We start from the raw sequence: 54,886 nt of genomic DNA, 5'->3' as shown, positions 1-54,886 counted from the left end.
GATATCCAAGGGCGTTGTTTTGCCTATTTGCTGTATTTTTGCTGGTTACTGCACGCATTAGTGTAGCTGCAGATGAGGCACCGGCAACCGTTAATGGTGAAGTGGTTGAAGTGCTTGAGTGGGATCACCTGATGCCTGCTGACTTTACGCTTGAGGGCATTATCGATGTCGAAGAGTTTAGTGCGCTAGATGATCTTGACCCACGCGCGGCTGAGCTGATGGATCAGCTACAGGTCGCGCTGCAGTCTGCGCCGATAGTCCCTGAAATGGACGGCAAAATGGCGAAAGTTCCTGGCTTTGTTGTGCCTATTGAGGGAGAAGGGCGCGTTATCTATAAGTTCTTTTTAGTGCCTTACTTTGGTGCTTGTATTCACACGCCACCACCGCCATCCAATCAAATTATCTATGTTGAGTATGAGCCAGGCGTTACGCTAGAGAGCATTTATGATGCCGTGTGGGTGACTGGTAAGTTGAAAACCGAAACCTTCAGTCATGAGTTGGCGTCGTCTGGCTATGGCATGGAAGCATTTCGTATCGAGCCATACGAGTACTAGATCGTTTTAGCAGTGCTTTTCGGTATACTGGAGACTGTTTTTTTTCACCGGGAAGCACACGCTGTAATGAACTACCCAGAGACGAAGTTACCGAAAGTCGGTACCACTATTTTCACGCAAATGTCGCAATTAGCGGCACAACATAATGCGCTTGATCTTTCCCAAGGTTTCCCTGACTTTGATGGGCCGACAGCACTTCTCGACGCTGTGGGGCATCACATCTCGTCAGGTGCGAACCAATATGCGCCAATGGCAGGTGTGCCAGCATTGCGCGAGGCCATTGCAGAGAAAGTCAGCCGCTTTTACGGTGGTCACTACTGCGCAGAGCGTGAGATTACGATCACCTCCGGCGCGACAGAAGCGCTATTTGCAGCGATCTCTGCGGTTGTTCGTACCGGTGATGAAGTGATTATGTTTGATCCGGCCTACGATAGTTACGAGCCTGCGGTAGAGATTAATGGCGGGACAACCGTTCGCCTGCAGCTCTCTGCGCCACACTTTAAGGTCGACTGGCAAGCCGTACGCGATGCTATAACCGCCAAGACACGGCTGATTATTCTTAACTCGCCGCACAACCCAACTGGTACAACGCTCACCCAGCACGACCTAGATACACTGGCGGATATGCTTGCCGACACAGATATTTTGGTTCTCAGTGATGAGGTGTACGAGCATATCGTCTTTGATGGTGAGCAACATCAGAGTGTGGCTGGGCATGAAGCCTTGCGGGAGCGCAGCTTTGTGGTGTCTTCTTTTGGTAAGACATATCACATTACCGGGTGGAAAGTAGGCTATTGCCTTGCGCCTGCAGCGCTCTCTGCAGAGCTTAGAAAAGTCCATCAATATCTGACATTCGCCATATCTACACCCATGCAGTTGGCTATCGCGGACTATATGGCTGATGCGCCAAATTATGGCTTTGAGCTCCCCGCTTTTTATCAACAAAAACGTGATCTTTTTTGTCGTTTGATGGCATCTAGCCGTTTTGAACTGCTACCAACGCAAGGTACCTATTTCCAACTAGTTGATTATCGTGCCATTAAAGATGTACCGGATATCGAGTTTTGTCAGTGGTTAATCGAACATGCGGGGGTTGTGGCTATACCGATTTCGGTGTTCTACCAAACACCGCCTGATACACGTATTGTGCGTTTTTGCTTCGCCAAAGGCGAAGCGACCTTAAAAGCGGCTGCTGAGCGTTTAGTTAATTTATAGAGGGAGCTACTTATGACTGATATCTTGCGTGTTTCCATCGTACAAACAGAACTCGCTTGGCAAGCGCCGGAAACAAATCGACAGATGCTGAGTAACGTGATGGAGCCTCTGCAGGGGGCGACTGACCTTATTGTGCTGCCCGAGATGTTTACCACAGGCTTTATGATGAGTCCTGAGACAATGGCTGAGCCTATGGAAGGCGAAACATTGCCTTGGCTCAAGCAGCAGGCGCATGAGCTTGGCGCTGCCATATGTGGATCGGTTGCGATTAAAGAAGATGGCGCTTATGTGAATCGCTTCCTTTTTGTCACCTCAGAAGGGGAGGTTGCTTACTATGACAAGCGGCACTTGTTCCGGATGGGGAACGAGCATGAACACTTCAATGCGGGCACTAGCCGGTCGCTCATCGAGTACCGAGGCTGGCGCATCTTGCCTTCCATCTGCTACGACTTGCGCTTTCCGGTCTTTTTGCGCAACCGCAATGATTATGACTTGATGATCAACGTCGCGAACTGGCCTGGTGCTCGGCGTAACCCATGGCGTACCCTGCTACAAGCGCGTGCGATCGAGAACTATGCCTACGTAGTGGGAGTGAACCGTATCGGTAGTGATGCGGCAGGTTTACACTACACGGGTGACTCCATCGCTGTTGATTTTAAAGGCGAGCTGGTCTGTGATCATCCAGTGGATCAAGCGTTTGTTGAAACGGTTGCGCTCGATCGGGCGGCGTTGCAACAGTTCCGCGACAAGTTTCCTGTTTGGCAAGATGCGGATGATTTTGATCTTGGCCTGCCCTAGGCAAGTGGCTCAAATATCTAAGGGCGTTTAGTGCGCCCTAAATACTCATCCAAATCTTTATGGAACTTAATACGGCCTTTGCCGCTGTGCTTGGCGCGGTACATCGCCTTATCAGCTTGGAGCAGTATTTCGGATAGCGTTTGCCCATCCTCTGGGAATAAGCTGATACCGATACTTGCGCCGACCTCAATGACACTGCCGTCTTCGCGCTTAAACTGGCCGTAACAGTTGGACACGACCAACTCTGCCACTTTGGCGGCGATGTCACGCGAGGCGCCTTCGAGCAGAATAATGAACTCGTCACCACCAAAGCGCGTAATGATATCGCCTTTTCGCACAGCGGCTTTCATGGTGTCTGCCACTTTCTGCAGATATTTATCACCTTCAGCGTGCCCAAAAATATCGTTAAGTGACTTGAAGTTATCAATATCCACGAAGATAACCGCAACTTGACTGCCGCTGTGTTTCGCGCGCTCGAGAATACCGGGTAGTTCATCTTCTAAGCGACGACGGTTACCAAGACCGGTTAAATGGTCTGTTGTTGCGTGTCTACGCTGCTCGGTTTGTTTGTTGCGATAGTGGCGAATCGTCGCTATCAGAATACCTGTGATGACAACTGTCGCGGCGATGTATAGCACGATAAAGCGCAAGTACTGGCGAAACCGCGTCTCTTGATCCATTGCAAGTTGCAGCAATATTTGATTCGCGCTTTGCAAAGGCGCCGAGATGTCTAACGCAATGAGTTCGTGGATCGTGTTGTTGTACTCTTGGCGTAGTTGCGTAAAGTGGCTCAGCCGATGCTGCAAGTTTACCCAGTTGATACGTGACGATTCGGGCAGTTCGGAGAAGTCGTTGGGCACCGGCAGCAACGATTCGCTGTTGGGTTTCTCAAACTCGATTCCGACCATATAGCTAATGTAGTAGTGCAAGCTGTTAGCCGCTTCGGCAGATAGCGTGCCATCCACAACATGCTCGCTCAGTTGCTCTCGCAGCAGCATACTGCGGCGTGTTGCATCAGCAACGACATCCTGCTTTTTGTGGCTTAGCTGGCGCAGTATTTCGGTCATCTCCTGCTTTTGGTTCAGCAAGGCTGATAACGGCTGCAGAATGCTTGGAATAGGGGAAGGTAAATCGGGCTGGCTTAAAAGCGCCTTAGCAAAGCGAGTTTGAATGTTGTGAATATCTTCATAGTTGACGAAACCATCGAGTGCGCCTCTTAGGATAGCGCGCTCAAGCTGCGTATCGAGCGTGCGCAGGTGGCTCAAGTATTGATAGGTGCGGTAGGCCTGCTGGTCGCCAGACGCCCGTTCAGCTTTGAACCAGATCACGCCAATCACAGTAATCAGAGTGATTACGATCAACAATATGACCCAAGGTCGTATCAACTTCATAAGATGGCGATGTGCCTAAAAGGTTGTAAAAACACGCAGTACATTTAGCAATCAATCAACGTCTGAGCTTGTTAAAGGTGCGCAGTCTACTCCTTCAGACCGTATTTAAGCTTAATCATCTCGTGCCTATTGCTGGAACCTGCAATACGGGCGCTGTCTCTTTTTAGCGGCTACATTATAGAGAGTTTGATGAAATTTGTTGGCTAATATAAACAAAAAAAGCGAGCTTTTGCCCGCTTTCGTTTTGGAGTGGATCAGAAACGCCAATTCACACCAATGCGGAAATGGCGCTCGGGCTCTGAAAAGCGTGCTAGACCGTCAAGGTCTGCTGTTTTGCCACGCGCTTCGTCCCACGTGTGGTAGTCCTTGTTAGTGAGGTTAAAAATGCCTGCATCAAGGCGCAAGTCATCGTTGACTTGATAGTATGCAGTTAGGTCAACGACACCGAAACCTGCCGGTACGAACGGATTATCGCTCGAAATATCGCTGCGCGATTTGCCTTTGGCTGCGGTTAGCTGTAGTTCGCTACCCCAGCGTTTATTGGGCGCATCGTAACGCAGCCCGATCACACCAGAGAGCGGAGCAACCGAATCAAGCGGCTTTTCAACCCCATCGACTTTTTGGGTGCCTTCGGCGTAAGCAATGGCGGTGTGCAGCTCGAAACCACGTAAGTTTTGTGCCAGCTCCTCAAGATAGAGTGCGCCTTTAAACTCAGCACCTTTGATGACCACACCTGCGAGGTTTTGCTGTTGGTAAACACCGTAAGGGTACTGGGGATCGAAAGGCAGCGTTACCTCATCGATAAAATTGTCATAGTCGTTATAGAAGACGAGGAACTCTAAGTTTGCTGGTGCAGTATTAAAGCGTACGCCTGCCTCAAAGCTATCGCTGGATTCCGGTGCTAGGTTCGGGTTGGCGATAAATTTATAAGCACCGCTGCGCCCGTAGTTTGCAAACATCTGGTCCATATCTGGCGCTTTGAAACCCTGACCAAACTGACCAAACAGTGTCGTGGTGTCATTGATGTCATAGGTGGCACCCAAGCGGAAGCTCAGTTGGCTATCTTCATTGTTCTCAGGTGATGGATCCAATGGGTTGCTATCGAGGTATGCTTGATCAGGTTGTGGATCGATTTTGTAGCGATCATAACGCAGACCTGTTGTGACCTTGAGGCCGCTATCGCCAAAAGTCATCTGATCTTGGATATATGCGGCAACTGCATCGCTCTCACTGCGCGGCATGGAACGATTTGCTCCGCTTAGCGAACTGCTGCGGTACTGCTCGAAGGTTGTTTGTTCGTAGTCGAGTGCATAGATCAGGTCGTGCTCAATCGCATCAGTGACCAGTTGCTTCTTGAACTTGATCTCAGCGTTGCGCGTGGTTTCGTCATACTCGCCGGTATAGCGGTAGTCACCGCCGAAACGCGCATTGAAATAACCTTGATATTGGTCTGTTTCGGTGGTTTGCCAATCAAGATCGACTGTGACGCTATCAAACAGGGCGTGATCTGCGAACAGTTCATATTGGCCTGACAGTCTGGTACGTTTTTTATCTTCGTTGTAGAAGGCATCTGCGTTGCTAGAGCTCAACTGAGTCGTGTCTTCGTCCGTTTTGACCTGCTCAGCGGTGAATGTCAGCGTTTGATCATTCGGGAGCGAGAAGAGCACCTTACCAAAGAGGCTGTTCGCTTCTTCATCTTTCGGGTCGCTTTTTTCTCGAGTAGGGCCGGTGCCACCTAGATCACCATGAACACGAACCTCTTGTGCATCTTCGCGTGTCGCGATGAACAGACCTTCTACCGTTTCATTGCGCCCAGCTAAGCTAAGCGTATTGCTGAAGCCCTCTTTCGAGTCGTCATATTGCGAGCGAATGCTCCCGGCAAAGTTATCTTGTGGGTCGGTTAAGAGATCGCTCGGGTTTTTGGTTGTGAAGTAAACGGTTCCACCCATCGCATCGCTGCCATAGATAGACGAAGAGGGGCCAGGGATGACATCAACCTGCTTTAGTGTGTTTACATCGACTGTGTTACGGCTTGAGTTAAGTGAGCCCCACGATAGGTTTTTCGCTTGGCGAACACCGTCGACCGAGATCAGCACGCGGTTGCCAGTGATGCCACGGATATTGATGAGTCCGTCACCTTGCGCGCCGCCGCTGACCGACACTGAAGGCGTATATTTGAACAGGCCTTTAACGTCATTGGTGAGGTTACGTTGGATATCCTCTTCGGAAATGACGCTAACAGACCCGTGAGTATCGCCCAGTGTTTCTTCGGTTTGCGATGCACTAATAACAACGCGGTCGAGGTAGCGAACGTCCTGAGAGGTCGGCTCGGCTGCGTTAGCAGCCGTTGCCACAACACTGCTTATACAGCAGCAGAGAAGTCGTTTTTTCATGGTTAGCACTTAGTAAGTTGAATAGGTGCTAACTACTATAATGAATAAATATAATGCGAATCAATATCATTTAGTTTTATTTGGTTGGTTTTTTGTTCATCATCTCGCGCATTTTCTCGCAATGATCCTCTCGGGGTTGGCGGGGAGTAAACCAAGCAAAGTCGGCCTGTGTGTGATCTAAATAGTCTGCAATTTGGCGCTTATCCTCAGCAACCTCAACAAGCGCGAGCGATACGCTCTGCTGGCTGAGCGCTGTAAGGTGCAGGGGAACACCAACATCCTTACGGGTATGGAAACTGCCTGCGATGAGTAAGCTTGGTGACGAGCGATCACCGGCCATCACGTGTGCCATGCGCGCATCCTTTGCGAGCTGGATGTTGTTCATACTGCTCAGTTGTGCGTCTTTGATCATGCCGCAGTGGCTGCTGATGATCTGCTCCGCGATGATCTGGGTAGCGCTTTCCGGGATCTGCTCAACGGTTGCAAGGTCTGGTCGATCAAGAGCACTCGGCGATTTGTAGATCAAGCGGATTGTTTTGCGACTGATGTTGCCGGGCACAACGCCTTTGCCATAGCGGACCGCTTGTGTGATCGCCCCACGGTAGTCTTCCCAAGGCCAACGGTTCTCTTTCCAGTTTAGTTTTTCGTAGATCGCCTCAGCGGAGTCTTCGGGCAAGAGGGTGCGTGCCGCGTCTATGTTCTCTTCGGATAGCATCTCGAATACGGCTCGCCGTGGTTGGTGCTCACTCAGTGTTTTGATGAGAAAACTCTCGATCATGTGGTGATCGGGGTTGTCATGGTTTTCACCAATTAACACGTGCGTTTGCGCATTCAGTTGCTCAATGAGCTGCGCAGAATCGACTGGCTCGCTGGTTTGCAGGTTAACAATCATGCCGCTTAGAGGATGCTCTTGCAGTAGTGGTGACAACCATGCATGGGGATAGTTCGCTGCGGTGCTTTGGCCACTAAAAAGCATAAGTAGAGAAGTGAACAAGGGTAGCAAAACCCGCTCGCGAATAGGGGTGAAATGGGCTTTAGGAATCATTTTAATACTCTTGGTATTGTTAATGTAAATGATTATAGTTATCATTAATATATATTTCTATTCTAAATATTGGAGTCTATTATGGGCGATCTCGCGCAGATGTTTAATCGTGTCACTGCTTCCTCCTCACTGTCAGAGCGATTCGCGGCACTCATCGAGGCTGAACCCAGTTTGCGCCGTCGTCAGCAGGCTGAGCGTCTGGATGTACCGGAAGCACAACTGATCGATCAGCAGTGTGGCGTCCAGTCGATCCGTTTGAACCGCAAGTTTTCAGATCTGATCTATGCGCTGCCTGAGTTGGGCTACATCATGTCATTGACGCGCAATGAATCGGCGGTGCATGAACGTAAAGGTATTTACGACAACATCCGCATTAACGGACCAATGGGTCTGGTTATCTCCCCCGACCGAAAAATCGATCTGCGTATCATCTTGTCCCGCTGGACCGTTGGTTACGCTGTTTGCGAAGCACTAGGTGATTCGCACCGCTTTAGTTTGCAGTTCTTTGACCAAGCCGGTAACGCCATTCAGAAGATCTACCTTCAGCCTAACAGTAACTTTGCGGCCTATCAGCGTTTGGTTGAGCAATTTGGCGCGGCTGACCAAGATGCGCAGATGAGCTTTAGCACGCCAGAGGCCAACACTGAGATGGCATCTGATAGTGATGTTGATACCCATGCGCTGGTGAATGAATGGAAAAAGATGACAGATGTTCACCAATTCTTTGGCTTGTTGCGCCGCCATAAAGTCACACGCGAGCAAGCGTTCCGGTTGGTGGGAGAGCCCTACGCGTGCCCTGTTGCGAACAATTCTGTGGGGTATCTGCTAGAGGAAGCTGCACAGCAGCGCCTGCCGATCATGTGCTTTGTGGGAAATAGCGGCAATATCCAGATCCACAGTGGCGTGATCGAAACTGTTAAACGTGTTGGGCCATGGCTTAACGTGCTAGATCCTGAGTTTAACCTGCACCTTTTGGAAGATCAGGTTGCCTCAGCATGGCTGATTCGCAAGCCAACAGTGGATGGCATGGTGACCTCGTTGGAGCTCTACGATGCGAAAGGTGAAACCATTGCTCAGTTCTTTGGTGTACGAGAAGAGGGGCAACCTGAGAATCGTGCATGGCGCGCACTCGTTGAATCTCTGCTTGGTGAAGAGGTTGCGGCATGAAGCTCTTATCACACAGTGTGCGTTGGCTAAGTGCTGCTCTGCTAGCCGTACCGGTTATCGCATCGGCTGCACCTGAGCGTATCGTGGTTGTGGACGGTGCCTTAACCGAGATCGTGTATGCATTAGGGCAAGAGGACAAACTTGTTGGTGTTGATACCACATCGGTCTATCCCGCTGCGGCAACGCAGCTGCCTCAGGTTGGCTACAAACGTGCTCTCTCAGCGGAGGGAACACTTTCTTTGGCACCTGATCTTGTGATCGCTTCTGAGGATGCGGGCCCTGAAGGTATCTTAGGGCAGATCGAGTCGGCAGGCGTCACCGTGGCATCGGTAACAGCAAAAGCGTCGGTGGATGCCGTGGGTGAGAAAGTAAAGCGCGTTGCAGCACTCCTAGAACAACCTGATGCGGGTGAGGCGCTATGGCAGTCTATTCAAGCGGATATTGAAACCGTTCAAGCCAGCCAGTTGCGGTTGAGTAAGCCGGTGAAGGTGCTGTTTATCCTTAACGCGAGCGGAGGCAGAAACTTGGTCGTTGGCGGCGCTAATACCCATGCCGATGCAATCATCAAACTTGCGGGTGCCGAAAATGCCGTTCAAGGGATAGAGGGCTACAAGCCGGTGACGACAGAAGCATTGGTGGCCATGGCACCTGACGTTGTCTTGATGATGAAGCGTAATGAGCACTCAATGCCAGCTGCGGAGCTTTTCGCGATCCCTGGGCTGGATCGTGTTCCGGCTGCAGATAATCAGCGTTTGGTTACGATGGACGGTATGCTGCTGCTAGGCTTTGGACCACGTATAGGTCAGGCGATGAAACAGTTGCACGAAGCTCTTTACCCAGCGGTAGTAGCGGCGCAGTGATGGACAGCTTAGAGCAACACGAATGGCGAGTTAAGTGGTCCCTATTAGGCTTACTGATAGCACTGCTGCTCGCCATATTGACCTCAGTCAGCGTTGGGCCGATGGATATCTCGATGAGTGATGCCTATCGGATTCTACTCAGCGGGCTGGGGCTTGATGCCGGAGAGGTTGAGCGGCACCTAGCTACGATTATCAATGCGATCCGTTTGCCCCGTTCGCTGTTAGCAGTGCTGGTTGGTGCGGCGCTAGCCGTGTCTGGCGCTGCGATTCAAGGTGTATTTCGCAACCCACTGGCGGATCCCGGGCTGATCGGTATCTCGGGTGGCGCTGCGCTGGCAGCGGTCAGTATGATCGTGTTTGGTGGCTCCGCTCTCGCTGTGGTGACCGAGGTGCTGGGCCAGTATGCGCTCATGTTTACCGCCTTCTTAGGGGGCTTTGCGGCAACCTTAGTGGTGGCGAACATCGCGACTTCACGGCTCGGCGTCTCGATTACCACCATGTTGCTCGCCGGTATCGCTATCAATATCGTCACGGGCGCAGGGATCGGCATCATGACCTATATGGCGGATGATGTGCAGCTGCGTACATTAACGTTCTGGCAGATGGGTAGCTTGGGTGGCGCGACATGGGATGTGGTGCTGGCTGCCGGTTCTGTTATTGCCATTGTGATCGTGATGATCCCGCGTTATGCCCTAGGGCTGAACGCTTTACTGTTGGGTGAATCAGAAGCTCGCCACTTAGGCATCGATGTACGCCGTGTTCGTCGTAATATTATCCTCCTCAGTGCGGTGGCTGTAGGTGCCAGCGTTGCTGTGTCTGGCATGATTGGGTTTGTCGGTTTGGTGGTCCCGCATATCATTCGGTTGGCATTAGGGCCTGATCACCGCTATTTGCTGCCCGCTTCCGCGTTGGCAGGCGCACTGTTCTTGTTAATCGCTGACATGATTGCCAGGACATTGATCGCACCCGCTGAGCTACCTATCGGTCTGATTACGTCAATTATTGGCGGTCCGTTCTTTATCGCATTGATCGTAATGCGTGCGCGACAAGGAGGCGGGATATGAGCTTAATAGTTGAGCACCTCTGTTTCGATATCGGCTCAAAGCGACTATTAGATGAGGTGAGCTTTGCCGTAAATCCAGGGGAGGTCGTTGCTGTTCTTGGCCCCAACGGCGCGGGAAAATCTACGCTGCTACGGGTGCTTGCTGGTGAGTATCGCCATTTCGCGGGTGATCTTTCGTTAAATGGTCAGCGCTATGAGAACTGGGGCACCCATGATATCGCTCGCATGGTGGGCGTATTGCCCCAGCATACAACGTTGATGTTTCCCTTCTCTGTATTTGAAGTCGTATTGATGGGGCGAATGCCTCACGCAACCGGCCGAGTGCGTGATCGCGAAATTGCGAAAGCTGCGCTGGAGCGGGTAGATATGTCTCACCACATTAGCTCATCGTTTCCGTCGCTATCGGGCGGGGAAAAGCAGCGTGTTCAATTGGCGCGGGTACTCGCGCAGATTTGGGATGCTGCAGAGCAACCGCGTTATCTGCTGCTTGATGAACCTACCTCCGCATTAGATCTTGCTCATCAGCATCATGTGCTGGCGCTGGCGCAATCGTTAGCGCAAGAGGGGGTTGGCGTTATGGCTATTTTGCATGATCTCAACCTCGCGGCGCAGTATGCCGATCGGTTGGTACTACTAGAACAAGGACGTGTTAAAACACAGGGCAGTGTTGAACAAGCGCTGGATCCTGACATTCTTGAATCGTTGTTTGGCATTGCGGTGGACGTCGTGCCGCACCCAAGCCAGTCGTGGCCGCTAGTGGTTGCGCGTTAGGAGGTGATAATGACTTTTCTCTGCCCTCAGCATCATTCGCAACTACAGCGTATGCCCAAGCATGCTTTGATCGGCTGCTGGCTGCGATGGATGATGGCGGCAGAGCCACATTATCTTGCACGGGGTTGGGATCGTGTATTGCCGCTGGTCGGCAGTGCTTACGATCTAACACCGATGATTTGTCAGCAGAGCCGTGGTGACCTGTTTAGCCAGCGTATCGCGTTTGTATCGGCTGTTCTCCTCTCTAATGTACTACATCACTCTGGTCGTGAGGAGGAAGCCGACCGCGTATTGATGAGTGCCAATACGCAGCTGGCGGGCTCACAATTAGCTGCCGTTGAGCCCGACGGCGAGATTAGCAAAATCCTCTCCGATGAGCCGCGTCAGCGCCAGTTGGTTGCGCAGTATCTCAATATTGAGCTTCACCAGCGCCGCTACCCTGAGCGGCGTGTCCATTAAGCAGCCCTGAGCTGTTCTTCCAGCCACTGTTTGAACTGATAAATTCGGCTACTTTGCGCGTTGAAAGCGGGTATTTGGAGATAAAAACCGTAGCCGCTTGTGTAGCGTATCCCCAGAGGGTTCACGAGCTCTCCCTCTGCGAGTTCCCGCTCGACCATAAAGTGGGGTAGTAAGCCGATACCTTGGCCCTGCCGAATCGCCTCATAAGACATATAAAAATGCTCAAAGCCGGTGCTGTAGTGTGGAGCTTGGCCACGATGCTCATTGCCCAATACGTTATTGAGGAAGGCTGTCCAGATTTGGGGCCGTGTAATATGCAGCAATAGAGGGTGGTGCAGTAGGTCTTCCGGTTGCTCGATTGGCTGAGCGGCAAGGCGTGAGGGGTGAATAATCGGCAGTAACTGCTCAGCAACCAGTAATGTGCTGTTTTCATAGTTGGGAGAGAGCGGTAAACAGCGAATCGCTGCGTCTATCGTGCCTTCCGTGAAGCGCACGGTCTCGTCGCTCGATGCGATCGCTAAATGGATATCCGGATGTGCGGATTGCAGCATCGCTAGGCGAGGAATCAACCAAAGATTGCTAAAAGATGGGCTTAAACTGATGTTGAGTGTGCGTTGATGCCGCTGTTGCTGCAGCAGTGAGGTCGCGCCTTGAATCAAGTGCATCGCTTCAGCAATGGCAGGTAGGTATTGGCGGCCCTCTTCAGTCAGCTCAAGGCCTGTGGCAGTGCGTTTAAAAAGCGATACTTCAAGGTGTTTTTCGAGCGTTTGGATCTGCTTGCTAACAGCGCCTTGGGTTACGCATAGCTCATCCGCAGCCTTGGAAAAACTCAGCTTTCTCGCTGCGACCTCAAAGGTTTTAACCGCATTTAGGGGAGGAAAATGGCTGTGCATTACAGGGCTCTCGCACTAGTCGTTTGGGTAGGTATTCCGTTTTCTCATAATGGTGGAGAATATATCGATTGTTGCGTGGATTAAACCGCTTTTTAATGGCTGCATTGTCAAAAAAGGGGTTAAAGCGCACCATGAGCCATGTTTTTCATCGCCAATGTAATCAAAAGCTGCCAGCGGCAGTGAAAGGCGACGGAGTCTATCTTATTGATCAATCTGGTAAACGTTATCTCGATGCAAGTGGCGGCGCTGCTGTGTCTTGTCTTGGCCATAGCCACGCAGGTGTGCGCGAAGCGTTGCACCAACAGATAGATGCTTTGGCTTACGCTCACAGCGGCTTCTTTACAACAGAGACGGCAGAAGCGTTGGGCGAAAAGCTCACGTCGTTGGCACCGGGTGATCTCAACTATGCCTATTTTGTATCGGGCGGTTCAGAGGCAGTAGAAGCGGCGCTTAAACTGGCGCGCCAGTACTTTGTCGAGAAGGGAGAGCCCCAGCGTCAGCGCTTTATCGCCCGTCGCCAAAGCTATCATGGTAATACGCTAGGTGCGCTGGCAGTGGGCGGCAATGAATGGCGCCGTGCTCAGTTTGCACCGCTGCTGATTGACGTGGCGCATATCGCACCTTGTTACGCGTACCGTGATCAGCGTGAAGATGAAACGAGCTTCGAATATGGACAGCGTGTTGCCAATGAGCTTGAGCAGCAACTGCTGGACGAGGGGCCGGATACGGTTATCGCCTTTATCGCTGAGCCTGTGGTGGGTGCCACGGCCGGGGTCCTGCCTGCTGTCGACGGTTACTTCAAACGTATTCGCGAAATCTGCGATAAGTATGGCGTGTTGTTAATTCTTGACGAAGTGATGTGTGGGATGGGCCGTACAGGGACCTTATTCGCCCACGAGTATGACGGAATCACCGCTGATATTGTGACGATTGCTAAAGGGCTAGGTGCGGGCTATCAGCCTATCGGCGCGATGCTAACAACGGAAGAGATCTACCAAGCGGTCTCGAGTGGGACTGGCTTTTTTCAGCATGGCCATACCTATATGGCGCATGCAACCGCGATGGCTGGGTCGCTGGCTGTACTAAACGCCTTTGAAAATGAGCAGCTCGTTGCGCGAGTTGGTACGGAGGGCGAGCTGCTTCAGGCGAGCCTCAAAGAGCGCTTAGTTGATCATCCCTTTGTAGGTGATGTGCGCGGCCGCGGTTTTTTCCAAGGCATTGAGTTTGTTGCGGATCGAGCCACAAAAGCCCCACTACCTGTTAAAACGCAGTTTCATGCAAGGCTCAAGCGTTCAGCTATGGAGAATGGCCTGATGTGTTACCCAATGGCTGGTACGATCGATGGGCAGGCGGGTCACCATGTGTTGCTAGCACCGCCCTTTATTTTGAGCCGATCTGAGCGTGACGAGCTAGTTGATAAGCTGGTTGCGAGTATCAATCATGTATCTGAAGAGGTTTATAAGGAGTTTTTAGCATGCGCCAAGACAGCTTAGTCATTGTGGCACCCAACGGTGCTCGACGAGGCAAACAAGACCACCCAGCCCTGCCAGTGACCCCTGATGAGATTGCATTAGAGGTTGAGGCGTGTGTTGAGGCGGGCGCGGCTATGGTGCACCTCCATGCACGCGATGCTGAGGGCGGCCACTCGCTCGAGGTGGCTGATAATGAAGCGGTACTTGAGGCGGTGTGTAAACGTGTACCACAAAAAGATGTCGTCATCCAACTGACAACAGAAGCCGTAGGAATCTACCAGCCACCGCAGCAGATGGCGTTAGTACGAGCATTGCAGCCAGAAGCAGCCTCCTTCGCGATTAAGGAGCTGATCCCGACTGAGCGCGATGAGGAAACAGCCGAAGGCTTTTTCCGTTGGGCAGCGAGCGCTGGCGTGATATCGCAGTTTATCGTTTACTCGGCGGATGATCTGCTGCGTTACGTGGACTTGGTCGAGCGTGGTGTATTACCAAAAAATAAGCACCACCTCTTGTTTGTTTTAGGCCGGTATCACAACAAACAGCAGTCTGAACTCAGTGACCTTGAGCCGTTTTTAGCACTGACTGACCGCTTAGGTGATGTACGGTGGGCTGTTTGCGCATTTGGTCAGCAGGAGCAGGCGTGTTTGTTAGCGGCCACTCAAGCGGGGGGAGATGTGCGTGTTGGGTTCGAAAATAACCTGTTACGTCCTGATGGATCGTTGGCAAACAACAACAGTGAACAGGTGTCTGAACTGGCTGACAAAATCGTTCAGCAGGGGCGTAAGGTACTGACTGCACAAGAATTACGTGCGATGCCACTATTTCTGTCATAAATATGCGGTAGGGGCGTGAACTAAAGTCTAAAACATATTAGTCTTATATCAGTTGGTGAAGGTATAAGGCGATTCTCATACTTGTAATCGTTACTAAAAAATATCAACCAATATAACAATAGCTAAATAAGCGTTAGTTAAGTGAGGAGAGTGAGATGAAAACTATTAAAACGGCCCTGATGGGTGCTGGTCTATCTGCGATGTTCGCGATGGCGCCAAGTGCTCAGGCACAGGATTTCATCACGATCGGTACAGGTGGTGTAACAGGCGTTTACTACCCAACTGGTGGTGCAATCTGCCGTTTGGTTAATAAAAGCCGTAAGGAACATGGCATCCGCTGTTCTGTAGAGAGTACTGGTGGTTCTGTATACAACATCAATACGATTCGTGCAGGCGAGCTGGACATGGGCGTAGCTCAGTCTGACTGGCAATTCCATGCATACAACGGCACAAGCAAGTTCAAAGACGCTGGCGCATTTAAAGACCTGCGCGCGGTATTCTCTGTACACCCTGAGCCGTTCACTGTGGTTGCACGTGCTGACGCTGGCATCAAAACATTTGATGACCTAAAAGGTAAGCGCGTTAACATCGGTAACCCTGGCTCTGGTCAGCGTGGCACGATGGAAGTGCTGATGGATGCGAAAGGCTGGACAACAGACGATTTCAAACTCGCATCTGAGTTGAAAGCGGCTGAACAGTCTAAAGCGTTGTGCGATAACAAGATCGACGCAATGGTTTACACAGTAGGTCACCCAAGTGGCTCTATCAAAGAAGCGACGACATCTTGCGATAGCGTACTGGTAACGGTTGCGGGCCCAGATGTTGAGAAGCTTGTGGCTGACAACGATTTCTACCGTACAGCGACGATCCCAGCAGGTATGTACCGTGGCACTGACGCTGACACACAAACATTTGGTGTGGGTGCTACGTTTGTAACGTCTGCAAATGTTGATGACAAGTTGGTATACAACGTTGTTAAGGCGGTCTTCGAGAACTTCGATACGTTCAAGAAGCTTCACCCAGCCTTTGCTAACCTGAAGAAAGAAGAGATGGTAAAAGACGGTTTGTCTGCACCATTGCACCCTGGTGCTGAGAAGTACTACAAAGAAGCAGGTCTTCTGTAAGTATCAGTCGTCGCTTAGGTTTTAGACCTATGCATTGAGAATAAGGCCTGTTCTTGGAGCAGGCCTTATTTTGTTTTAGCACACTTCTCAGGAGCGATTCATGACAACGGATGCTTCATCATCAGATAAAGATTCTGACCAAACTATCGAAGAGTTATTGAACTCCGAAACGGGTAGTCGGGCGCTATCAGGCTCGATGGGTAAACTCGTCATTGGTCTTCTACTCAGTTGGTCGGTTTTCCAGCTTTGGTACGCCTCACCACTGCCTTTCATCTTCAATTTTGCGACATTTAACGAAGATCAGGCTAAGTTTATTCACCTCGCGTTTGCTACGTTCTTAGCGTTTTGTTTGTTCCCAGCAACGCGTAACTCTAGCCAATATCGTCTGAGTCCGTTCGACATATTATTTGCGCTCGGCGCTGCAATGTCGTGTCTGTATTTGTTGGTATTTCGCGATGAGCTGACAACGCGTATTGGTGCTCCTACGACAACGGATGTTGTTATGGCGGTTGTGGGCGTCGTGACGTTGCTTGAAGCAACGCGCCGTGCATTAGGACCACCATTGGTTGTTGTGGCAGTGGTATTCCTGACGTATACCTTTGCCGGTCAGTACATGCCAGACGTTATCGCTCACAAGGGTGCGAGCCTTAATAAAGTTGCCTCCCATCAATGGCTTACAACCGAGGGTGTCTTCGGTGTGGCGCTGGGTGTGTCAACGGCATTTGTATTCCTCTTCGTATTGCTCGGTGCGCTGCTAGATAAAGCAGGTGCCGGTAACTACTTGATCAAAGTATCCTTCTCTTTGCTTGGCCATATGCGTGGCGGCCCTGCTAAGGCGGCGGTTGTTGCCTCAGGTTTGAGCGGCATTATCTCCGGTTCGTCCATTGCGAATGTAGTAACGACCGGTACCTTCACGATCCCACTGATGAAGCGGGTTGGATTTCCAGCAACTAAAGCAGGTGCGGTTGAGGTGGCTGCCTCAACAAACGGGCAGCTGACACCACCTATTATGGGTGCAGCGGCCTTCCTGATGGTTGAGTACGTGGGTATTCCGTATGTTGAAGTCATTAAACATGCGATCTTGCCATCGCTGATCTCTTACATTGCGCTGATCTATATCGTTCACCTTGAAGCTCTCAAGATGAACATGCAGGGGATTACGCGTATCCACACGCCAACGATTGCTCAGCGTATGCTCTCATGGGTGACAACAACGCTGATCATGTTGGTGCTATCTGGCATCGTGTACTACGGCTCGACCTTATTGGAAGCAACACTCGGTTCGCTAGGTTATGTCGTCATGATCCTCGCAACGGTTGTTGGTTACTTCCTGCTGGTCAAGCTGTCAGCGAGCTATCCAGACCTTGCTGAGGATGATTCGAGCATTGAGCTTGACCATCTGCCCGAGCCAAAGCCAACCATTTACTCGGGTCTGTATTTCGGCCTGCCTATCGTGGTGTTGCTATGGGCGCTGGCAGTCAAAGGCTACTCGCCGCAGCAGTCAGCCTTTTTCTCTGTTGCATTCTTGATCGCTGTTGTGCTGACTCACCGTCCGCTGAAACAGTGGTTCCGAAATGATCAAAACTGGGCAGCGCAGTTTAAAGTGTGCTGGGATGATTTCATCGATGGGTTGATTAACGGTGCTCGTAACATGGTGGGTATCGGTATAGCGACGGCTGCTGCCGGTATTATCGTAGGTACTGTGACGCTCACCGGTCTTGGCCAGATGATGACGGAGTTTGTTGAGTTTATCTCCGGCGGTAACCTGCTGTTGATCCTCATCTTCACTGCTGTGATCTGTATCATCTTGGGCATGGGGCTACCCACGACGGCGAACTATATCGTCGTGTCCACCCTGATGGCGCCGGTGATCGTGACGCTCGGTGCTGAGAACGGCTTGATCGTACCGCTCATCGCGGTGCACTTGTTTGTGTTCTATTTCGGGATACTCGCAGATGATACGCCCCCCGTTGGCTTAGCTGCATTTGCGGCGGCTGCGATAGGGCGGGCAGATCCGATCAAAACAGGTATTCAGGGCTTTACTTACGATATTCGTACGGCGATTTTGCCGTTTATGTTTATCTTCAACACGCAGCTGCTGTTGATCGGTATCGACTCGGTGTGGGACCTGTTACTGACGATCTTTAGTGCGGTTGTTGCCATCCTTGTTTTCTCGGCAGCGACACAAGGCTACTGGCTGGTAAAAAGCAGACTTTGGGAGTCGTTAGTTCTCATCTTGATTGCATTCAGTCTGTTCCGTCCTGGTTTTTGGTGGGATATGGTGTATCCGCCGTCAACGTCATTGGCTCCAAGCGCGCTGGTGACAGAGGTCGAGCAGTTGAACTCTGGCGACTTCATTCAGTTGAAGTTTGAGGGCGAAACCATTGAAGGAGACGAGGTCAAGAAGACAGTATCGCTGCAGCTTGAGGAAGCAACCGGCGATGCAATGCAGCGCCTCGAGTCGATGGGCTTAATGCTAATGGAGCAGGATGGCGGCTGGGTAGTGGACTTAGTTGTCTTTGGTAGCTCTGCTGAGAAATCAGGTGTTGATTTCGGCTGGTCTGTCACGGGTATTGAGAAAGCGGCTGATCGCCCAGCAAAAGAGTGGGTATTTATTCCAGCTCTGGGTGTGCTGTTCTTTGTAGGATGGTTGCAACGCCGTCGACGTAGCAACGTGTAAGTGGAGCATTCTATGTATAAGACAATTCTTGTTCCAATTGACTTAACTGAAGTGGGTAGCTTTACCGACAAGGTTGTAGAGCACGCGCTAGGTATTCTCGAACCTCATGGCCAGTTAATCTTACTAACTGTTGTGCCAGGCTACCAAATGCCGCTGGTGGGTTCATTTTTCCCGCAGGGCACGTTTGATAGTGTGGTTCATCATGCTGAAGGCGAGCTTGAGCGTTACGTAGCTGACAAGTTGCCGGTAGATCCTCAGGAGTGCACGCTGAAGGTCGTTGAAGGTAAGCCTGCTGATACTATTTTGCAGGTTGCTGGAGAGGCCGGTGCCGATGTTATCGTGATGGCGAGCCATAAACAGTCGCGTATGGAGCGCACTGTGATCGGTTCTATTGCATCTAAAGTCGTTGGGCGTGCTGATATGCCGGTGCTGGTGGTAAAAGGCTAACTGCTTTTATATCAGTATCAAAAAAGGGGAGGTCTCGGTGGGGCCTCCCCTTTTTATTTTCTGCAGTTGCAGCGTTAGGCTTTTTTCGTCTTACGGGATTGGCTAGCAGTCACACTAGCTAAACCCACCAGAAAGAGCGCTGCGGTGGCAGGGGCAGGTACGCTCCCAGGATCCGTTTTGGTGTTAGGTAATCCAAATGTGGTTAACCCATTACGAGCATCCACATTGAGTGCTTGGTAAAGCGATCCACCGCTGGCATCGAAGAACTCGATATTGAATAGGTCGCGATGATTAAAGCCAGTCGACCGCCCTTTAATGCTGATGCTAGAAAGCTCTGTTATCGCAGAGAAGTCGACTCTCAAGAACTCACTTGCGGTGTTGCCCAGAGAGTGGAACATATTGCTGAAGTCGCCATCAATCGCTTGCATCGGCGGATAGCGCCCCAGAAAGATAATGAGGATGCGCTGCCTCCGTTGGCTTGGTGAGCGACATTGATCCCCGATCCTGTTTCAAATGCTTCGAACTCGCCAACTTGGATATAACCTTCTGAGTTACCCATTGCTGCGAGTGCGGATGTAATGACAACATGCTGTACGCCAATTAAACCTGCGTGGCTGAATGAGCTGGTGGCGAGCATGGCACCAGCAAAGATCGCTTTCTTTAAGGGCCGCATTTTCCTTTCCTCTTTTCGTTTAGGGACAAATTGCAGTGATTGGTTAGGTGTATGCTAAGAGGGAGGTCGTGCGTGAGGTATCGCTACTAATAGCTTGTTTGCTGCAAAAAGTTGCTAAAGTGTCGCTAAAAGTGGTTATCAATTCACTAACAAAGGTTAGTTGTTCTCGAGTGAATGCCTATAACTAGTGGGTCAAGAAAATTGGATTTTAGTCTGTTAATCAAGACGTTATGGAGAAAGGAGGCCGCTTACGCTGCGGCCTGAGTTAGCACTATCGGCTCATCTATTAGCTTGGTTGTCTTGCGACGAAGAGTTTCATGTCAAAACGGCAAACGGTTTCGTCGTTTTGATTGCTGATGACAACATCATAGAGCAGCACGCCAGAGTCGGGCTTCTTGTAGTCGATCTCAATGACGGTGGCCTGCGCTTTGATCGTATCCCCAATAAAGGTTGGTGCAGTAAAACGGACTTTGTCCATGCCGTAAAATGCGACAAATTCCTTCGCCAGTATGGTATCGGTGCTGATACGAAACAGTTGAGCCATACCCACCGAGAGCACTAGCATGCCGTGTGCGATGCGCTTTCCAAATCGGCTGTTTTCTGCATAGGTGGTATCGGTATGCAATGGATGCCAGTCGCTCGTTAGGCCAGCAAAATTAATAATGTCTGTCTCAGTCAGCGTTCTGGCGGGTGAGTCGAATACTTCACCCACATTGTAGTCCTCAAGGTACACTTTACTCACAACAGGGGGCTCCTTTCTTATCGTTATTGGCAGTGTGTTTAATATCGTTCAGAAACAAGAAGAGCCCTCAATAGGGCTCTTCTGGAAGTCAGTGTTTCAGTTATTAAGCGGAGTAAACGAGATTCTCTTCCTCATCATAATCCATATCGCTATCGTCACTCGCAGGTGTTAAGGCGTTATGTTTAACCGTGCCTTTTTTGTGAGTTTGTTTCTCACGTAATTTAGCGAGCTGGCGGTCTGCTTTTGCAACTGCGGCGTCTAGCGCTGCATAGAGGTTTTCGCCTGTTGCTTTGGCGGCAAGTTCTCTGCCTGCGGCGTGTAAGATAATCTCTACTTGGTCAGAGCGCTCGTGTTTGTCGAGTGTGACCTGCGCACTGGAAATGATGTCATAGCGTTCTTGGCTGTGATGCAGTTGGGCTTCAATTTTTTCGCGAACTGCAGGTGATACTTTGTCGTGACGGTTAGTAATGTTGATGATCATAACTCTTCCTTACCACTTCACATGGGTCGAGAATCAACCCAAAACAAGAAAAAAGATAACGCCTAGTAACTCCGTGTTTTTTAGTGATTATGACAATGTGTTCATCTTCACTATAGCGCTACTTTGGGCAGAAAGGAAAGGGATTATTTCGACTATTCTTCAACCCAAATTTCACGGACAGGTTCGCCGAAGTCGTCGTAAATAATTTTTTTGCGGGGGCGCTTGGAAAAGCTATATGTTTGCTTCGCTGTTTTGAAATGGCGGCGCGAGTCGATTGCAGCAAGTGCCTCAGGAACAGGGGTGCGTTCCTGTTTAGGTTGGCCAAATACAAAACTATTGCGGTCATAGGCGCCGTCGACAAGGCCGCTTGCACCACGCTCGATCTTTTCAACTTCGCCGCCGTTAGCGATATATCGCTGCATTTGCTGCTCGAGTTGTCGGCGAATTTCCGCTTTTGAAGGTCGTTTATTCATGCGCGCATTATGCCCGAAATAACGTATGAAAATCCATTCTGTCTACTAAAGAGTGGTACAATGGTGCTTTGCTCAATCACCCCGTTACAAGGAGCGCTAATGCACTATATACCATTGTCCCAATACCGTTACGCGTGGTTCTACAGCCACCGAGAGATGCCGCTATCTGAAGAGCAGTTGAGTAAGGTATTGCCGATGACGGAAGCGCGTGCGTTAACGCTTTGGCAGCAGAGTATCAGTAAAGAAAGCGATGATCCGCTAGAGCCAGCCAAGCAAGATTGGGTAGGCAAAGCTGCTACTTGGGCCGAAGAGGGTGAGTGGCAAAGTGCATGGGATAGCAGTGCGCCAGAGTTGCCTGAGTTGATTCGCGATATGTTGCAGTGGGAAGATTCAACGGTTGTCTATTTCTGCTATCGAGCTGACCACGTTGTCGAAACGCGTTGGTCACTGTTTAAAGCTCACTGGAAGAACTTTCTCTTTCTGGACGATGGCCCGCTGCTGATTGGTAAAAAACGCAAAGAGACGGTGCAGTTTTTCCAAGATGGTTCATTTAAGGTAGGTAAGCGCCCCTAGTGAGGCGCTTGTATCATTTAGGCATCGTTGACCCAGTGCATTGCCTGAAGGTATTGCGTTTCACTAAAGTGGCGCGCTTCGCCTTTCACTAAATGGTTACCTAGCGCTGTTGCCCATTCAGCCCAGTCGGGGCCACCCACAACGGCTAAACGATAGAAGTCATTCGCGTGAGCCATACCAAGCTTGGCATCTTCCCAAATAGCACCTAGCTCCATGCCAGTAAATGAGGGATCGAAGTAGATGACGACCCGCACATTGGGATGGCTTTTTAACTTCTCTTCGACCTCAGGCACCAATACGCTTTGGTAGTCATCCGCGGTGAGTTGATCCGAGGCTTGCACAACGATCAAATCTCCAGCGGTTTCGGGTAAAACCGATAGCATCTTGTTTTCCTCCTAATTGAATAGCGCCATTGTAGCGACAATTCATATGTGTTGCTGCACATAGCAAAGGATTATTGGTGCGCGGATTCAACCCAAGTTCATCCGGTGCTGGCAAGGTTAAGTGTGTTTAACGAATCAAGGATGATGAGATGAAACAGACAAATAGCACAGGAATTGGGCTTGTGTTGGGAGTGGGATTATTGCTCTCTCCCAGTGAGTTTGCGCTGGCGCAAGAGCTTCCGTTACAACTACCTAAAAGCGCTGATGAGCGCACGTTACCAATCGACTATGCGGCATTTTGGTTCGCGGAAAAGTTCGATGGTGTGCGTGGCTACTGGGATGGTAAGCAGATGCTCACCCGCAGTGGGCAGCCGATTGCTGCACCTCAGTGGTTTATCGATCCGTTACCGAGTGTGCCTGTCGAGGGGGAGTTGTGGATTGAACGAGGCCGTTTTTCTGAGGTGTCCGGTATCGTTCGCCAGACTCGTGCCGATGCAGGTTGGGAGAAGGTGCGCTTTATGGTGTTCGATCTTCCTGCGCATCGCGGCCGGTTTGAGCAACGTTATAAGCAGCTCTCTGACTGGGTTACTCAGGTTAATGCACCTCATATTCAGTTGGTTCCCGTGGACTTAGTCGTTTCTGAAGAGCAGTTACAACGCGTGCTTACACAAACTAAGCTTGCAGGCGGGGAGGGGCTGATGCTGTATCGTCGCGATAGCTACTATGCCCTTGGCCGCACCGATAACGTTTTAAAGCTCAAAGGCTATGAGGACGCAGAAGGCGTCGTGATGGGGTATACCCAAGGAAAGGGTAAATATACGGGTTTAGTGGGTGCGCTCATCATTCAGTTCCAGGGCCAAGAGCTGCGTATTGGTAGCGGTTTATCAGATCAAGATCGGCGTGAGCCGCCGCCCATCGGCACAGTGATCACGTTTCGATACAATGGTTTGACCCGTACAGGTTTACCGCGATTTGCTCGCTTTCATCGTATTCGCACCGCGTATTAACGCGTGTCGCTGCGATTAAGGCAGTGTTGCTAAACTAGACTTTTATCGTCTTAAGTAAGGAGTCTTATTGTGCAGTTAAATCCTCGCACGCTCATCGCTTTAGTTGCCGTTGGTATTGTGCTGCTCAGTGGCGGCAAACTCTCAGATATCATAGGGCCGCAGAGTGCCTCTAGTTCTGCCAGCCAGCCAGCCTCAAGTAGTGTGTCCTCCGGTGCTGTTGAGCGTGCATTTGCTAAACGCCAAAGTGATGTCATGGTGGTTGACCGTGGCCGTGTTGTTAAGTTGTTGCCAGACGACCTAAAAGGCTCTAAGCATCAAAAGATGATTGTTAAGTTGGCTTCGGGGCACACGATTCTGATTGCTCATAATATCGACCTTGCGCCGCGACTTAATAGCCTTCGAGAAGGCGATATGCTCGCATTTAAGGGGGAGTATGAGTGGAACGAGCGTGGCGGTGTCGTGCATTGGACACACCATGACCCGCGTGGCCGTCATGAAGGGGGGTGGTTGGAGCTGAACGGTAAGCGATACGAGTGAGGTTGATCCCGTGGTGACTGTTTGTTTTGCCTAAACCTGAGTAGAATAGTCCACTAATCAGGAGGAAAGTTATGATCGAACTTGGCAATACAATCCCATCAGTCTCAGTAACAGTAGTAACCCCTGAAGGGCAGGATGTTGTATCCGCAGAGCAGCTGTTTGCTGGTAAAAAGGCGGTTCTGTTTGCTGTGCCTGGTGCGTTTACTCCAACCTGTTCGGCGCATCACTTGCCGGGCTTTGTTGTTCTAGCGGATGACTTCAAAGCCAAGGGTGTTGATATCATCGCATGTATTTCGGTTAATGATGCGTTTGTTATGCGCGCTTGGGGCGAGCAACAAAATGCTGAAGCAATCACGATGTTAGCTGATGGCGGTGCTGCTCTAACGAAAGCCATGGGTCTAGAGATGGAAACTGGCGACTTCGGTGGTGTACGTTCGCGCCGCTATGCGATGGTGCTAGAAGATGGCGTTGTGAAGCAGCTTTTTATTGAAGAGCCGAAACAGTTTGAAGTGAGTAAGGCAGAAGCGGTCTTAGCCACTCTGTAACGCTTTTACTAGCCAATAAAAAAGCGACTCCCTATTCGGTGAGTCGCTTTTTACGCTTTAAGAGAGCTTACTTACGGATGCCTTCAACATTGAGCTCTAGGTAAACTGTTTCTGATGCTGGGCCTAGGTTGTAGTTGATACCAAAATCTTTCAACTTAAACGATGTTGTGCCGCTGAAACCAGCTCGGTAGCCGCCCCATGGATCTTCACCTTCACCCACTTTGCTAACATCGATTGTCACAGGCTTGGTAATACCGCGCAGTGTGAGGTCACCCATCATAGTAGCAGAGCCGTCGCCGTTATCTTTGAAGCTTGTTGAAACGAAAGAAGCTTTCGGAAACTCGTCAGTATCGAGGAAATCACCACCACGCAGGTGCTTATCTCGCTCCGCGTGGTTTGAGTCTAAGCTCGTGACATCAATATTGACGTTAACTTTTGATGCGTTCGGGTTGGCTGCATCATAGCTGAAGTTGCCATCGAATGTATTGAAACGGCCTTTCAACCAGCTGATGCCTAAGTGACTGATTTTAAACTCGATATCAGCATGTGCGCCTTTTGTGTCGATAACATAATCGGCTGCGTATAGAGGTGTCGTCGCCAGCGTTAAAGCGGTTGCTGCGATGATTGATTTGAACTGAGCTTTCATGATGTCTCCTTTACTCCCAACATCCGGGTGAGGGTTGTGTCTTTATCAATAAGATGGTGTTTCAGCGCGGCAGCTGCATGTAAGCCCGCCAGCACAATGAGTGTTGTTGCAACGTAAAAGTGAATATCCCCAGCAACATCCTCTTGGTTGTCGATAATTGCTGGCAGAGCAGGCACCTCAAACCAGCCAAAAACGCTAATCGCACGCCCGTCCGCTGTCGAGATCATGTAGCCCGATATAAAAACGACGAGTAACAGAATATACAGTGCGCTATGGACCACCTTGGTGGCGAGCCGCTCAAAGCGCGTATGTGTCTGAATATGGCTTGGATGTGTTTGCATCACTCGCCAAAGGAGGCGGGCTATTAGGGTTGCCGCCAACAAAATGCCTATGCCTTTATGCCAATCGGGAACGACGCGATATGCGGGATCATAGTAGCTGAGGGAATCAATGTAGAGGCCCAGTGGATATAGGCCGATCACTCCCAGCGCCACGACCCAGTGGAAGCCGATACTCACCCATCCATACGCGGAAGGCGTGTTTGCTACTTGTCTAGTAAAAGCCATCAGTAACCTTGTTATGCGCTTAATTAGGAATGAAACGTATTGGATATAAAAATACAAATAAGTTTCATTTAATTTTTGGTCTGTACGTTTTATTGCTCAGTTAAGCCTAATCAAAGATAATTGATTCATCTAATGCATTATGGTGATAGTGGATATGCATGAAGTGAATTTGCGGGCAGTGGATCTTAACTTGCTCGTCGTGCTCGAGGCATTGTTGGAGGAGCGCAGCGTAACGCGAGCGGCTGAGCGGCTGCATATGAGCCAGCCCGCGGTTAGCCGGGCGTTGCAGCGCCTGCGTGACACTTTCGATGACCTTCTCATCGCCCGCAGCGGGACACACTACACGTTAACGCCACGAGCAGAGCATCTGCAGGTGGAGTTGACTTGGGTGCTGAAAAATATCCGCCAAATGGTTCAGGCCCCGAAGTTTGATCCATTGCGTACCCGGCAGGTGGTTCGGATGGCTGGCCCAGATGTCGAAGTGTGTCAACTTGTACCTGAGCTACTGGCTCACTTGCAGCATGCTGCGCCCACGCTGCAAGTTGAGCTGGACTCCCGCCCAAGTGATTACTTTAGCGCCTTGGTGAACGGGGATATTCACTTTGTGATCTCTGGTCTGGCCCCCTCCCAGCAGGATGACCAGTTACACCGTATCTTTCTGGAATCAACCGAAGTGGGGCTAATGATGGGGGCTGCACACCCTCTCGCTTCTCAGTCTATCGATCTTGAAGCATACCTAACGGCGCGGCATGGCTATATTTCCTTAACTGGGCGTGGGCCCGCGTTTGCCGATGCGACACTGAAAGCGATGGGGAAGAAGCGCAATACCGTGCTGCGGCTGACGAGTTTTGCCTCCGTTGCAGACTACTGCGAGCGTAGTGATCTGGTTTTTATGCTGCCAAAAAGTATTGTTGAACATGTCGGCAAACAGCGGGATGTGGTGTTCAGGCCCGTGCCAGAGGAGCTGCGCGCACCTGAGCTCAACTTCTATTTATACTGGCACCAACGTAACCATCGCGACCCTATGCATCGTTGGCTTCGAGAGGTGGTTCAGTCATTAGTTGTTTGATTTTTAAGCACTTTAAAAAGAAATAGGTTGAATATTTGCATTCGCAAAGCGAGTTGGTATAATTCGCACCCTGTTGTTAGCAAACGCTGATAACTGCTGCGATGGTAGCTCTGCTGGTCCTCTCGCAATGATACACCGTGAACCTGGTCAGGCCCGGAAGGGAGCAGCCACAGCGGTCGACTCATGTGCCGGGATGTGGCTGGTGGAGCTGCCCCCATTTCTTGTATCCCTTTGTTTTTACTAGTTCCTTTTGAGTTAAGCCTGTTGAATAACGCAAGGTGAAACACATTGGCTAGATCTACAGCCTATCTTCAACTCTCTTCGTACTCCGTTTACTACTTCCGTATTCGTGTACCTAAATCGTGTCGTAAAGCTATACCTTGAGAGCAGCTTCGTAGATGCTTGGTCAGCGAGTAGGCCAGTCTATGGGTATTAGGGCTTCTTTAGAGGCGCGAGTCCATCGCTGACGTGTAGAGGATACATACCGAGAATCGTCTGCGAAATAAGCGTGCTCAATTAGGATAACTTGAAGTCCTGTCCGCTGTTCGACCTCTGAGAAAAGGAAGTCAATGTGAGTACGCATCGCTTTTACTTCCTCATCCTCACGTTCTCCTGCAATTTCAGTTTCGTCATCATTCTCACCCCTTGTAGGAAAATAAGGACGACTAATCTGATCAAGTACCAATACCCCGGGAACCGGGGATTCGACCAATTCGAAGTGCTTCTGAAGCGCGAATGCCAACGCTATGTGGATTGCAAGGTAGTTTTGGTCTGAACCTACGTCAGGCAATTTGAGAAGTTCATCAGTATCAGCTTCAATTACGGAAACTTCGGGGCGTCGTGATGAAAAATCCAGCTCGGCCCCTATGCAGGGAGCAACAGTTGGAAGTCTTTGCAGGTTTTTTGAGGCAATGGCCGAAATTTTCGCTTCCGCTCTCCGTAATCTAATTTCTCTTTCCTCAGGGTTTACTCGCGCTTCTAACTGCTTAATATCGTCGCGAAGCACAGTAAGGTCAGGAGATGTTTGTCTTTTTTCATCTGTACTCGATTCAAGAAAAAATGATATGCGCCCCAGCAGGTGGGCCTTCAATTGAGCAATATCGTTGAGCTTTCGAGCTTCATCGGTTTGTTGTAGCCACGCTTTGATTTGATTATCAATGCGACGCAGGGCCGAGTTTAGTTGTGTGATCTCTTCCTTTAGCTCCCGGTCGTGTTCAACAAGCTTTGGCTTTACTCGTTCAACCGCAGCGCTTTCTGCTTGAACTTTGTTTAACGCTTTTTGTAAAGCATTCGCGGTTTCTTGACCTTTTTTGGATGGAGATTCACATACAGGGCAAACCGAGGCAATCTCTCCGAGTTTAAAGTGTTCTGCTAACCTTAGTTTACTGCGCTGGCGTGTTACAGTGTCCTCGAAGCCGTTGGCCTCTCTGAGAGCAGAGCGCGTTGCATGTGACTTGCGCTTTACATCGGTGAGTTTGTTGAGAATTTCTCTTCGTTGTTCATGAAGCGCACCTAATTCGCCTTCAACTGGATAGGAGGTAGGCTGTAGCTGAGTTTGTGATAATCCTTCAATTTGTTGTAAAAGCTCTTCTTCAGAAGCATCTGGTGGAGGCAGAGTGGTTATGCCAATGCGATGGGCCTCACTAATCAGGCTCATTGCTCGTTTCTTCAATGCGGTCTCTTTGGATGCCAAGGAGCGAGTTCGTGCCTCCTCATTATCAAGTATGTAAAGGAGTTGACGCAGCCGCCTTTCATCCTTGAAGCTTGCTTCATCAGTTGCACGCAGAAAGTACGGCATACTTGCTAATATGTCCCGTGCCTTTTCCGCTTTCTCAAGACCATGAAAAAGCACTGATTCACTGTCGATCACCTCCTTTGTAACGAAGAGATAAGGCGTCAGGTTTCGCACCGTAGCCCTCGCCTTTCCAGAGGAGGTAGCATTTGAATCAGTCCCTATGTCTCCAATACCAAAAGCTCTCTCAATAAAAGCTTTCGCTGCATTTGTCGTTGTAGAGCCATCAAATTCCTCAATTTTCTGAGGGATCGGCAAGTTTCGGCCTGATGTGGCAAACATCTTCGAGCTGGAAGTCTGACCCACAGGAGGGATAAGACGCCCGACGATCAGTTCATCTTCACCTGCGACCCACTTGACTCCAACGGCAGTGCTATGGCGACGAACATGCACTGGCAGTTCGCATTTACTTGAGCCTAAGCAGTAGTCAATTGCTTTGATAATCGTTGATTTTCCGGTACCTGAGGCGCCTGTAATTATGTTTACTTCGCCTGGCTTGAAGGTTAAGGCTCGACTTCTGCCGGAGACTCCCAGAAAAAAAATACTGGCTATGTTCCAACGTATCATACTGTCAATCCCATGCTGTCAAAGACGTTCCTTGTGGAGCCCGCCATCGCGAACCAGAATCCGAGGCGCTCTGCTCGCCGGATCGCATTTACGGAATCCTTATCTAAGTTGTTGAGGGTGATTCCCTTGGGCTTTTGTGGACCGAGGCGCAGCCGTGCATCATCCCCAATCTTAATTGCATTAACAAAGCAGCTAAAGCGCACACTCTCGGTTACGATTTCAACAGAAGAGTTAATTCGATCAGCGAGCCCTACTTGCACTTGTGGACTTCGCTCTAACCATTCAAGCAAGCCGGTGTTCTTATTGGTTCCTTCAAACAACGCTGCCAAATCTCCGGAAATCGCTATTGGTAACGCGAGGTAAATTGTCGGAAGCTCCGGCCCTGAATCGTTAATGGAAAGGTACGCTTTGACATAATTCAATACCGCGTAGGTGCAGAAAGCCGGATTTGTCTCTGCATAAACATCATGTGCAAGATTCATTCGGAATCCTCAAGTAACTCTTCGTAATCAGGATGCCAGCCCACTTGTAGGTTAATCGCTAATACTTGGTAGCTGCCTCGGATATAGTAGGCGGCATTCCAGCCCTCAGAGATTGGCCGAATCGTCGTAGGAGCATCGTTGTGAGTCCAGCGAAGGAGATTGAGCCCTGAAGCTTGCTTTTCTTCCTCCGCCTGATCGGCACTGTTGTCTACCATTTCTAAATGGAGGTCGGACCAGTACTCTTTCAGCAGCAAGTCATAATCATTGATCTTGGACACTAAGGCTGGATTGGAAACGGTCCATCGGGCCCGCTGTTCACGGGCTCTCCATTCTTCTCTTATTGCCTTTGCAAGATCGCCTCTTGTACCTTTCACTAAGTCGATTTGACGGAAGAGCATACCGTCAGGTTGGTAGTCAGTAGGGTGGCTTACGGTTTCTAATTCAGGAACAAGTTTGTCTTGTTCGATATCCGCAACTATGGTGCTTACCTGACTTTGTAGCTCTGTCCGGCTTATTATGCCCTCACGTTGACCACAGAGTGAGTACACCATTTGTCGGTCCCACCATTCGACTAAACGGCAAGCAACCGTGTCGCGTTGGTGAGCTGGAAGAATGTGAAGGTTTGCTGCAACCTCTTGCTCAATTTGAGGGACCGTGGGGCTTTCTGGTCTAATGCGGGTACGACGAAGCATGTTGAGCCGATCAATTTCAGTTAACTCCAAGAAGGCTTGGCATCCACTAATGCGCTCAGAGTGTGGCAGTTTGTTGCCTTGTTCTGCGGCTTGAGAGCGCTCAAAAAGTACTCTTTCAGCTTCTAACGTCATGGCCTTTGCAAGATCGACCCGGTCCTCCCCAGCGCTTGTTAGAATTTGGAGGGGATCACTCTTCGCAATTCCTCCAACCGTAACAAGGTGAAGCGTAGTTTCCGCCAGAGTTAGCTTCGGAAGGGCATCCACCCAAACCTTTATTGTCTTCCAAAGTGATTTCGATTTGATTGTGATAGGCGGTGGGGCAGTGCTTATGGAATGTTTTAGTTGGTAGAGAAGCTGCTTGCCGTCGGCCTGTAGCTCGATGTCATCAAGCTTTTCTATGCCGATTGCTGCGTCATCAGTTGTTTGTTCTACGAGAGTTAACAGCGCATAGAGGGCTTGATACCAAAAGCCCAAGGCTGCGGCTTCAGCCGAGTGCGTTGTATTCTGGTCTACCGTTGTCATTTTTATTTCAGGATGTGAAGGGCATTTCAAGAGACAGCTTACGCGGAGCGGTTGAACTCCATTGTTGTAAGTGCTTCAAGCGACAGCATCTCCATTTCCTCTCCATTGAAACGAGCGTGCGAATTGATTGACGAGGGGGATTAGCCAGCCTCAGGTCCTTAGGTTGCAGATAATGCCGTATCTCATAATGTTCCGCCAGTCCTCAAGGGAAGTTACTGCGTACCAAGGTGCGACATATGGCTTGTCAGGTGATCACGTCGTGTGTTCTCATTGAGCCTTCAAATCAACCAGCGACAGTAAATCGCAAGTTGGCTGAAAGCCGCGTGAGACGTGCCTCCCGCAACGATAAGCCGTGAACCTGGTCAGGCTCGGAAGGGAGCTGCCCCCAAAAATCCTTATCTATTTGTTCTCATTAGGTTTTAACTTTCTGTTGTGCTTACAGTCAGCGAGACGCAACGCCTATTTAGAATACTCACGCCAAAATTTCTTCTATTCACTGTTTTAAGTAAGCGCTCGAAAAGTTACGGGCTCAGAGCTCTATAACTTATAAAAGTCTATCCGCGGGGGTTGATGCACCATGCGACAACTGAATATTGCAACTCATAGTAGCGCTCAAAAAAACAGCATTCTCACACGTATTGCCACACGGGCGATTGTTCTGAGAGGCGAGCAAATCCTATTGCTATTTACGGAGCGTTACCACGACTATAGCTTGCCAGGTGGTGGTGTCGATGAAGATGAAGCGCTGCAAGCGGGGTTGGTTCGCGAGTTACAGGAAGAGACAGGTGCGAAGAACATAAGAAATATCGAGCCATACGGTGTATATGAAGAGTACCGTTCTTGGAATAAGCATGGTTATGATCTGTTGTATATGAAGTCCTATTGTTATCGCTGCAGCATTGATGATGAGCTAGGAGACCCCCAGCTTGAGCATCATGAGATCCAAAATGCTATGAGACCTGTTTGGGTCAATATCTACGACGCGATTGCTCATAATGAAGAGACGATCGTAAACAGTGATAAAAAAGGACTTTCGATCGAGCGGGAGACTTTTTTACTAAAGCTGATCGCTGAAGAATTGGTTGAGTCATAACGAATGGCTGAACCTGCGAACCGTTCCTCTAAAGTAAGTGATATCCCTTAGTAAAAAGTGCTATCTGCATATTGTCAGTTTTCATGTGTTGGCACCGAGTGCAACCACTGGTGCTAATAAACTCATCACGAAAAGCTTCTTACTTCTGTAATGACAGTGGCACTTGAGGAATAGCCTGAATCCTTCAATAAGCCTCACTATCCAAGTGTCGATAATGATTTCATGCCTTGTTTACAGCTTGTAGCGCCGCGCACTTCTATATGTCGCAAGGATCTGGCCAGGGCTCCGTCGTAGCCAAAATTCGCAGCACTGGCACATATGGTCCATATCGATAGTACAAAACTCGTTATCATGGATACTCGGATTGAGCGTGTGGCGCTTAGCATGGTGACCTCCTTGGTGATGCAGAGCGTTATCATTGATTTTTGCGCTCTGCTTTGGTCGTTATCCAGTGAATAGCAGCGCTCGTGATACTTCTGTGAAAGTCATTGGCCCGGTAAATCGGGGGTAGGGGAAGAGCCCAGACTAAACTCCGTGGCTTTGAGCGCTGTTGCAGCAGCGCGGTTAATCTCCGTTTACAAAGCACAACTCAGTAGCTATTAGCGTGTTGAAGCGGTAGCATTGGCACTGTTTTTTCTAATGGCAGACAGACGGTTATATGAGTTATCAGGTTCTTGCTCGTAAGTGGCGACCCAAGCGTTTTGTTGAGATGGTTGGCCAAGAGCATGTACTAAAAGCACTGGTCAACGCGCTAGATGATGATCGTCTGCATCATGCTTATCTATTTACTGGCACCCGTGGTGTCGGTAAAACGTCGATTGCTCGACTGTTTGCTAAGTCACTCAACTGCGAGCAGGGTGTTTCGTCTGAGCCATGCGGCCAATGTGGCGCTTGCCGGGAGATCGCCGAAGGGCGGTTTGTCGATTTGATTGAGGTGGATGCCGCATCCCGAACTAAGGTTGAGGATACCCGCGAACTGTTGGAAAATGTGCAGTACGCGCCAACACACGGACGCTTCAAAGTGTATCTCATCGATGAGGTGCACATGCTCTCTAGCCACTCGTTTAATGCGTTGCTAAAGACCCTTGAAGAGCCGCCTCCGCATGTGAAGTTTTTGCTCGCGACAACGGATCCGCAAAAACTGCCGATCACCATCTTGTCGCGTTGTTTGCAGTTCAACCTTAAAAACCTAATTCCTGAACGTATTGTTGGTCATCTCCAGCATGTTTTAGCTGAGGAGCAAATTAGCTTTGAAGAGGCCGCATTATGGTTGTTAGCGCGGGCCGCTGATGGCTCGATGCGTGATGCACTGAGTTTAACGGATCAGGCTATCGCGTTTGGTGCCGGAGCCGTGGTTGAGGCGGATGTGCGCGCCATGTTGGGCACCATCGACCAGCGCTTGGTATACCGTATTCTTGATAGCTTAGCAGCGCATAATCCGGAAGAGCTATTTGTGGTGATGGCTGAGCTGGCCCAATTTTCACCCGACTACATGACAGTGTTGGGCGACTTGATCAGCCTGTTACACCGAATTGCTGTGGCCCAAGCCGTCCCTAAGGCGATCGATAACAGTATGGGCGATCAAGAGCAAGTCGCTACGCTGGCGCAGCAACTCACCGCCGAAGACGTTCAGCTGTTTTATCAGTTCGCGTTGTTAGGACGCAAAGATCTGCCTTTTGCTCCTGATGCGCGCGAAGGGTTAGAGATGGTGTTGTTGCGCATGCTAGCGTTTCGGCCAGCGGACACGGCCGCACCTGCGGTTGAGCTGGCTGAGCCAAACGGTACTGCCGCGCTTGACACGCCACCGCCTAAAGCAGAACCTTCTCCAGCTCCAGCTCCAGCTCCAGCTCCAGCTCCAGCTCCAGCTCCAGCTCCAGCTCCAGCTCCAGCTCCAGCGTCTGATCTTGAGCCGCCTCCCTATGACGATGATTATTTTGCAGGGGATAGTGCCGAGGACGATACCGCAAAAAAGCCTGAAAAAAAGGCTGAGCGTTCTGGGTTTACCCCCCGAGCGGCAGAACCTGCCCGTGTTGTTGATTCTGCAAATATCGATGTGCCACCTTGGGAAGAGCAGCCCGCTCCTCAAGCTAGCCTTAGCGCAGAGTCAGACACGGCTGCCATTGAGCCGCCTGAACTGGCTACCGTACCAGAGATCGCAAGCGTCCAGAGCGCGGTTAAAATAGCGCAGGTTGCTCCCGAGCTGGCGGATGAGCGTATCGAACTTGAACGCTTTTCCCCAGAGCAGTGGGTCGTATTGCACCCGCAAATCGGCTTGTCGGGTATGAGCGCAAGCATTGCAGCTAACTTATCGTTGGAGTCCGCGTCTAATGGGCTGTGGCGCTTTCATTTTGCAGCTGAGCAAGCAGCAATGTTGGATGACGTCCAACGTAACCGTATCGAAGCTGCGCTGCACAACTACTTTAACAGCCAGTTTGCGGTAGAATTTGAGCAGGCAGCTCAGACATGTGAAACGCCAAGGCGTTATGTTGAGCGCTTACGCGCTGAACGCTTAGCAGAGGCTGTAGCGCAGTTTGAACAAAACCCCAGCGTGAAGCAGTTGATCGCTGAGTTTGATGGTGCCATCGATTACGACAGCATCACACCAATAGATTGATAGATTTAAGAGGTTATTAACATGATGAAAGGTGGTATGGGGAACCTGATGAAACAGGCCCAGAAAATGCAGGAAGAGCTACAAAAAGCTCAGGCAGAGATCGCTAACGCTGAGGTGAACGGTGAATCTGGTGCAGGCCTTGTGAAAGTTGTCATGAATGGCCGCCACGACGTTAAGGGTGTCAGCATCGATGACAGCCTTATGGAAGAAGACAAAGAGATCTTAGAAGATCTCATCACAGCAGCGATCAACGATGCTGTACGTAAAGTTGAGTCGCAAACCCAAGAGCGCATGCAGAAAGTGACAGGTGGTATGGGTATGCCACCAGGCTTTAACATGCCGTTCTGATTATGTCATTTAGCCCTTTACTGCATGAGTTGATCGCGGCGTTGCGCTGTTTGCCAGGCGTTGGCCCGAAGTCTGCGCAACGCATGGCGTTTCATTTGCTTGAGCGCGATAGAGAGCGCGCCATGACGCTCTCAGATGCGCTGCGCACGGCTGTCGAGCAGGTATCTGAATGCCAACGCTGTCGTACCTTAAGTGAAACCGATATCTGTGAGATCTGTGCTTCGCCCAGCCGCGATGAAAAGCTTTTATGTGTGCTAGAGACGCCGATGGACATCTTGGCTATTGAGCAAACGAGCGGCTTTGGTGGCCTCTACTTTGTGCTGGGTGGGCACTTGTCACCCATCGATGGTGTTGGGCCGGATGATATCGGTATCGATCAATTGGTTGAACGCATCAATGAGGGCGTCATCGAAGAGGTGATCTTGGCGACTAACCCAACGGTAGAAGGTGAGGCAACGGCACATTATATCGCCGAGCAGCTGAAAGGCCGTAATGTAAAAGTGAGCCGCATCGCGCACGGGGTGCCGGTGGGTGGTGAGCTAGAGTATGTGGATGGTGGCACGCTGGCTCATGCGCTGGCGGGCCGTCGCTTACTTTGATGGGATAATACAGAGCATTTATGGAAACGATGTATCAATGGGAGGTGTTGGAAGCCTCCGCGCAACAGCCGGTTCATATCAACACAAATAGTGCTCTGGCTGAGTATTGTGAGCGATGGGCGCAGCTGCCGATGATCGCAATCGATACGGAGTTTCAGCGCGTCGACACTTTTTATCCTATCCCTGGCTTGATTCAAGTGGCAGATGATACGCAGTGTTACTTGATTGACCCGCTAGAGATCTCTGATTTTTCACCGCTGGTGGCGCTGTTTCGCGATCCATGCGTGCTGAAAGTGATCCACGCAGGTAGTGAGGACCTTGAACTCTTCAATCACTCCTTTGACGTGATACCACGCCCGTTATTCGATACTCAATTGGCGGCTGCGTTTGTTGGCTGGGGGTTTACGATGGGGCTGCAGCGCTTGGTCGAACATGCACTGAGCGTCCATTTGGGTAAGGGTGAAACCAACTCTGATTGGTTAAAGCGCCCGCTCAGCCCGCAGCAAGAGCGTTATGCGGCACTGGATGTTGCTTACCTTCCCGCCATTTGCTTGATGCTCAAGAGCAAACTAGAGCATCTCGGGCGCACAGAATGGTTTGCGGAAGAGACGGAGATGGTGCTTGGTAATGTGGTTGATACCGACCCAGAGGGGCACGAGTACTATCGTCGTTTTAGCCAAGCGTGGGGGCTGCCTGATCATAAGATTGCTGCGCTGCGTGATGTAACCCGTTGGCGTGAGCAGGAAGCGAGACGTCGTGATATCCCGCGCAACCGTATCTTGCGCAACCAATCACTACTCTCCCTCGTGCAGGTATGGCCCAAGAATAAGTCTGATTTGGCGCGTGTTGATGAAATTAAGCAGCGGGCTATCCGTGAAGACAGCGAGACGATTCTTGCGTTTATCGCCAATGCCCAGCACAGTGCAGAAAGCGAGCCTGTGAAACCTATTCAGCGGCCGTTACCGATTATCTGGAATAAACGCCTTAAGAAACTGAAAGCGATAGGGCGTGAAGCGGCTGCACGGCTTGAGATGGCACCAGAGGTGGTGTTGCGTAAAAAAGATCTGGATAACTTAATACGCAGCCGAAACCCTCAGGGGGATTACCAACTGCCCAGTGAGCTAAGTGGCTGGCGCAAGTCTGTGGTTGGGGATGCGTTGCTCAATCAACTGGCTCAATTTGAGAAAAATGGTTCATAGTTATGAAAATTATTTCGATTTTTAAAAGCTCCCGTAAAGATGAGATGTATCTTTATGTTGATAAGCGGGAACAGCTTGAGCGTGTTCCCGAGCCGTTGCTGGAGATGTTCGGTAAACCGGTCCATGTGATGGATATGCCTCTGACGAGTGAGCGTAAGCTAGCGCGCGTTGAAGATACCCAAAAGCTGTTGGATGATGTGGCAGAGAACGGGTTTTATCTGCAAATGCCACCACCAAAAGATGACTACATGCTAGATCTTTATAAAAACCGTCCGGAGACAGGGGTTCGTTAGTGGTTGCCCAAAACGTATTTTGGCAAAGCAAATCACTGGACGAGATGACACCCTTTGAATGGGAGTCACTTTGCGATGGCTGCGCCTTGTGTTGTCTGCACAAGGTAGAAGATGAAGACACTGAAGAGGTCTTTTATACGACAGTTGTATGTCACCTTTTGGACTTTGATAACTGCCGCTGTACCGAGTACGAAAAGCGCTGCCAACTGGTGCCAAGTTGCGTCAAGCTGCGGCCAGAAGATGTGGAGTCTTTTCATTGGCTGCCGCCAACCTGTGCTTATCGCCTTGTATATGAAGGTAAAGATCTTCCCGAGTGGCACCCGCTGCTATCGGGCAAAGATGACTCAGTTATCAATGCGGGCGCTTCGGTACTGAGCTATTACGAAGTCAAAGATAATGAGATCAGCGAAGAGCAATTGATCGATTATGTGATGATTGATTAAAAAAGCCGGCGATACTGCCGGCTTTTTTATTGGACGTTCTGTACTGGATTGCCACTTACTCAGCGTGATCACGCGTGAATACAAGTGTATCGCCCTCTGACAGGGACTCCGAGTATTGGTAGCCGTCATAGTCAAAGTTTTGCAGCGCTTGCGGGTTGTCGATGCCATTTTCGATAATATAGCGTGCCATAAGCCCACGTGCTTTCTTGGCGTAGAAGCTGATAATTTTATACTGGCCGTTCTTCCAGTCTTTGAAGACAGGGGTGATGACACGTGCATCGAGTGCCTTTGGTTTCACCGCTTTGAAGTATTCGTTAGAGGCAAGGTTGACCAGTACTTTGCTGTCTTGCTCAGCAAGTTCCTCGTTCAGTGATTCCGTTAGCGCATTGCCCCAAAACGCATAGAGATCCTTGCCATGCGGGTTTTGGAGTTTTGTGCCCATCTCAAGGCGATAGGGCTGCATACGATCAAGTGGACGCAATACGCCGTACAGGCCTGATAAGATCCGCAGGTGCTGCTGCGCATAATCCAGTTGCGCTGATGACAGCGATGCAGCATCCAGACCTGTGTAGACATCGCCATTAAAGGCCAGTACCGCCTGCTTGGAGTTATCCGCTGTGAATTTCGGCTCCCAAGAGGCATAGCGCGCCACGTTAAGGCTGGCGAGCTTATCACTTAGCTTCATCAACTCTGCGACATCCTGTACCGAGAGCTTATCGAGGATATCAATCAACGCTTGGGATTGGTCGATAAAGCGCGGTGTGGTGTGGGTATCGATGTGGGCTGGCGTTTCATAATCAAGATTTTTAGCCGGTGAAATCACTGTCAGCATGGGGTGTTTTTGCTCCGTTTTCAGGTTGCCCAGAGTGCTCTGTATTCGCTTCCTTTTTTACCATTCCCGACGTTCAGATGAAAGGCAGGGGCGATCCTTATGCTGTTTTTGTGTATGATGTTGGCGGATTATTTATCATAGATTTTTACAGCAGGACTTCTTGGAAAATGTCGAAAAAGACTGTGTTAACAGGTATTACCACAACAGGGACACCGCATATTGGTAACTACTTGGGTGCGATTAAGCCCGCTATCCAAGCCAGTGAAGACGAGAGTTACGATAGCTTTTTCTTCTTGGCGGATTACCACGCACTGATCAAGTGTCACGATCCTGAGCGTGTTGCGCGCTCCTCGCAAGAGATCGCAGCGACTTGGCTGGCGTTAGGCCTAGACACAGATAAAGCGACATTTTACCGCCAATCAGATATCCCAGAGATCCCAGAGCTCACGTGGATCCTGACATGTATGACCTCTAAAGGTTTGATGAACCGCGCACATGCGTACAAAGCGTCTGTGGATGCCAACCGTGATGCGGGGAAACAAGATTTGGATGATGGCGTCACAATGGGGCTATTCAGCTACCCGATTTTGATGTCGGCAGATATCTTAATGTTCAACGCAGATATCATCCCTGTTGGTAAAGACCAAGTGCAGCATATCGAGATGGCACGGGATGTTGCGGGGCGCTTTAATCACACGTACCAAAATCTTTTCAAGCTACCAGAAGCGCAAGTCGATGAAGAGACTCAGCTCATTCCGGGGCTAGATGGTCGTAAAATGTCGAAGAGTTACGACAATACGATCCCACTGTTCTGCTCGTCTGAAGAGCTGCGTAAGCTGATCAACCAGATCGTGACGGATACGCGCGCGCCAGGTGAGCCGAAAGACCCTGATAACAGCACACTGTTCCGTTTATACAGCTGCTTTGCTAACGAAGCCGATGCCGCAGCGATGCGTCAGCGCTACCTTGAAGGTATTGCATGGGGTGATGCGAAGCGTGAACTGTTTGAGTTTCTTGATAGCCAGTTGAGTGCACCTCGTGCGCGTTACCACGAACTGATGGGTGACCTCGGCGAAGTGGAAGCTGTCTTGCAAAAAGGTGCAGAGAAAGCTCGCGCTCGCTCTATGCCGTTGCTTGATCAGGTACGTGTTGCGGCAGGTATTCGCCCGCTAAACTACGTGCCAGCGCAGCAAGCAGAGCAGGTGCAGGAAAAGAAGGAAAAGTCAGCAGAAGAGATAGCGCGTGCAGAAGAGGGGCGTCGACGCGCCATTCTTATGCAGTTAAAGCGTTATTTTGATCGTGTTGAAGCTGCAGATGATAAGGCCGCAGAAGCCGTAGCGATTCTCGAAGAGAAAGCGGCCGAAGTAGCGACACTCAAAAAGAAAGCGAAGCAAAAAGCTGAAAATGAGCTTGAACTGCTGACCGAAGAGTTCGCTCAATATACTCGTTAATTTAGCCATTACGTGCCGGAGTGCCCATGTATTCGACATTGATCAACGCAGACCAACTTAAGGCCGACTTTGATGCCGCATCATGGGTTGTCTTCGATACGCGCGCCTATTTGACCGACTTCGCGAAAGGCCGCGCGCTTTATGAGGCGGGTCATATTCCGAACGCGCATTTTCTCGATATGGAAAGTGTGCTTTCGGGCGAAAAGAGCGCCCAAGTAGGGCGCCACCCATTACCTGATGAGCAGGCCTTTATCTCTACTATGGCGGCTTTTGGTGTGGCACCTGGCGTTCAAGTGGTTGTCTATGATGATATGGCTGGGGCGATGGCGGCGCGTCTATGGTGGATGTTGCGAATGGCTGGCCATGAAGCGGTAGCGGTGCTCAACGGTGGACTACCGAGTTGGCAGGCGGAAGTGGGCGAGCTCTCAACAGAGATACTAGAACCTAGCGCTGCAACCGCGGCGTTGGCGTGGGATGCGCGCCAGTATCTGAGCACAGCTCAGGTGTTGGCTCAACTTGATCAACTACAGCTAGTCGATGCACGCTCTCAAGAGCGTTTTGCAGGAGACGCTGAGCCGATAGATCCTGTTGCGGGGCACATCCCGGGGGCGGTCAATCGTCCATTTCAAGCAAACCTTACCGAAGCTGGCCTGTTCAAAACGCCAGAGGTCTTGCGTCGTGAGTGGCTAGCATTGATTGATGCCACAGTGCCTGTTACGCATATGTGTGGTTCGGGTGTTACAGCGTGCCATAACTTATTGGCGATGCATCATGCAGGCTTAACGAATACCAACGTGTACGTTGGCTCTTGGAGTGAGTGGGTTCGCGATGCGGACCGGCCCATCGCTTTGGGTGCTGAATAAGGTTATCCCATTCGCTTCAAGCCCAGTGCCATTCTTATTAGACCATAGGCGAGTTTGACTCAGCTCATCGCCATAGCGCGATTAAACTCGTCTAATCTAAAGTCAGATCTAACTTAGGAGTATAAGCATGACGGTATGTTACCAGTCGGGCGTTGTTGCGCCAGCGAGTTCTGATGCCCTGTTCATTACGCTCAATGTTAAAGCGGGCCAGCGCGATCAACTGCGCGCTGCGTTGTCTGATGCGTATCAGCGTGTTGCCAGCGTATGTGAAAGCTATGCCGATAATGCGCCGTATAGTGTCATCGCTGTGGGTAGTGACTTTTGGGACACACTGTTTAGTGAACGCCCCCGTGAGCTGACCCGTTTTCCTGAGTTGGCCACCGATAACTACACCATGCCAGCAACGCCTGCTGACCTTTTCTTGCACCTTCGCTCCAATCGGCGTGACGTTACATTTGAGATGGGTAAAGCGGCGATGCAAGCTCTCGGTGGCATTTGTGAGGTGGTGGAAGAGGTTTCCGGCTTTCGATATCTCGATAACCGTGATTTAACAGGGTTTGTAGACGGTACCGAAAACCCAGAGGGTGCCCATCGCGCCGAGGTGGCTGTTGTTGGCGATGAAGATCATGCTTTTGCTGGGGGGAGCTATATTCACGTGCAGCGATATATCCATGACATCGCGAAGTGGGAAAAGCAGCCTTTAAAAGCACAAGAAGATACCTACGGGCGAACTAAGCATGACAATATTGAGTACCCGTCTGCCGAGAAGCCATTATCTGCCCATACAAAACGCGCATCTTTGAAAGATGAGCAAGGCCGCTCTCTTGAGCTGTTGCGCCATAGTATGCCGTACGGAACGACAACGCAAAATGGCTTAGTTTTTGTGAGTTACTGCCGTACTCCCCATAACTTTACGGAGATCCTTCGTAGTATGATGGGGCAAGCAAAAAGTGCTGCAGGCACGACTGATAAGGTGTTGCAGTTCACACAAGCTGTCACGGGAGCTGCGTTTTTTGCACCCTCCTGCGAGTGGTTTGAATCGCTAGCATAGATGCTAGGGGTTATCCTTTCGTCGTGCGGCAATCTGTCGCGCGACACTATGTCACGCTCAAAATAGGCCGTAAGCTCATAAAATACTCCTCTTTATTAGGAGGGTTTAATGTATGGGTCGCTATGGCGCTTTGGGAGCGATGACACTGTTATCGACATCACTACTTACGGCAGCAGATGAGGGCTTAACGCTAAAGGTTACTTACGATGCCGACCGTTTGGGAGACGTGGCAGAGGAGCCCGTTACAACATTCACCAAGAAGCCTTCGGCTGATTTAGCTGATCTCATTCGTCAGGTAAACGGTGTGAGCGGTATCCGTATGGGCGGGCGTGGCATTGATCCGGTTATTCGTGGGCAGCGCGAAACTCAGTTAAATGTGCTCATTGATGGGGCTTTTATCCATGGTGGTTGCCCTAATCGCATGGACCCGCCGAGCACTTATGCCAGTGTAAATAGCTACGACACATTAACCGTTATTAAAGGGTTTGAGACGGTTAAGTACGGCAGCGGTGGAACAGGCGGTACGGTACTGATTGAGCGACAGACACCAATGTTCGATGACGATGGTGTCGTGGGGCATCTATCCACCACCTATCGAGACAATGCAGAGGGCGGCCAAGGCAGTCTCGATCTCGCGGCGGGTAGTGAATCTGGTTACGTGCGCGTTGTAGGTGACTATGACGAAGCTTCCCATTATCGGGATGGCAAGGGTGATGAAGTGCGCTCCTCCTACCTGACGCGCTCCGCAGGTATTATTGTGGGCGGTGACATTACCGAAAACACAACGATTCAAGCCAGTTATGACCGCAACGAAGAGCGCGATGTATCTTTCGCTGGAGCGGGTATGGACTCACCTAAATCGAACGCAGATAGCTACCGTCTAAAGCTAGCGCACAAACCCGCAGGCAGTGTGATCTCGAAGGTCTCGGCTGAGCTTTATCGCAGCGAGGTGGACCACCTTATGGATACCGCACGCCGCGGCGGTAAGATGGTGATGTCCGCACCGAGCGAATCCAACACAACCGGGGGGCGTATCACCGCGACCGGGTGGCTCGGCGCGCATGAGTTAACTGCGGGGGTTGATATGCAGCAGCGCGACAAGAGCGGTGCCATCTTTGCTTTACCGGCTGGCGTAAAAAAGGGGCTGCTATGGCCGGATGTATCTATCGACCAAGTAGGTGTCTTCGCAGAAGTAGCACGCCATTTAAGTGCCCAAGATAAGTTAACAGCGGGTCTGCGCTATGATCGCATCGAGGCGGATGCTGCCTCTAGGGAGCGATCCTTTGGTAAAACGCTAGCTGAGCTGTACGGCCAAGCGCTCAGCCCTCAAACTGAGCACAATGTTTCAGGTTTTCTCAATTGGCAGCATGACCTTGGCGCAGGGCGAGTTTTTAGTGCAAATCTATCGCGTGGCGTGCGCACCGCTGATGCCACTGAGCGATATATGGCGAAGTCGAATTGGATTGGTAATCCATCGCTGGATCCTGAAAAACATCAGCAGTTGACGCTAACGTTACACGGGGGCGATCAACACCCGTGGTTGGTTTCAGCGTTCTACAACCGTATTGATGACTATATTCTGCGTTACCAACATGCGGGCGCTAGCCGCTATAAAAACGTGGCTGCCGAGCTTTATGGTCTTGAACTTGAACAAGCTGTTCGTTTGGGCAGCCACTGGCGTATTACCGGGCAGCTCAGTTACACGGTGGGTAATAACCTCGATGATGATCAACCGCTCTCGCGCATAGCGCCGTTGATGGCGTCGTTGAGTGCTGATTATAGCCGTGATGCTTGGGAGGCTGGGGTACGCTGGAACTTAGCAGGGGCGCAGAGCGATGTGTGTCTAGCCAGCTCTAGCTGCGCGGGCCTTGATGTAACAAAAACACCTGGGTACGGCGTGGTTGACCTTTATGCGGATTATCAAATCAGTGCCGGATGGCGTATCTCTGCGGGTGTCGAGAATATTTTCGACAAAACATACCGATTACATGAAAGCCGTGATGATGTTTTCGATCCAAACCCGGTACAGGTCAATGAGCCTGGTCGGCAGTTTTGGCTGACCTTGCGTGGTGAATTCTAACTTTGAAAGGGAGCCGAGTGGCTCCCTGTTTTCTTATAAAGATCGCGCTATTTAGTAGTTGTAGGAGAGAGTGATTGAGCCAAAGGCATGGCCTTTGCCTTGTTGTTTGAACTCCTTAGTGCGATGCACCAGTGCAACTGATACTTTCCAGTTTTCATAAGTGCTAGCGATACCAATGGCTCCGTCGGCCACGAAGTGCTTTTTACTCACCGAGTGGCTATTGCGGAAGGTATTGCCATCGAGAAAAATATTATTGAGCACGATACGACCATCAATAGAGATAAAACCGTGTAGGCCGATATTTCGGCTGGTACGGGTTGCTCCTGGCGAGCTGTTGTCACCACCTGGGCGCAGCGCTGATGTGCCGAAATCTTTGGGTAGGTTCCAACCAAAACGCATTTCGCCGCCGGCGTTTAAGTAGCTGGCCACATTACCTATGCTGCCGCCATAGTGGCTGATGAAGTCGTACCCTAGGTCATCGCTAAAGTCCCAGCGCCATGCCTGCTTTTCTTCATAAACAAGCTGAAGGCCTAGCTCGTTTTTGAGTTGATTATCCCAGCCTTCGAACTGCTCAATGCCACGAATTTTGTGCACGAAGTCTTGGGTCTCATGAGCAAAAGAGGCGGGGCCGACAATACCGAGGTTGAACTCTACCGACTTTAACTTATTGGCCGTTGCGGCGTGAAACCCAAAACCTGCATAAAGCCAGCCGGCGTAGGGCCGGTCATTTGGGTCAAGTGTCGTTCTCTCTGAGTCAGAAGGGGTGTAGATCTGCTGGCCTAAAGTGAAGATAAATTTACGCTTCACCTCTTCACCATATTTTTCTGGGACAGGATAAAAAGGTTCAAGATAGGTATTGGCTCGGCGCAGCCATAAAGGTACCGAGGGGTCATCCAGATAGCTGGTGACATCGGGCGATACCGCCGACATCCTTACGCCATTCGTGTAGCTGCGGTCTGTGTTGGCAAATAAGTCATTCTCGAAGTAGTAGTTTTGCGTCCACTCGGAGGCCATGACCGGGGCACTGGCTGCTAATGCAGCTATCGATAAGGTTTTCTTTAACATCATATTAGAAGTAGGTTCGTCGTGCTGGTGGCCGTCTGAGTAACAGGCGGCTGGCTATTAAGATCAGCAAAAAGAAGAGTAACATGGCAACATCCGCAAGATTCAAACCGTAGAACTGCCAACTCGGCGGAATGCACTCGGTACCTGTGGGTAGGTATGGAGCAATATGTGTTTGAAAGAGGGGAGTGCCCTCTAGAGCATCAAGCCCAAGCGAACACTCATTAGGTGCAAACGATGCGCTGAGCCAATGATACCTAACCGACGCTGCCATTCCTGCCGCTGCAATGAGCAGCGCGATGAATGCCAAAATGCGTTGGCCCGTCACCCAAGGGTTTAACAAGAATGCGATCACAAACAGGATGCTCAGACCCAATAGGCTAGCTCTTGCTATTGCGCAAAGGCCACAATCGATACCTTCCAACACGGGCGCTAAGCTAATAGAGGCATAAGCTAACCCACAGCCCGATAGAGCGAACCCTAGCAGGTTGAGTCGTCGGTAAGAGAAGAGTGCATCGTCGATTGTAGCCACGGCAGATTACTTCCCTAAATTATGGTTTGCGATACCACTGACCGGCAGGTGATTTCAAATAGCTACCGGAATCTGCGCGTTCATAAAGACGCTGTGCAATACGTGCTTCGATAACGCTACGCTCAACGCCTGCTTTGCTGGCACTTTGCTGGTATGCGGTCGCTCGCTTTTTATTGATCGAATCGATCAGCGCACGGACATCACCAGAAGGTGTGGCGGTAACACTGGCAAGATAGCCTTGCTGCGTTTCACCCACTAAACCTTTGGCTTTTGCTTCATCTAAGGAAAGCGCCCAAGCGTTCGTGAACAATGTGCTGAGTACCATTGTTAACAAGATCTGTTTTATCGTACGAGGCATCTGTCGGGTCTCCTTAGAACAGGTCACTTTGGTCATCAAGCAGTTGGTCAATCTCGCGATCAACTTTAACCAGTATCTCATGCTCAATTTTGACATTGAGGTTGATGGTGATGGGTTCATTAGGAACCGCGACTTCGACGCGTGGTGCGCAGCCCGCCAATAGCGTGGCTCCGACAAAAATCAGGCTGATAACCGTAAGCCTTTGCTGCATAACTATCTCCATGACGGCAGAGTGGGTCAACGATAACGCTTTTCTATTTGTTGCGTCAATTTGTCGGCAAACTGAAGCGTTTCTAATAATTTAAGTACGTTTTCTTCAATATTGATCGAAAAGTTAACCGGTTGGCCTTGGTTCCAATCTGGGTTCGTTCCCTCTATGCGTGTAGCCAGCAATAACGAACCGTCAGGTTCATAGTTTGCTTTCGCAGAGAGGTGATTAAAGTGAAAATTCTCAAGAGCATCTAGGGCTACACCTAAACCAAGGTTTTGTTGACCTAGTGCTTTGACGCTTGCGTCGGGCTGATATTGAACGACACCTGGGGAGCGTGCGGCGAGGGTTCCGTTAACGACCCGGACCCCTGATGGCATGAACTGAAGGGGGAGTTCGCCATCAAGGATACCATAGCCTGTAAGGCCGGGTTGTTGTTCTAGTAAGAGTATCTCCTGTAGAGAAAGTTCCGAAATTTTTACGCTGGCGCTAATTTTTTCCGCGTCCAGCCGGGTAAACAGAGGCAACACACTCGCGCTGCCGCCGAGTAACTGCAAATGGGCGTGTTTGAGGTCGAGACTAGGCTTTTGAGTAATATTGTTGAGGCGTAGTTCGAGCGATATATCGGTAATGGGAGTGCCCACTGCCACAGTATCGATATTCGCCTTGAGGGACTGGTCGAGGCGGCTACCGCGCAAGAAGGTGGTTCCTGATAAAAACGCTTGTTGGAGTGCTTTGTTTTCCAGCACCAGCGCAAGGTTATTCAGGCTGTGATGCAACTTGCCATCTAAGCGGCCCTGGCGCCATTCAAAGGCCCCATGGTGCGCATAGGTACCCGATAGCACTTTTAGCTCATCAGGAACTTGTTGCTTTATCTCTTTCGGGAGTATCGCTAACAGTGTTGCGGTGCTATCAGCGAGATTAAACTCCGCCAAGCGCCAGCGTGCATCGGCAACATCAGACGTTGCATTATAGGTGACGGCGCCAGCACCTTTAGCGGGAATAGAGGGCAGCGAGACCTCTAAGCCAGCTTTAACATTGGGCCATGCGATGTAAGTAGAGCCAGATAAGCCGATGGGGGGCGCTGTTGTTTGCCCGCTCTGTATCACAAATGGGCTGACCGCTAGCGTGGCATTGGCGCTGAGTTTTGTTGGTGCGATATTCTCGAGTGTTAACAAGGCGTCCAGCGCTTTAATATGCGTCGTATCGTATTTGAGCTGCTCCAGATTAAGCGCGACATGCAGCGGTGACAGCACAGCTGTGAGTGGCTGATCAACGGGGAGCTTTACACTAAACGGGGCGGTGAGATTGGCTATCGCGCGCGCGGCATGGACTTCATGCTTGATCTGCGCTAACTGCAGCGTAGCTTCGTTCAGGGTCACATTAAACTGATCGATACCCTGTGATTGATGAGATAGCGCTGCTTCTAACTGTGTTTGTCCGACAAAGGCGAGTGGTTTTGGGTGGCTTGCAACCAGTGTGTGGCTCCCAGAAATAGCGAGTGCTTTGAGCCACTGTGTTACATCGCCAGTAAAGTTTCGACGGGCCGCAAGGCTTGCAGCCCCTTTTAGACTGCCACGGGTTTGATCGAACTCCCGTGGTAGTGTCTGCTGATATTGTTGAGCGACCTCAGTGGATAGTCTTGCAAGGCCTTGAAGCTGCAACTGATAGCTGAGCTTAGTTTGCAGCGTTGCTTCGTGCAGAGATAGCTCAATATCGCTATTAAAAAAGCGTTGATTGCGCTCCAGTAGCGCCAGAGTGGCACGGTTATCGGCACTAACCGTGATGTCGGCACGGACCACCTGTTTATCTGCTACGTTTGCTAATACGCGAGATAATAACTGGGTTTGAGTAAGGTATACGTTGCCATCGAAACGTAGCTTAGGTTGCGTGGGCGCGAGCCAAGTTAGCTGAAGCTGACCAATGACGAGTTCCTCGGCAGGAGAGAGTTGCATCCATTCGTTCGGCATCAGTAGCGACAGATCGAGGGGGGAGCTTTCCGATATATTGGCTGGCGGCTCGCCCGTGAGCTCAACCGTTAAACTGGCTTGAGGTATCTCAACGCGCGTTAAGCGCTGCTCCAAGATGAGGGTCAACGGTTCATAAGATACGGTAACGGGCCCAACTTCGAGCGTTGATGTGCGGTCTTGTGTGACTTTTTGGGCGCTTAGCTGGCTAATACGTAGTTGGCGGAATTCAGGGTAGTCCAGTGCGAACTGCGGATTTGAAAAGCCGCGATCAAGTAGCCAGCTCTCTACTGCGGACTTGGCAAGAAAGGGCAGGGAGATGTAAAGCGCTACCGGCAGCACCATCAGCATCGCTGTGAAGGCTAGCAGCCACTTCCTCATCCCGTACTCCTTTGTGTTCGGTGGGCTTACATTGCATCAAGCATTAGGTCATCGAGACGCTCAATCGCCATTTTTAGATTAAAGATCAGGTCGGTATAGCGATCTTCATCTGCTTCGATATCGAGGTCACCCAATCGTTCCGCTGTTTCGTCAAGTGATTCACCCTCGCAATTGATTTGGTGATCCCTTAAAAGCCAGTAGATTAGGCCATTGACTTCGGCTGGTGTCTGAACGCTGTCGATATCACTTAGCAACTGATCACGGATATCGCGCAGTATTGCCATCTCGGCTGCATCGTCCTCGGTAGCAACATAGCAGCGTAGAACTTGATCAGCGTTTTCAAGGGTTTGGTTGCCCACAGTCCATGCCATTAGCGGAGCTTCCTAACAACGTTGATGCCATCACGTACCGTTAAAAATATGTTTTCTACGTCAGGGTCCGCGGCAATCATACGGTTAGTTTCGACCAGTGTGTCGTCGATCTCTGACTCTGGCTGCAGCACCTTGCCCGACCACAAAACGTTATCCAGAATGATGAGGCCACCCGGGCGGGTCAGTGCTTTGACTTGCTCGTAGTAGTTTAAGTAGTTGCGTTTATCAGCATCGATAAAGGTGAAGTCCAGTGGGCCGTCTAGCTTTTCTGGCAGCGTTTCGAGCGTATCGAGTGCGCGGCCAAAAATAACCTCGATCTTATGGCCATGCTCGCTGCGATCAAAGAACGTTTTCGCGTAGTCAATCGCGCGCGGGTTTGTTTCACAGCAGATAAGCTTGCCGTCTTCTGGCATCCCTTCGGCGATCGAAAGCGCAGAGTAACCGGTGAACATACCGATCTCGAGTGCGCGCTTGGGTTGATGGATGGCTGCCAGCATCTTTAACGTGCGGCCCACCAAGCGGCCAGATAGCTTCTGTGGCCAGCCCATGTTCTCATTTGTGCCGTCAATCAGCTCTTGCAAAAGTGCAGGCTCTTCGCCGGTATTAAGAAAGGCGTAGTCATCAACAGCTTCGTTTACCAGGAACTCCATAAAGCGGGAAATCTCTCTTTACTGTGGGAAGCGAGGGAAGACCTCGCCGCCTCTGAATCGGTTAGCAAAATAATTTCGCGATTATAGCACTTCTTTCGATATGGCTGGGTAGCGCGAAGCGCTCTGATCACACCTGATTTGCGTATGGGTAATATGGGTAGCGTAGGCTTAGGGTTTCACTAGGTTTTACTCTACAATAGGCAAAATTTTTTTGGCGGGAGAGCGTTGTGGATCCGATCTTTGTTTTTCTTTTTAGCGGCTTTGTTTCGATGTCGGCTGCGTTGAGCGCAGGGGCAATCAATAAAATTCCTGAAGCTGAGCGTGAGGGCTGGCTAGCAAAGAGAAATAACCAAGTGCTGGTGGTGCTGCTCGGTAATCTAGCTGCGTTGACGCTGGTCGGAGCGATGGCCTATGGTGTGCTAAATCTGACATGGTGGTTCCCGTGGGTGTGCTTATTTATCTCCTTCCCCGTGGTGCATTTAGTGCTTTTTCAGCGCTTGCTGGGCGATCTTAAAAATCTGCTGTTTATGGGCGCATTGGTTGTTGCAGCTATTCCAACGCTTTACTACTACTGGCAGTAGCATGTCGCGTCTTGTGGCTGAGATAGGCGTGAATCAGGTCGAAATCGTCACTATTTGATGCCATCAATCGGGTGCGCTCTGATCTGGAGAGTGCATCCAGTAGCTTTCCTTTATCTGAGCTGCTAAGTGCTCCTTGCGCTGTAAGCGCTTCAGTCATATCCCAAATTTCTCGCTCAAGTGTGTTGGTCATTGCCATTGCGCATCCATGATTAAGCGCATCATTGGTGGGCATCTCTTGGAGTGCGGTTGCCGCATCTTGCAGCATTACAAATGTCAGCATATCGGGTAGGCTCTGCTATTTTATCTGTATAAATATACAATATTGGTGTGGCTAGTTGCTTTATCTGACTAGTGTGAAAAGCAGCATCGTATGTTTGCTCTGTAGTAAGAGGGACGCTTTTGTTTAATAGTGGTTCACAAGAAAGTTGGGTACTTGCGGGCGTTTTGTTGCTCTTGTTGGTGGTTGCGCTCCTAAGTTGGTGGCTTGGCAGCCGCCGCCATCGCGAGGCTTATACGGCATTGCAGGCGGAGCTTCACCAGCAGGCGTTGAATGTTGCCGGTATGGAGGCGCAACTGCGCCAGCTAAGTACGTTGACCGATGAGCTGGAAAACGCTCGCTATGTACAAACAGATCTTCGTGAGCAGTTAGCGATTCGTCAGGCGCAGGTGGCGGAGCTAGAGGCCCGTTTGCACGCTGACCGAGAGGCAACCGAAGAGAAGGTGCTGCTGCTGACTCAAGCACGGGATCAGCTGAAGCAGGAGTTTCAGGCACTGGCTGCGCAAATTTTTGATGAAAAGACCCAGCGCTTTGCAGAGTCGAGCCAGCGCGAGATGGGGATGATGCTCAACCCTTTGCGCGAGCAGCTCGGCGAATTTAAGCGCCGGGTTGAGGATGTGTACGTTAGGGAGGCAAAAGATCGGCGCGCCCTTCATGCTGAGATCACGCAGCTCAAACAATTAAATCAGCAGATGAGTGAAGATGCGGTCAATCTGACCCAAGCCCTAAAAGGCGAAAATAAAACGCAGGGTAACTGGGGTGAAATCATTCTTGAGCGCGTGCTGGAGGAGTCAGGGCTGCGCAAAGGTCATGAGTATCAAGTGCAGGTCTCGCTTGCGAGTGAGCAAAGCCGCTATCAGCCCGATGTCATTGTGCATCTCCCTGATGGCAAGGATGTTATTGTCGATTCGAAAGTCACGCTCACAGCATATGAGCGTTATTGCAGCGCATCGTCAGATACTGAGCGGCAGCAGCACCTCAAAGCACACCTTATCTCGTTACGCGGACATATTAAGGGTTTAGGCAACAAGGCTTATCAAAAACTCGATGGCGTGCGCTCGCTCGATTTTGTGCTGATGTTTGTGCCGGTAGAAGGCGCGTTTTTAACTGCGTTAGAGGAGGATCCTGAGCTTTTCCGCTACGCTTTTGAGCAGAATATTATGCTGGTGAGCCCGTCCACGTTGTTAGTAACGCTGCGGACAATCCAGAATATTTGGCGCTATGAGCATCAAAGTCGCAATGCGCAAGAGATCGCCAAGCGCGGCGCTGAGCTACACGATAAGTTTGTTGGCTTTGTTGAAGCGTTAGAGGATGTGGGTAAGCATTTGCAGCGGGCGCAAGGTGCGCATGATCAAGCGTATAAAAGGTTGTACCAAGGCCGAGGTAATCTCGTGCAGCAAGCGGTATTGCTGAATGAGCTAGGTATTAACGGGAAGAAATCTTTACCAAACGACTTAGTTGCTGCGGCATCTGAATCAACAGCGGTGGATGGTTTAGATCGGTCTGAGCCCGAATAGGGCAACATAAACATAATAAAAAAGGCCACATTGTTGTGGCCTTTTTTGTGGGTGCTTGGTTACAAGCTGCGGCGTAGCTCGCGATCAAACTGGAATTTACGTGATGTTACATGCTCTTCCAGTCGGCGAATACGCTGATCAATGTTTGCCATACGTGCGCGGATCTCTGCAACACGGGCTGACGCCGGATGGCTCTTATCTAGCACTTTATCTTTTAGGTTTGCGTTGGGTCGATAGACAGACTCCTCCGCTTGGTAAGTCTGCTGGCTTGGTCGGCTAGCGAGCAGAAAAACTGCTGCGATGTAGCCAAAGATCACCAACGGACCTGTAAACATAAAGAGAATAAAGATAGCCAGACGAACCCCACCTGCTGACCAGTTCATATTCTCCGCAATCCCTGCGCAGACACCGCCAATCCAACGTGAGCGTGTGCTGCGATATAGATCGATGTCGTAACCTCGGTATTTAGCTGAAAACATACAGCCTCCTTATTTTACGGCTTGCTCATCACGCCAGTTTGGGTGATCGGCATCCAAAATCGTCTCAAGTGTGCGCAGGCGATCTTCTAAATGATCAACCTCGGCTAATGCAGTCTCTAGTGCTTGTTTATCTTCGCCTGATAGCCCTTTAGCTGAGCGCCACTTACTGATGTAGTGCAGTACCAGCCAAAGCGGCAGAACTAAGCCTACGAAAATGACAGCCGGTACGAAGAAAAACACTAAACTAGACATAGTTATTCACCAGAATCCTTTTTATCCATGCGGGCTTTGAGTTTTGCCAGCGCTTCATCAATGGCCTCGTCGCGCTCAAGATCAGCGATCTCTTCGGCCAGATCTTTGCTGCCTAAGTCGTAACTTTCGACCTCAGCCTCCATGTTATCCATTTTCCGCTCGTAGCGCTCAAACTTCTCGAATGCTTCATTTAGCTTGTCGCGGTTAAAGCGGCGGCGAATTTCCAAGCGTGAGCGGGCAGACTGCTCACGTGCGAGCATCGATTTTTGCTTCGCTTTAGCATCGTCCAGTTTGTGTTGGAGCTGGCTGATTTCGCTGTTCAAGTCTTCTAAGTGCGACTCAATAGCATCAAGTTCGTTGTGGCCTAGCTCTAGTGTTTCAGTTGCTGCCGCTTGCTCGGCCAGTGCAGCGCGCGCTAGATCTTCGCGGCCTCGTGTAATGGCTAGTGCTGCTTTTTGTTCCCAGTCTTCAGCATCTTGGGTCAGGGCAGCCATGCGGCGCTCCAGTGTTTTTTTATCAGCAATAACCTTTGCGGAGGTGCTGCGAACCTCAATTAGTGTCTCTTCCATCTCTTGAATCATCAGGCGGATCATCTTTTCAGGATCTTCCGCACGATCCAGCAGGGAGTTGATGTTGGCGTTAACGATGTCTTGAAAACGAGAAAAAATACCCATTGTTATCACTCCTTCTGTGTAAATGCCTCTCCAAGCATGTACTCATGCCTCGAGGGCTATGGATACTTTGATGTAGCGAACTCCATGCCAATTTTATAAGCTGTTGATATATATGGCTTTTATAAAAATCATTAAAAAATAAATGCTAATATTAGTTAATTTGACTAAAATTTAATTAATTTTTTGACTAATATTTAGTCTATGAAATTACATAATAAATCCATGATTGGCGAATCAGCTTTAATGCTGGATCTTGCAGACCATATCTCGCGAGTTGCTGTGCTTGATAAGCCGGTATTGGTGATAGGTGAGCGTGGAACCGGTAAAGAGTTGGTGGCAGAGCGTTTGCACTATCTATCGAGGCGCTGGGATCAGAGCTTCCTCAAGGTAAATTGCGCAGCAATGACTGAAAGCTTGTTGGAGTCCGAGTTATTTGGCCACGAGGCAGGTGCTTTTACCGGCGCATCTAAACGACACCTCGGCCGATTTGAGCGGGCAGAGGGAGGCTCGCTGTTTATGGATGAATTAGGCACTTGCTCTCTACGCGTTCAAGAGAAGCTGCTGCGTGTGATTGAGTATGGTGAGTACGAACGAATAGGTGGGCAGACAACGCTGCAAGCAGATGTGCGTCTTATTGCGGCAACGAATGCAGATCTACCACAGTTGGCAGACAGCGGCGAGTTTCGTGCTGATTTGCTTGATCGGTTAGCATTTGATGTTGTCCATATTCCGCCACTGCGCTATCGGCAAGAAGATATCCTTTTGTTGGCGGAGCATTTTGCGCTAAGTATGTGCTTAGAGTTGGGGCGTAGCTACTTTGCAGGCTTTTCTGACTATGCGCTGGATCAGCTGCGAGATTACTCTTGGCCCGGTAATGTGCGTGAGCTGCGAAATGCGGTGGAACGTAGCATATATCGTCAAGATGATGAGGATGAGCTACTTAAAGAGCTGCTGCTTGACCCTTTCGCCGTGCCGTGGGCTGAGTCAAAAGAGGTGCCTGAAGCTGATGAGCCCTCCGAAGGAGGTCAAACGACTGGCTCGGTTGATAAGCCGCAGTTGGGATTCGCGCAGCAAGTGGCTGAGTTTGAAAGGGGGGTGCTGTTAGAGGCCCTGAAAGCGGTGAACTACAACCAGCGTGATGCAGCTGAGGCTCTCAATATGACTTACCATCAGTTGCGCGCGCAGCTTAAGAAGCAGCAGATGCTCCCGTTGCGGCAATTTTTGCGCAAAAACACCGTCGATATTGCTAATGAATAAATTTCACTCAAAAACTAAGGTTAAAATCAAAAGTGGATTTTGATTTGTGATGGAATAATCAATATTGATTTTTGATATCTTTGGAATTATTCAAAAATGGATTTTGATTTTTTGCATTTATTCAAAATTGAATTTTGATTTTTTTGATAATTTAGATTCACTTTTATTCATGTGGTTAATAATAATTTGCTGCGTTAACTTGGGTGCTTCAGTGCTCTATCTTATTGAAATATGTAGATTTATCTAAAGTTATAAAAGTATACGTCGATAACCTATTGGCGATAGTTGATTATATTTTGTACATTAATAACGCGGGTTAATTCTTGAGTATGTAACTGGAATTAGCCGAATGTTTGCATATAATTTGTCGCGAACTGAGTTTTAGATCCTTTATATATGAATGGTTGGCCCCATGGAAAATGAACACAACATGATAGTCGCGTTAGACATTGGCACCTCCAAAGTGGTTTGCCTAGTGGCTGATGTGCGTCCAGATGGCCAGCTCGAGGTGGTGGGTATCGGTTCGCACCCCTCCCGTG

General features: G+C 50.2%; 59 protein-coding genes, 1 other RNA gene and 1 pseudogene (1 of these 61 cut by a window edge). 34 read left to right on the top strand and 27 right to left on the bottom strand.

The features are described from left to right. The 3 genes from EOE65_RS15515 to EOE65_RS15505 all read left to right on the top strand — a co-directional run. A protein-coding gene (locus EOE65_RS15515; protein WP_240657016.1) for a DUF3299 domain-containing protein crosses the window boundary here: on the top strand, positions 1 to 554 show its 3' portion. 4 nt of this gene lie to the left of the window's left edge; 554 of the gene's 558 nt are visible here — the last part of the coding sequence; its start codon lies off the left edge, out of view; it ends in the stop codon at positions 552 to 554. Positions 555 to 620: 66 nt separating this feature from the next. Then, positions 621 to 1,769, top strand: coding sequence for a pyridoxal phosphate-dependent aminotransferase (locus EOE65_RS15510; protein ID WP_127695389.1), 1,149 nt, complete (start codon positions 621 to 623; stop codon positions 1,767 to 1,769). Positions 1,770 to 1,781: 12 nt separating this feature from the next. Next, the gene (locus EOE65_RS15505) at positions 1,782 to 2,567 is read left to right on the top strand and encodes an amidohydrolase (RefSeq protein ID WP_127695387.1); all 786 of its coding nucleotides are present in this window, start codon (positions 1,782 to 1,784) and stop codon (positions 2,565 to 2,567) included. A 17-nt stretch (positions 2,568 to 2,584) separates the two neighbouring features. On the opposite strand, the gene EOE65_RS15500 is transcribed toward EOE65_RS15505, so the two are convergent. From EOE65_RS15500 to EOE65_RS15490, 3 genes are all read right to left on the bottom strand, one after another. Beyond that, positions 2,585 to 3,958 carry a GGDEF domain-containing protein gene (locus EOE65_RS15500; protein ID WP_127695385.1) on the bottom strand — a complete coding sequence of 458 codons (1,374 nt, stop codon included), beginning with the start codon at positions 3,956 to 3,958 and terminating at the stop codon, positions 2,585 to 2,587. Positions 3,959 to 4,212: 254 nt separating this feature from the next. Beyond that, entirely contained in the window at positions 4,213 to 6,351 is a 2,139-nt protein-coding gene (locus EOE65_RS15495) for a TonB-dependent hemoglobin/transferrin/lactoferrin family receptor (protein WP_127695383.1), read from the bottom strand. A 76-nt stretch (positions 6,352 to 6,427) separates the two neighbouring features. After that, on the bottom strand, positions 6,428 to 7,396 hold the full coding sequence (locus EOE65_RS15490; protein ID WP_164847127.1) for a ChaN family lipoprotein: 969 nt from the start codon (positions 7,394 to 7,396) through the stop codon (positions 6,428 to 6,430). An 81-nt stretch (positions 7,397 to 7,477) separates the two neighbouring features. Between EOE65_RS15490 and EOE65_RS15485 the strand changes: the two genes are divergently transcribed. From EOE65_RS15485 to EOE65_RS15465, 5 genes are read left to right on the top strand one after another with little or no spacing between them, the layout of a single operon-like run. Further along, a complete protein-coding gene (locus EOE65_RS15485; protein WP_127695379.1) occupies positions 7,478 to 8,563 on the top strand; it encodes a hemin-degrading factor in 1,086 nt (361 codons plus the stop codon). Further along, positions 8,560 to 9,423, top strand: a complete 864-nt coding sequence (locus EOE65_RS15480) for a heme/hemin ABC transporter substrate-binding protein (protein WP_127695377.1) — start codon at positions 8,560 to 8,562, stop codon at positions 9,421 to 9,423. The genes EOE65_RS15485 and EOE65_RS15480 overlap by 4 nt, the downstream gene beginning before the upstream one ends. Further along, positions 9,423 to 10,487 (top strand): FecCD family ABC transporter permease, encoded by a 1,065-nt coding sequence (locus EOE65_RS15475; RefSeq protein WP_127695375.1) that lies wholly within the window; start codon positions 9,423 to 9,425, stop codon positions 10,485 to 10,487. Before EOE65_RS15480 ends, EOE65_RS15475 begins: the two co-directional genes overlap by 1 nt. Then, positions 10,484 to 11,257, top strand: a complete 774-nt coding sequence (locus EOE65_RS15470; RefSeq protein WP_127695373.1) for a heme ABC transporter ATP-binding protein — start codon at positions 10,484 to 10,486, stop codon at positions 11,255 to 11,257. Before EOE65_RS15475 ends, EOE65_RS15470 begins: the two co-directional genes overlap by 4 nt. Positions 11,258 to 11,266: 9 nt before the next feature. Continuing rightward, on the top strand, positions 11,267 to 11,716 hold the full coding sequence (locus EOE65_RS15465; protein ID WP_127695371.1) for a hypothetical protein: 450 nt from the start codon (positions 11,267 to 11,269) through the stop codon (positions 11,714 to 11,716). On the opposite strand, the gene EOE65_RS15460 is transcribed toward EOE65_RS15465, so the two are convergent. Beyond that, positions 11,713 to 12,609 (bottom strand): LysR substrate-binding domain-containing protein, encoded by an 897-nt coding sequence (locus tag EOE65_RS15460; protein ID WP_127695369.1) that lies wholly within the window; start codon positions 12,607 to 12,609, stop codon positions 11,713 to 11,715. The genes EOE65_RS15465 and EOE65_RS15460 overlap by 4 nt on opposite strands. A 131-nt stretch (positions 12,610 to 12,740) precedes the next feature. Here EOE65_RS15460 and EOE65_RS15455 point away from each other — a divergent pair, with 131 nt between their 5' ends. From EOE65_RS15455 to EOE65_RS15435, 5 genes are all read left to right on the top strand, one after another. Then, entirely contained in the window at positions 12,741 to 14,102 is a 1,362-nt protein-coding gene (locus EOE65_RS15455; protein ID WP_127695367.1) for an aspartate aminotransferase family protein, read from the top strand. After that, entirely contained in the window at positions 14,084 to 14,914 is an 831-nt protein-coding gene (locus EOE65_RS15450) for a beta-keto acid cleavage family enzyme (RefSeq protein WP_127695365.1), read from the top strand. Before EOE65_RS15455 ends, EOE65_RS15450 begins: the two co-directional genes overlap by 19 nt. Before the next feature lie 155 nt (positions 14,915 to 15,069). Further along, complete coding sequence (locus EOE65_RS15445; protein ID WP_127695363.1) at positions 15,070 to 16,038, top strand: TAXI family TRAP transporter solute-binding subunit; 969 nt, start codon at positions 15,070 to 15,072, stop codon at positions 16,036 to 16,038. Between the two features lie 100 nt (positions 16,039 to 16,138). Next, positions 16,139 to 18,718, top strand: coding sequence for a TRAP transporter permease (locus EOE65_RS15440; RefSeq protein WP_127695361.1), 2,580 nt, complete (start codon positions 16,139 to 16,141; stop codon positions 18,716 to 18,718). A 12-nt stretch (positions 18,719 to 18,730) separates the two neighbouring features. Continuing rightward, positions 18,731 to 19,165: a universal stress protein gene (locus tag EOE65_RS15435; protein WP_127695359.1), complete on the top strand. Its 435-nt coding sequence runs from the start codon at positions 18,731 to 18,733 to the stop codon at positions 19,163 to 19,165. Between the two features lie 74 nt (positions 19,166 to 19,239). Here the strand turns inward: EOE65_RS15435 and EOE65_RS15430 are convergent, their stop codons facing one another. The 5 genes from EOE65_RS15430 to EOE65_RS15410 form a co-directional block, all read right to left on the bottom strand. After that, a complete protein-coding gene (locus EOE65_RS15430; RefSeq protein WP_127695357.1) occupies positions 19,240 to 19,593 on the bottom strand; it encodes a discoidin domain-containing protein in 354 nt (117 codons plus the stop codon). Next, positions 19,524 to 19,838 (bottom strand): hypothetical protein, encoded by a 315-nt coding sequence (locus tag EOE65_RS15425; protein ID WP_127695356.1) that lies wholly within the window; start codon positions 19,836 to 19,838, stop codon positions 19,524 to 19,526. Before EOE65_RS15425 ends, EOE65_RS15430 begins: the two co-directional genes overlap by 70 nt. Positions 19,839 to 20,124: 286 nt before the next feature. Then, positions 20,125 to 20,580, bottom strand: a complete 456-nt coding sequence (locus EOE65_RS15420; RefSeq protein WP_127695354.1) for a MaoC/PaaZ C-terminal domain-containing protein — start codon at positions 20,578 to 20,580, stop codon at positions 20,125 to 20,127. Between the two features lie 103 nt (positions 20,581 to 20,683). Continuing rightward, entirely contained in the window at positions 20,684 to 21,061 is a 378-nt protein-coding gene (hpf, locus tag EOE65_RS15415; RefSeq protein WP_127695352.1) for a ribosome hibernation-promoting factor, HPF/YfiA family, read from the bottom strand. Positions 21,062 to 21,213: 152 nt separating this feature from the next. Next, on the bottom strand, positions 21,214 to 21,534 hold the full coding sequence (locus EOE65_RS15410; protein ID WP_127695350.1) for a hypothetical protein: 321 nt from the start codon (positions 21,532 to 21,534) through the stop codon (positions 21,214 to 21,216). 99 nt (positions 21,535 to 21,633) lie between these two features. Between EOE65_RS15410 and EOE65_RS15405 the strand changes: the two genes are divergently transcribed. Beyond that, positions 21,634 to 22,107 carry a DUF2947 family protein gene (locus EOE65_RS15405; RefSeq protein ID WP_127695348.1) on the top strand — a complete coding sequence of 158 codons (474 nt, stop codon included), beginning with the start codon at positions 21,634 to 21,636 and terminating at the stop codon, positions 22,105 to 22,107. A gap of 17 nt (positions 22,108 to 22,124) precedes the next feature. Here the strand turns inward: EOE65_RS15405 and EOE65_RS15400 are convergent, their stop codons facing one another. Then, positions 22,125 to 22,490 carry a SpoIIAA family protein gene (locus EOE65_RS15400; protein ID WP_127695346.1) on the bottom strand — a complete coding sequence of 122 codons (366 nt, stop codon included), beginning with the start codon at positions 22,488 to 22,490 and terminating at the stop codon, positions 22,125 to 22,127. 149 nt (positions 22,491 to 22,639) lie between these two features. On the opposite strand from EOE65_RS15400, the gene EOE65_RS15395 reads away from it, so the two are divergent. From EOE65_RS15395 to EOE65_RS15385, 3 genes are all read left to right on the top strand, one after another. Beyond that, the gene (locus EOE65_RS15395; RefSeq protein WP_127695344.1) at positions 22,640 to 23,497 is read left to right on the top strand and encodes a DNA ligase; all 858 of its coding nucleotides are present in this window, start codon (positions 22,640 to 22,642) and stop codon (positions 23,495 to 23,497) included. Between the two features lie 69 nt (positions 23,498 to 23,566). Beyond that, entirely contained in the window at positions 23,567 to 24,034 is a 468-nt protein-coding gene (locus EOE65_RS15390; RefSeq protein WP_206052699.1) for a DUF3465 domain-containing protein, read from the top strand. A gap of 71 nt (positions 24,035 to 24,105) precedes the next feature. Beyond that, positions 24,106 to 24,579, top strand: coding sequence for a peroxiredoxin (locus EOE65_RS15385; RefSeq protein WP_127695340.1), 474 nt, complete (start codon positions 24,106 to 24,108; stop codon positions 24,577 to 24,579). Positions 24,580 to 24,646: 67 nt separating this feature from the next. On the opposite strand, the gene EOE65_RS15380 is transcribed toward EOE65_RS15385, so the two are convergent. Continuing rightward, positions 24,647 to 25,225 (bottom strand): YceI family protein, encoded by a 579-nt coding sequence (locus EOE65_RS15380; protein WP_127695338.1) that lies wholly within the window; start codon positions 25,223 to 25,225, stop codon positions 24,647 to 24,649. Beyond that, a complete protein-coding gene (locus EOE65_RS15375; protein ID WP_127695336.1) occupies positions 25,222 to 25,791 on the bottom strand; it encodes a cytochrome b in 570 nt (189 codons plus the stop codon). Before EOE65_RS15375 ends, EOE65_RS15380 begins: the two co-directional genes overlap by 4 nt. Before the next feature lie 154 nt (positions 25,792 to 25,945). On the opposite strand from EOE65_RS15375, the gene EOE65_RS15370 reads away from it, so the two are divergent. Both EOE65_RS15370 and ffs read left to right on the top strand, forming a co-directional pair. After that, on the top strand, positions 25,946 to 26,860 hold the full coding sequence (locus EOE65_RS15370; RefSeq protein ID WP_164847126.1) for a LysR family transcriptional regulator: 915 nt from the start codon (positions 25,946 to 25,948) through the stop codon (positions 26,858 to 26,860). Between the two features lie 111 nt (positions 26,861 to 26,971). Next, positions 26,972 to 27,068: signal recognition particle sRNA small type (ffs, locus tag EOE65_RS15365), an RNA gene on the top strand. Positions 27,069 to 27,266: 198 nt separating this feature from the next. Here ffs and EOE65_RS15360 read toward each other — a convergent pair. From EOE65_RS15360 to EOE65_RS15350, 3 genes are read right to left on the bottom strand one after another with little or no spacing between them, the layout of a single operon-like run. Next, entirely contained in the window at positions 27,267 to 29,219 is a 1,953-nt protein-coding gene (locus EOE65_RS15360) for a DUF3732 domain-containing protein (RefSeq protein WP_127695332.1), read from the bottom strand. Continuing rightward, on the bottom strand, positions 29,216 to 29,701 hold the full coding sequence (locus tag EOE65_RS15355; RefSeq protein WP_127695330.1) for a three component ABC system middle component: 486 nt from the start codon (positions 29,699 to 29,701) through the stop codon (positions 29,216 to 29,218). Before EOE65_RS15355 ends, EOE65_RS15360 begins: the two co-directional genes overlap by 4 nt. After that, positions 29,698 to 30,915 (bottom strand): ABC-three component system protein, encoded by a 1,218-nt coding sequence (locus EOE65_RS15350; protein ID WP_127695328.1) that lies wholly within the window; start codon positions 30,913 to 30,915, stop codon positions 29,698 to 29,700. Before EOE65_RS15350 ends, EOE65_RS15355 begins: the two co-directional genes overlap by 4 nt. A 577-nt stretch (positions 30,916 to 31,492) precedes the next feature. On the opposite strand from EOE65_RS15350, the gene EOE65_RS15345 reads away from it, so the two are divergent. The 7 genes from EOE65_RS15345 (at position 31,493) to EOE65_RS15315 (ending at position 37,504) form a co-directional block, all read left to right on the top strand. Continuing rightward, positions 31,493 to 32,008, top strand: a complete 516-nt coding sequence (locus tag EOE65_RS15345; RefSeq protein ID WP_127695326.1) for an NUDIX hydrolase — start codon at positions 31,493 to 31,495, stop codon at positions 32,006 to 32,008. Between the two features lie 658 nt (positions 32,009 to 32,666). Continuing rightward, a complete protein-coding gene (gene dnaX / locus EOE65_RS15340; protein WP_127695324.1) occupies positions 32,667 to 34,622 on the top strand; it encodes a DNA polymerase III subunit gamma/tau in 1,956 nt (651 codons plus the stop codon). A gap of 21 nt (positions 34,623 to 34,643) precedes the next feature. Then, positions 34,644 to 34,970 carry a YbaB/EbfC family nucleoid-associated protein gene (locus EOE65_RS15335; protein ID WP_127695322.1) on the top strand — a complete coding sequence of 109 codons (327 nt, stop codon included), beginning with the start codon at positions 34,644 to 34,646 and terminating at the stop codon, positions 34,968 to 34,970. A gap of 2 nt (positions 34,971 to 34,972) precedes the next feature. Beyond that, positions 34,973 to 35,569, top strand: coding sequence for a recombination mediator RecR (gene recR, locus EOE65_RS15330; RefSeq protein ID WP_127695320.1), 597 nt, complete (start codon positions 34,973 to 34,975; stop codon positions 35,567 to 35,569). Positions 35,570 to 35,589: 20 nt separating this feature from the next. Then, the gene (gene rnd, locus EOE65_RS15325) at positions 35,590 to 36,768 is read left to right on the top strand and encodes a ribonuclease D (protein WP_127695318.1); all 1,179 of its coding nucleotides are present in this window, start codon (positions 35,590 to 35,592) and stop codon (positions 36,766 to 36,768) included. A 2-nt stretch (positions 36,769 to 36,770) separates the two neighbouring features. Continuing rightward, a complete protein-coding gene (locus tag EOE65_RS15320) occupies positions 36,771 to 37,061 on the top strand; it encodes a YcgL domain-containing protein (protein WP_127695316.1) in 291 nt (96 codons plus the stop codon). Continuing rightward, entirely contained in the window at positions 37,061 to 37,504 is a 444-nt protein-coding gene (locus EOE65_RS15315) for a YcgN family cysteine cluster protein (RefSeq protein WP_127695314.1), read from the top strand. Before EOE65_RS15320 ends, EOE65_RS15315 begins: the two co-directional genes overlap by 1 nt. A gap of 55 nt (positions 37,505 to 37,559) precedes the next feature. Here EOE65_RS15315 and yaaA read toward each other — a convergent pair whose 3' ends face one another. Next, the gene (yaaA, locus tag EOE65_RS15310) at positions 37,560 to 38,336 is read right to left on the bottom strand and encodes a peroxide stress protein YaaA (protein ID WP_127695312.1); all 777 of its coding nucleotides are present in this window, start codon (positions 38,334 to 38,336) and stop codon (positions 37,560 to 37,562) included. Positions 38,337 to 38,503: 167 nt separating this feature from the next. On the opposite strand from yaaA, the gene EOE65_RS15305 reads away from it, so the two are divergent. The 4 genes from EOE65_RS15305 to EOE65_RS15290 all read left to right on the top strand — a co-directional run bounded on the left by EOE65_RS15305 (position 38,504) and on the right by EOE65_RS15290 (position 43,781). Then, the gene (locus EOE65_RS15305) at positions 38,504 to 39,787 is read left to right on the top strand and encodes a tryptophan--tRNA ligase (protein ID WP_127695310.1); all 1,284 of its coding nucleotides are present in this window, start codon (positions 38,504 to 38,506) and stop codon (positions 39,785 to 39,787) included. A 26-nt stretch (positions 39,788 to 39,813) separates the two neighbouring features. Further along, entirely contained in the window at positions 39,814 to 40,650 is an 837-nt protein-coding gene (locus tag EOE65_RS15300; RefSeq protein ID WP_127695308.1) for a sulfurtransferase, read from the top strand. A 127-nt stretch (positions 40,651 to 40,777) separates the two neighbouring features. Continuing rightward, the gene (locus EOE65_RS15295; protein WP_127695306.1) at positions 40,778 to 41,701 is read left to right on the top strand and encodes a Dyp-type peroxidase; all 924 of its coding nucleotides are present in this window, start codon (positions 40,778 to 40,780) and stop codon (positions 41,699 to 41,701) included. A gap of 112 nt (positions 41,702 to 41,813) precedes the next feature. After that, positions 41,814 to 43,781 carry a TonB-dependent copper receptor gene (locus tag EOE65_RS15290; protein WP_127695304.1) on the top strand — a complete coding sequence of 656 codons (1,968 nt, stop codon included), beginning with the start codon at positions 41,814 to 41,816 and terminating at the stop codon, positions 43,779 to 43,781. 51 nt (positions 43,782 to 43,832) lie between these two features. Here the strand turns inward: EOE65_RS15290 and EOE65_RS15285 are convergent, their stop codons facing one another. Genes EOE65_RS15285 through EOE65_RS15255 form a run of 7 tightly spaced genes read right to left on the bottom strand, consistent with a single transcriptional unit; the run spans position 43,833 to position 49,310 of the window. After that, positions 43,833 to 44,849: a lipid A deacylase LpxR family protein gene (locus tag EOE65_RS15285; RefSeq protein WP_127695302.1), complete on the bottom strand. Its 1,017-nt coding sequence runs from the start codon at positions 44,847 to 44,849 to the stop codon at positions 43,833 to 43,835. Position 44,850: 1 nt separating this feature from the next. After that, on the bottom strand, positions 44,851 to 45,375 hold the full coding sequence (locus tag EOE65_RS15280) for a disulfide bond formation protein B (RefSeq protein WP_127695300.1): 525 nt from the start codon (positions 45,373 to 45,375) through the stop codon (positions 44,851 to 44,853). A 19-nt stretch (positions 45,376 to 45,394) separates the two neighbouring features. Beyond that, positions 45,395 to 45,733 (bottom strand): YdbL family probable chaperone protein, encoded by a 339-nt coding sequence (locus tag EOE65_RS15275; RefSeq protein ID WP_127695298.1) that lies wholly within the window; start codon positions 45,731 to 45,733, stop codon positions 45,395 to 45,397. Positions 45,734 to 45,746: 13 nt separating this feature from the next. Continuing rightward, positions 45,747 to 45,944, bottom strand: a complete 198-nt coding sequence (locus EOE65_RS15270) for a YnbE family lipoprotein (RefSeq protein WP_127695296.1) — start codon at positions 45,942 to 45,944, stop codon at positions 45,747 to 45,749. Between the two features lie 26 nt (positions 45,945 to 45,970). Further along, on the bottom strand, positions 45,971 to 48,289 hold the full coding sequence (locus tag EOE65_RS15265) for an intermembrane phospholipid transport YdbH family protein (protein WP_127695294.1): 2,319 nt from the start codon (positions 48,287 to 48,289) through the stop codon (positions 45,971 to 45,973). 26 nt (positions 48,290 to 48,315) lie between these two features. Beyond that, positions 48,316 to 48,660, bottom strand: a complete 345-nt coding sequence (locus EOE65_RS15260; RefSeq protein WP_127695292.1) for a hypothetical protein — start codon at positions 48,658 to 48,660, stop codon at positions 48,316 to 48,318. After that, positions 48,660 to 49,310, bottom strand: coding sequence for an O-methyltransferase (locus EOE65_RS15255; RefSeq protein ID WP_127695290.1), 651 nt, complete (start codon positions 49,308 to 49,310; stop codon positions 48,660 to 48,662). The genes EOE65_RS15260 and EOE65_RS15255 overlap by 1 nt, the downstream gene beginning before the upstream one ends. Before the next feature lie 227 nt (positions 49,311 to 49,537). Between EOE65_RS15255 and EOE65_RS15250 the strand changes: the two genes are divergently transcribed. Then, positions 49,538 to 49,891, top strand: a complete 354-nt coding sequence (locus tag EOE65_RS15250; protein WP_127695288.1) for a hypothetical protein — start codon at positions 49,538 to 49,540, stop codon at positions 49,889 to 49,891. On the opposite strand, the gene EOE65_RS15245 is transcribed toward EOE65_RS15250, so the two are convergent. Beyond that, positions 49,860 to 50,171 carry a hypothetical protein gene (locus tag EOE65_RS15245; RefSeq protein ID WP_127695286.1) on the bottom strand — a complete coding sequence of 104 codons (312 nt, stop codon included), beginning with the start codon at positions 50,169 to 50,171 and terminating at the stop codon, positions 49,860 to 49,862. The two genes, EOE65_RS15250 and EOE65_RS15245, sit on opposite strands and share 32 nt — an antisense overlap. 119 nt (positions 50,172 to 50,290) lie before the next feature. On the opposite strand from EOE65_RS15245, the gene EOE65_RS15240 reads away from it, so the two are divergent. Next, positions 50,291 to 51,685 carry a DNA recombination protein RmuC gene (locus tag EOE65_RS15240; RefSeq protein WP_240657015.1) on the top strand — a complete coding sequence of 465 codons (1,395 nt, stop codon included), beginning with the start codon at positions 50,291 to 50,293 and terminating at the stop codon, positions 51,683 to 51,685. Positions 51,686 to 51,744: 59 nt separating this feature from the next. Here EOE65_RS15240 and EOE65_RS15235 read toward each other — a convergent pair whose 3' ends face one another. From EOE65_RS15235 to pspA, 3 genes are read right to left on the bottom strand one after another with little or no spacing between them, the layout of a single operon-like run. Continuing rightward, a complete protein-coding gene (locus EOE65_RS15235) occupies positions 51,745 to 52,164 on the bottom strand; it encodes a PspC domain-containing protein (protein ID WP_127695284.1) in 420 nt (139 codons plus the stop codon). A gap of 9 nt (positions 52,165 to 52,173) precedes the next feature. Beyond that, positions 52,174 to 52,416 carry an envelope stress response membrane protein PspB gene (pspB, locus tag EOE65_RS15230; protein ID WP_127695282.1) on the bottom strand — a complete coding sequence of 81 codons (243 nt, stop codon included), beginning with the start codon at positions 52,414 to 52,416 and terminating at the stop codon, positions 52,174 to 52,176. Between the two features lie 2 nt (positions 52,417 to 52,418). Then, positions 52,419 to 53,090 carry a phage shock protein PspA gene (pspA, locus tag EOE65_RS15225; RefSeq protein WP_127695280.1) on the bottom strand — a complete coding sequence of 224 codons (672 nt, stop codon included), beginning with the start codon at positions 53,088 to 53,090 and terminating at the stop codon, positions 52,419 to 52,421. A 201-nt stretch (positions 53,091 to 53,291) separates the two neighbouring features. Here pspA and pspF point away from each other — a divergent pair, with 201 nt between their 5' ends. Together pspF and EOE65_RS18155 are read left to right on the top strand one after the other, a co-directional pair. Continuing rightward, a complete protein-coding gene (gene pspF / locus EOE65_RS15220) occupies positions 53,292 to 54,347 on the top strand; it encodes a phage shock protein operon transcriptional activator (protein WP_127695278.1) in 1,056 nt (351 codons plus the stop codon). Between the two features lie 412 nt (positions 54,348 to 54,759). After that, a pseudogene (locus EOE65_RS18155) lies at positions 54,760 to 54,886 on the top strand (cell division protein FtsA); the annotation flags it as partial.

The sequence above is a fragment of the Neptunomonas marina genome (assembly GCF_004005935.1).
GTDB classification, from domain to species: domain Bacteria; phylum Pseudomonadota; class Gammaproteobacteria; order Pseudomonadales; family Balneatricaceae; genus Neptunomonas; species Neptunomonas marina.
This window is presented reverse-complemented; position numbering and strand designations above follow the sequence as displayed.

Excerpts from the sequence above, each read along its gene's own strand:
- EOE65_RS15290 (WP_127695304.1), top strand. The coding sequence starts at position 41,814 with ATGGGTCGCTATGGCGCTTTGGGAGCGATGACACTGTTATCGACATCA.
- EOE65_RS15265 (WP_127695294.1), bottom strand. The coding sequence starts at position 48,289 with ATGAGGAAGTGGCTGCTAGCCTTCACAGCGATGCTGATGGTGCTGCCG.
- EOE65_RS15305 (WP_127695310.1), top strand. The coding sequence starts at position 38,504 with ATGTCGAAAAAGACTGTGTTAACAGGTATTACCACAACAGGGACACCG.
- EOE65_RS15455 (WP_127695367.1), top strand. The coding sequence starts at position 12,741 with ATGAGCCATGTTTTTCATCGCCAATGTAATCAAAAGCTGCCAGCGGCA.
- EOE65_RS15410 (WP_127695350.1), bottom strand. The coding sequence starts at position 21,534 with ATGAATAAACGACCTTCAAAAGCGGAAATTCGCCGACAACTCGAGCAG.
- EOE65_RS15255 (WP_127695290.1), bottom strand. The coding sequence starts at position 49,310 with ATGGAGTTCCTGGTAAACGAAGCTGTTGATGACTACGCCTTTCTTAAT.
- EOE65_RS15505 (WP_127695387.1), top strand. The coding sequence starts at position 1,782 with ATGACTGATATCTTGCGTGTTTCCATCGTACAAACAGAACTCGCTTGG.
- EOE65_RS15445 (WP_127695363.1), top strand. The coding sequence starts at position 15,070 with ATGAAAACTATTAAAACGGCCCTGATGGGTGCTGGTCTATCTGCGATG.
- EOE65_RS15465 (WP_127695371.1), top strand. The coding sequence starts at position 11,267 with ATGACTTTTCTCTGCCCTCAGCATCATTCGCAACTACAGCGTATGCCC.
- pspA (WP_127695280.1), bottom strand. The coding sequence starts at position 53,090 with ATGGGTATTTTTTCTCGTTTTCAAGACATCGTTAACGCCAACATCAAC.
- EOE65_RS15400 (WP_127695346.1), bottom strand. The coding sequence starts at position 22,490 with ATGCTATCGGTTTTACCCGAAACCGCTGGAGATTTGATCGTTGTGCAA.
- recR (WP_127695320.1), top strand. The coding sequence starts at position 34,973 with ATGTCATTTAGCCCTTTACTGCATGAGTTGATCGCGGCGTTGCGCTGT.
- EOE65_RS15490 (WP_164847127.1), bottom strand. The coding sequence starts at position 7,396 with ATGATTCCTAAAGCCCATTTCACCCCTATTCGCGAGCGGGTTTTGCTA.
- EOE65_RS15460 (WP_127695369.1), bottom strand. The coding sequence starts at position 12,609 with ATGCACAGCCATTTTCCTCCCCTAAATGCGGTTAAAACCTTTGAGGTC.
- EOE65_RS15380 (WP_127695338.1), bottom strand. The coding sequence starts at position 25,225 with ATGAAAGCTCAGTTCAAATCAATCATCGCAGCAACCGCTTTAACGCTG.
- EOE65_RS15475 (WP_127695375.1), top strand. The coding sequence starts at position 9,423 with ATGGACAGCTTAGAGCAACACGAATGGCGAGTTAAGTGGTCCCTATTA.
- EOE65_RS15360 (WP_127695332.1), bottom strand. The coding sequence starts at position 29,219 with ATGATACGTTGGAACATAGCCAGTATTTTTTTTCTGGGAGTCTCCGGC.
- EOE65_RS15295 (WP_127695306.1), top strand. The coding sequence starts at position 40,778 with ATGACGGTATGTTACCAGTCGGGCGTTGTTGCGCCAGCGAGTTCTGAT.
- EOE65_RS15435 (WP_127695359.1), top strand. The coding sequence starts at position 18,731 with ATGTATAAGACAATTCTTGTTCCAATTGACTTAACTGAAGTGGGTAGC.
- EOE65_RS15345 (WP_127695326.1), top strand. The coding sequence starts at position 31,493 with ATGCGACAACTGAATATTGCAACTCATAGTAGCGCTCAAAAAAACAGC.
- rnd (WP_127695318.1), top strand. The coding sequence starts at position 35,590 with ATGGAAACGATGTATCAATGGGAGGTGTTGGAAGCCTCCGCGCAACAG.
- EOE65_RS15275 (WP_127695298.1), bottom strand. The coding sequence starts at position 45,733 with ATGCCTCGTACGATAAAACAGATCTTGTTAACAATGGTACTCAGCACA.
- hpf (WP_127695352.1), bottom strand. The coding sequence starts at position 21,061 with ATGATCATCAACATTACTAACCGTCACGACAAAGTATCACCTGCAGTT.
- EOE65_RS15235 (WP_127695284.1), bottom strand. The coding sequence starts at position 52,164 with ATGTTTTCAGCTAAATACCGAGGTTACGACATCGATCTATATCGCAGC.
- EOE65_RS15385 (WP_127695340.1), top strand. The coding sequence starts at position 24,106 with ATGATCGAACTTGGCAATACAATCCCATCAGTCTCAGTAACAGTAGTA.
- EOE65_RS15395 (WP_127695344.1), top strand. The coding sequence starts at position 22,640 with ATGAAACAGACAAATAGCACAGGAATTGGGCTTGTGTTGGGAGTGGGA.
- EOE65_RS15300 (WP_127695308.1), top strand. The coding sequence starts at position 39,814 with ATGTATTCGACATTGATCAACGCAGACCAACTTAAGGCCGACTTTGAT.
- yaaA (WP_127695312.1), bottom strand. The coding sequence starts at position 38,336 with ATGCTGACAGTGATTTCACCGGCTAAAAATCTTGATTATGAAACGCCA.
- EOE65_RS15500 (WP_127695385.1), bottom strand. The coding sequence starts at position 3,958 with ATGAAGTTGATACGACCTTGGGTCATATTGTTGATCGTAATCACTCTG.
- EOE65_RS15245 (WP_127695286.1), bottom strand. The coding sequence starts at position 50,171 with ATGCTGACATTTGTAATGCTGCAAGATGCGGCAACCGCACTCCAAGAG.
- dnaX (WP_127695324.1), top strand. The coding sequence starts at position 32,667 with ATGAGTTATCAGGTTCTTGCTCGTAAGTGGCGACCCAAGCGTTTTGTT.
- pspB (WP_127695282.1), bottom strand. The coding sequence starts at position 52,416 with ATGTCTAGTTTAGTGTTTTTCTTCGTACCGGCTGTCATTTTCGTAGGC.
- EOE65_RS15450 (WP_127695365.1), top strand. The coding sequence starts at position 14,084 with ATGCGCCAAGACAGCTTAGTCATTGTGGCACCCAACGGTGCTCGACGA.
- EOE65_RS15260 (WP_127695292.1), bottom strand. The coding sequence starts at position 48,660 with ATGGCATGGACTGTGGGCAACCAAACCCTTGAAAACGCTGATCAAGTT.
- EOE65_RS15350 (WP_127695328.1), bottom strand. The coding sequence starts at position 30,915 with ATGACAACGGTAGACCAGAATACAACGCACTCGGCTGAAGCCGCAGCC.
- EOE65_RS15285 (WP_127695302.1), bottom strand. The coding sequence starts at position 44,849 with ATGATGTTAAAGAAAACCTTATCGATAGCTGCATTAGCAGCCAGTGCC.
- EOE65_RS15495 (WP_127695383.1), bottom strand. The coding sequence starts at position 6,351 with ATGAAAAAACGACTTCTCTGCTGCTGTATAAGCAGTGTTGTGGCAACG.
- pspF (WP_127695278.1), top strand. The coding sequence starts at position 53,292 with ATGAAATTACATAATAAATCCATGATTGGCGAATCAGCTTTAATGCTG.
- EOE65_RS15425 (WP_127695356.1), bottom strand. The coding sequence starts at position 19,838 with ATGCGGCCCTTAAAGAAAGCGATCTTTGCTGGTGCCATGCTCGCCACC.
- EOE65_RS15470 (WP_127695373.1), top strand. The coding sequence starts at position 10,484 with ATGAGCTTAATAGTTGAGCACCTCTGTTTCGATATCGGCTCAAAGCGA.
- EOE65_RS15485 (WP_127695379.1), top strand. The coding sequence starts at position 7,478 with ATGGGCGATCTCGCGCAGATGTTTAATCGTGTCACTGCTTCCTCCTCA.
- EOE65_RS15370 (WP_164847126.1), top strand. The coding sequence starts at position 25,946 with ATGCATGAAGTGAATTTGCGGGCAGTGGATCTTAACTTGCTCGTCGTG.
- EOE65_RS15375 (WP_127695336.1), bottom strand. The coding sequence starts at position 25,791 with ATGGCTTTTACTAGACAAGTAGCAAACACGCCTTCCGCGTATGGATGG.
- EOE65_RS15320 (WP_127695316.1), top strand. The coding sequence starts at position 36,771 with ATGAAAATTATTTCGATTTTTAAAAGCTCCCGTAAAGATGAGATGTAT.
- EOE65_RS15440 (WP_127695361.1), top strand. The coding sequence starts at position 16,139 with ATGACAACGGATGCTTCATCATCAGATAAAGATTCTGACCAAACTATC.
- EOE65_RS15405 (WP_127695348.1), top strand. The coding sequence starts at position 21,634 with ATGCACTATATACCATTGTCCCAATACCGTTACGCGTGGTTCTACAGC.
- EOE65_RS15430 (WP_127695357.1), bottom strand. The coding sequence starts at position 19,593 with ATGCAAGCGATTGATGGCGACTTCAGCAATATGTTCCACTCTCTGGGC.
- EOE65_RS15270 (WP_127695296.1), bottom strand. The coding sequence starts at position 45,944 with ATGCAGCAAAGGCTTACGGTTATCAGCCTGATTTTTGTCGGAGCCACG.
- EOE65_RS15335 (WP_127695322.1), top strand. The coding sequence starts at position 34,644 with ATGATGAAAGGTGGTATGGGGAACCTGATGAAACAGGCCCAGAAAATG.
- EOE65_RS15510 (WP_127695389.1), top strand. The coding sequence starts at position 621 with ATGAACTACCCAGAGACGAAGTTACCGAAAGTCGGTACCACTATTTTC.
- EOE65_RS15480 (WP_127695377.1), top strand. The coding sequence starts at position 8,560 with ATGAAGCTCTTATCACACAGTGTGCGTTGGCTAAGTGCTGCTCTGCTA.
- EOE65_RS15355 (WP_127695330.1), bottom strand. The coding sequence starts at position 29,701 with ATGAATCTTGCACATGATGTTTATGCAGAGACAAATCCGGCTTTCTGC.